The 56111-nt window shown below is 72.7% G+C and carries 54 protein-coding genes and 1 pseudogene (1 of these 55 only partly in view); 22 read left to right on the forward strand and 33 right to left on the reverse strand.

What is annotated here, in order from left to right:
• The first annotated feature begins 150 nt into the window (after nucleotides 1-150).
• The gene (locus N542_RS0106120) at nucleotides 151-1782 is read left to right on the forward strand and encodes an MXAN_6640 family putative metalloprotease (protein WP_028643168.1); all 1632 of its coding nucleotides are present in this window, start codon (nucleotides 151-153) and stop codon (nucleotides 1780-1782) included.
• Here the strand turns inward: N542_RS0106120 and N542_RS0106125 are convergent.
• The 11 genes from N542_RS0106125 to N542_RS0106175 form a co-directional block, all read right to left on the reverse strand.
• On the reverse strand, nucleotides 1768-3732 hold the full coding sequence (locus tag N542_RS0106125) for an ATP-dependent DNA helicase (RefSeq protein WP_028643169.1): 1965 nt from the start codon (nucleotides 3730-3732) through the stop codon (nucleotides 1768-1770). The two genes, N542_RS0106120 and N542_RS0106125, sit on opposite strands and share 15 nt — an antisense overlap.
• Nucleotides 3733-4029: 297 nt before the next feature.
• Nucleotides 4030-4989, reverse strand: a complete 960-nt coding sequence (locus N542_RS0106130) for a sugar phosphate isomerase/epimerase family protein (protein ID WP_028643170.1) — start codon at nucleotides 4987-4989, stop codon at nucleotides 4030-4032.
• 42 nt (nucleotides 4990-5031) lie between these two features.
• Nucleotides 5032-6036, reverse strand: a complete 1005-nt coding sequence (locus tag N542_RS0106135; protein WP_028643171.1) for a sugar phosphate isomerase/epimerase family protein — start codon at nucleotides 6034-6036, stop codon at nucleotides 5032-5034.
• A gap of 28 nt (nucleotides 6037-6064) precedes the next feature.
• The gene (gene xylA, locus N542_RS0106140; protein ID WP_028643172.1) at nucleotides 6065-7228 is read right to left on the reverse strand and encodes a xylose isomerase; all 1164 of its coding nucleotides are present in this window, start codon (nucleotides 7226-7228) and stop codon (nucleotides 6065-6067) included.
• Entirely contained in the window at nucleotides 7225-8409 is a 1185-nt protein-coding gene (locus tag N542_RS0106145; protein WP_028643173.1) for a Gfo/Idh/MocA family protein, read from the reverse strand. The genes xylA and N542_RS0106145 overlap by 4 nt, the downstream gene beginning before the upstream one ends.
• A 67-nt stretch (nucleotides 8410-8476) precedes the next feature.
• A complete protein-coding gene (locus N542_RS0106150; RefSeq protein ID WP_028643174.1) occupies nucleotides 8477-9544 on the reverse strand; it encodes a substrate-binding domain-containing protein in 1068 nt (355 codons plus the stop codon).
• A 74-nt stretch (nucleotides 9545-9618) separates the two neighbouring features.
• The gene (locus N542_RS0106155; protein WP_028643175.1) at nucleotides 9619-10659 is read right to left on the reverse strand and encodes an ABC transporter permease; all 1041 of its coding nucleotides are present in this window, start codon (nucleotides 10657-10659) and stop codon (nucleotides 9619-9621) included.
• Nucleotides 10656-12182 carry a sugar ABC transporter ATP-binding protein gene (locus tag N542_RS0106160; protein ID WP_197025876.1) on the reverse strand — a complete coding sequence of 509 codons (1527 nt, stop codon included), beginning with the start codon at nucleotides 12180-12182 and terminating at the stop codon, nucleotides 10656-10658. The genes N542_RS0106155 and N542_RS0106160 overlap by 4 nt, the downstream gene beginning before the upstream one ends.
• A complete protein-coding gene (locus N542_RS0106165; RefSeq protein WP_197025877.1) occupies nucleotides 12179-13390 on the reverse strand; it encodes an ROK family transcriptional regulator in 1212 nt (403 codons plus the stop codon). Before N542_RS0106165 ends, N542_RS0106160 begins: the two co-directional genes overlap by 4 nt.
• 178 nt (nucleotides 13391-13568) lie before the next feature.
• Nucleotides 13569-14759: an ROK family transcriptional regulator gene (locus N542_RS0106170; RefSeq protein ID WP_028643178.1), complete on the reverse strand. Its 1191-nt coding sequence runs from the start codon at nucleotides 14757-14759 to the stop codon at nucleotides 13569-13571.
• Nucleotides 14760-14806: 47 nt separating this feature from the next.
• Nucleotides 14807-15505 (reverse strand): SGNH/GDSL hydrolase family protein, encoded by a 699-nt coding sequence (locus tag N542_RS0106175; RefSeq protein ID WP_028643179.1) that lies wholly within the window; start codon nucleotides 15503-15505, stop codon nucleotides 14807-14809.
• 111 nt (nucleotides 15506-15616) lie between these two features.
• Here N542_RS0106175 and N542_RS23645 point away from each other — a divergent pair, with 111 nt between their 5' ends.
• Nucleotides 15617-16504 (forward strand): alpha/beta fold hydrolase, encoded by an 888-nt coding sequence (locus tag N542_RS23645; protein ID WP_036506574.1) that lies wholly within the window; start codon nucleotides 15617-15619, stop codon nucleotides 16502-16504.
• Between the two features lie 6 nt (nucleotides 16505-16510).
• Here N542_RS23645 and hflX read toward each other — a convergent pair whose 3' ends face one another.
• Nucleotides 16511-18007: a GTPase HflX gene (hflX, locus tag N542_RS0106185; RefSeq protein WP_028643180.1), complete on the reverse strand. Its 1497-nt coding sequence runs from the start codon at nucleotides 18005-18007 to the stop codon at nucleotides 16511-16513.
• Nucleotides 18008-18073: 66 nt separating this feature from the next.
• Here hflX and N542_RS23650 point away from each other — a divergent pair, with 66 nt between their 5' ends.
• A complete protein-coding gene (locus N542_RS23650; protein WP_036506576.1) occupies nucleotides 18074-18673 on the forward strand; it encodes a nucleoside/nucleotide kinase family protein in 600 nt (199 codons plus the stop codon).
• Here the strand turns inward: N542_RS23650 and N542_RS0106195 are convergent.
• A complete protein-coding gene (locus N542_RS0106195) occupies nucleotides 18630-19460 on the reverse strand; it encodes an AraC family transcriptional regulator (protein ID WP_028643181.1) in 831 nt (276 codons plus the stop codon). The two genes, N542_RS23650 and N542_RS0106195, sit on opposite strands and share 44 nt — an antisense overlap.
• A gap of 50 nt (nucleotides 19461-19510) precedes the next feature.
• On the opposite strand from N542_RS0106195, the gene N542_RS0106200 reads away from it, so the two are divergent.
• Nucleotides 19511-20035 (forward strand): maleylpyruvate isomerase family mycothiol-dependent enzyme, encoded by a 525-nt coding sequence (locus N542_RS0106200; RefSeq protein WP_028643182.1) that lies wholly within the window; start codon nucleotides 19511-19513, stop codon nucleotides 20033-20035.
• A gap of 63 nt (nucleotides 20036-20098) precedes the next feature.
• On the opposite strand, the gene N542_RS0106205 is transcribed toward N542_RS0106200, so the two are convergent.
• The 6 genes from N542_RS0106205 to miaA are packed head-to-tail and all read right to left on the reverse strand — an operon-like array spanning nucleotide 20099 to nucleotide 25763.
• Nucleotides 20099-20875, reverse strand: a complete 777-nt coding sequence (locus N542_RS0106205) for an SDR family NAD(P)-dependent oxidoreductase (protein WP_028643183.1) — start codon at nucleotides 20873-20875, stop codon at nucleotides 20099-20101.
• A gap of 20 nt (nucleotides 20876-20895) precedes the next feature.
• Nucleotides 20896-21714, reverse strand: a complete 819-nt coding sequence (gene dapF, locus N542_RS0106210; protein WP_028643184.1) for a diaminopimelate epimerase — start codon at nucleotides 21712-21714, stop codon at nucleotides 20896-20898.
• Nucleotides 21707-22357 (reverse strand): MSMEG_1061 family FMN-dependent PPOX-type flavoprotein, encoded by a 651-nt coding sequence (locus tag N542_RS0106215; protein WP_028643185.1) that lies wholly within the window; start codon nucleotides 22355-22357, stop codon nucleotides 21707-21709. Before N542_RS0106215 ends, dapF begins: the two co-directional genes overlap by 8 nt.
• Nucleotides 22358-22393: 36 nt before the next feature.
• The gene (gene ggt / locus N542_RS0106220; protein ID WP_028643186.1) at nucleotides 22394-24217 is read right to left on the reverse strand and encodes a gamma-glutamyltransferase; all 1824 of its coding nucleotides are present in this window, start codon (nucleotides 24215-24217) and stop codon (nucleotides 22394-22396) included.
• A 44-nt stretch (nucleotides 24218-24261) separates the two neighbouring features.
• Nucleotides 24262-24813: a dihydrofolate reductase family protein gene (locus tag N542_RS0106225; protein ID WP_028643187.1), complete on the reverse strand. Its 552-nt coding sequence runs from the start codon at nucleotides 24811-24813 to the stop codon at nucleotides 24262-24264.
• On the reverse strand, nucleotides 24810-25763 hold the full coding sequence (gene miaA, locus N542_RS0106230) for a tRNA (adenosine(37)-N6)-dimethylallyltransferase MiaA (RefSeq protein WP_028643188.1): 954 nt from the start codon (nucleotides 25761-25763) through the stop codon (nucleotides 24810-24812). The genes N542_RS0106225 and miaA overlap by 4 nt, the downstream gene beginning before the upstream one ends.
• Before the next feature lie 18 nt (nucleotides 25764-25781).
• Here miaA and N542_RS0106235 point away from each other — a divergent pair, with 18 nt between their 5' ends.
• Genes N542_RS0106235 through N542_RS0106250 form a run of 4 tightly spaced genes read left to right on the forward strand, consistent with a single transcriptional unit; the run spans nucleotide 25782 to nucleotide 26979 of the window.
• Nucleotides 25782-25961: a hypothetical protein gene (locus tag N542_RS0106235; RefSeq protein ID WP_028643189.1), complete on the forward strand. Its 180-nt coding sequence runs from the start codon at nucleotides 25782-25784 to the stop codon at nucleotides 25959-25961.
• Entirely contained in the window at nucleotides 25962-26423 is a 462-nt protein-coding gene (locus N542_RS0106240) for an NUDIX hydrolase (protein WP_028643190.1), read from the forward strand.
• Nucleotides 26424-26446: 23 nt separating this feature from the next.
• Nucleotides 26447-26710 carry a hypothetical protein gene (locus N542_RS0106245; protein WP_155992871.1) on the forward strand — a complete coding sequence of 88 codons (264 nt, stop codon included), beginning with the start codon at nucleotides 26447-26449 and terminating at the stop codon, nucleotides 26708-26710.
• Nucleotides 26707-26979: a hypothetical protein gene (locus tag N542_RS0106250; RefSeq protein ID WP_028643192.1), complete on the forward strand. Its 273-nt coding sequence runs from the start codon at nucleotides 26707-26709 to the stop codon at nucleotides 26977-26979. The genes N542_RS0106245 and N542_RS0106250 overlap by 4 nt, the downstream gene beginning before the upstream one ends.
• A 10-nt stretch (nucleotides 26980-26989) precedes the next feature.
• Here N542_RS0106250 and N542_RS0106255 read toward each other — a convergent pair whose 3' ends face one another.
• Together N542_RS0106255 and miaB are read right to left on the reverse strand one after the other, a co-directional pair.
• Complete coding sequence (locus N542_RS0106255) at nucleotides 26990-27721, reverse strand: peptidase E (RefSeq protein ID WP_028643193.1); 732 nt, start codon at nucleotides 27719-27721, stop codon at nucleotides 26990-26992.
• A complete protein-coding gene (miaB, locus tag N542_RS23655) occupies nucleotides 27711-29267 on the reverse strand; it encodes a tRNA (N6-isopentenyl adenosine(37)-C2)-methylthiotransferase MiaB (RefSeq protein ID WP_081795041.1) in 1557 nt (518 codons plus the stop codon). Before miaB ends, N542_RS0106255 begins: the two co-directional genes overlap by 11 nt.
• 101 nt (nucleotides 29268-29368) lie before the next feature.
• Here miaB and N542_RS0106265 point away from each other — a divergent pair, with 101 nt between their 5' ends.
• From N542_RS0106265 to N542_RS0106280, 4 genes are read left to right on the forward strand one after another with little or no spacing between them, the layout of a single operon-like run.
• Nucleotides 29369-30481 (forward strand): TIGR03857 family LLM class F420-dependent oxidoreductase, encoded by a 1113-nt coding sequence (locus tag N542_RS0106265; protein WP_028643194.1) that lies wholly within the window; start codon nucleotides 29369-29371, stop codon nucleotides 30479-30481.
• A complete protein-coding gene (locus N542_RS0106270) occupies nucleotides 30478-31521 on the forward strand; it encodes a phosphotransferase family protein (protein ID WP_028643195.1) in 1044 nt (347 codons plus the stop codon). The genes N542_RS0106265 and N542_RS0106270 overlap by 4 nt, the downstream gene beginning before the upstream one ends.
• A gap of 10 nt (nucleotides 31522-31531) precedes the next feature.
• Nucleotides 31532-32377, forward strand: coding sequence for a patatin-like phospholipase family protein (locus N542_RS0106275; protein ID WP_028643196.1), 846 nt, complete (start codon nucleotides 31532-31534; stop codon nucleotides 32375-32377).
• Nucleotides 32374-32553 (forward strand): hypothetical protein, encoded by a 180-nt coding sequence (locus N542_RS0106280; RefSeq protein WP_028643197.1) that lies wholly within the window; start codon nucleotides 32374-32376, stop codon nucleotides 32551-32553. Before N542_RS0106275 ends, N542_RS0106280 begins: the two co-directional genes overlap by 4 nt.
• A gap of 22 nt (nucleotides 32554-32575) precedes the next feature.
• Here the strand turns inward: N542_RS0106280 and N542_RS0106285 are convergent, their stop codons facing one another.
• Complete coding sequence (locus tag N542_RS0106285; RefSeq protein ID WP_028643198.1) at nucleotides 32576-32938, reverse strand: VOC family protein; 363 nt, start codon at nucleotides 32936-32938, stop codon at nucleotides 32576-32578.
• A complete protein-coding gene (locus N542_RS0106290; protein WP_028643199.1) occupies nucleotides 32935-33705 on the reverse strand; it encodes a trans-aconitate 2-methyltransferase in 771 nt (256 codons plus the stop codon). The genes N542_RS0106285 and N542_RS0106290 overlap by 4 nt, the downstream gene beginning before the upstream one ends.
• Nucleotides 33706-33771: 66 nt before the next feature.
• On the opposite strand from N542_RS0106290, the gene N542_RS0106295 reads away from it, so the two are divergent.
• The 5 genes from N542_RS0106295 to N542_RS0106315 all read left to right on the forward strand — a co-directional run bounded on the left by N542_RS0106295 (nucleotide 33772) and on the right by N542_RS0106315 (nucleotide 38889).
• On the forward strand, nucleotides 33772-34260 hold the full coding sequence (locus N542_RS0106295; protein WP_028643200.1) for a MarR family winged helix-turn-helix transcriptional regulator: 489 nt from the start codon (nucleotides 33772-33774) through the stop codon (nucleotides 34258-34260).
• A gap of 8 nt (nucleotides 34261-34268) precedes the next feature.
• Entirely contained in the window at nucleotides 34269-35495 is a 1227-nt protein-coding gene (locus N542_RS0106300) for a sensor histidine kinase (RefSeq protein WP_051551443.1), read from the forward strand.
• Nucleotides 35492-36157 (forward strand): response regulator, encoded by a 666-nt coding sequence (locus N542_RS0106305; protein WP_028643202.1) that lies wholly within the window; start codon nucleotides 35492-35494, stop codon nucleotides 36155-36157. Before N542_RS0106300 ends, N542_RS0106305 begins: the two co-directional genes overlap by 4 nt.
• A gap of 96 nt (nucleotides 36158-36253) precedes the next feature.
• Nucleotides 36254-36997, forward strand: a complete 744-nt coding sequence (locus N542_RS0106310; RefSeq protein ID WP_028643203.1) for an ABC transporter ATP-binding protein — start codon at nucleotides 36254-36256, stop codon at nucleotides 36995-36997.
• Nucleotides 36994-38889, forward strand: coding sequence for an FtsX-like permease family protein (locus N542_RS0106315; RefSeq protein ID WP_028643204.1), 1896 nt, complete (start codon nucleotides 36994-36996; stop codon nucleotides 38887-38889). Before N542_RS0106310 ends, N542_RS0106315 begins: the two co-directional genes overlap by 4 nt.
• A 308-nt stretch (nucleotides 38890-39197) precedes the next feature.
• Here N542_RS0106315 and N542_RS0106320 read toward each other — a convergent pair.
• The 3 genes and pseudogenes from N542_RS0106320 to rsmA all read right to left on the reverse strand — a co-directional run.
• A pseudogene (locus tag N542_RS0106320) lies at nucleotides 39198-40680 on the reverse strand (ABC-F family ATP-binding cassette domain-containing protein); the annotation flags it as partial.
• On the reverse strand, nucleotides 40673-41587 hold the full coding sequence (locus tag N542_RS0106325) for a 4-(cytidine 5'-diphospho)-2-C-methyl-D-erythritol kinase (protein ID WP_028643206.1): 915 nt from the start codon (nucleotides 41585-41587) through the stop codon (nucleotides 40673-40675). The gene N542_RS0106325 and the pseudogene N542_RS0106320, both read right to left, overlap by 8 nt.
• The gene (gene rsmA, locus N542_RS0106330; RefSeq protein ID WP_028643207.1) at nucleotides 41584-42462 is read right to left on the reverse strand and encodes a 16S rRNA (adenine(1518)-N(6)/adenine(1519)-N(6))-dimethyltransferase RsmA; all 879 of its coding nucleotides are present in this window, start codon (nucleotides 42460-42462) and stop codon (nucleotides 41584-41586) included. Before rsmA ends, N542_RS0106325 begins: the two co-directional genes overlap by 4 nt.
• 128 nt (nucleotides 42463-42590) lie before the next feature.
• Here rsmA and N542_RS23660 point away from each other — a divergent pair, with 128 nt between their 5' ends.
• On the forward strand, nucleotides 42591-45737 hold the full coding sequence (locus N542_RS23660; protein ID WP_081795042.1) for an immune inhibitor A domain-containing protein: 3147 nt from the start codon (nucleotides 42591-42593) through the stop codon (nucleotides 45735-45737).
• 66 nt (nucleotides 45738-45803) lie between these two features.
• On the opposite strand, the gene N542_RS0106340 is transcribed toward N542_RS23660, so the two are convergent.
• Nucleotides 45804-46946, reverse strand: coding sequence for a resuscitation-promoting factor (locus N542_RS0106340; protein ID WP_028643208.1), 1143 nt, complete (start codon nucleotides 46944-46946; stop codon nucleotides 45804-45806).
• Nucleotides 46947-47133: 187 nt separating this feature from the next.
• Here N542_RS0106340 and N542_RS0106345 point away from each other — a divergent pair, with 187 nt between their 5' ends.
• Nucleotides 47134-48420 carry an alpha/beta hydrolase domain-containing protein gene (locus tag N542_RS0106345; RefSeq protein WP_331279573.1) on the forward strand — a complete coding sequence of 429 codons (1287 nt, stop codon included), beginning with the start codon at nucleotides 47134-47136 and terminating at the stop codon, nucleotides 48418-48420.
• 81 nt (nucleotides 48421-48501) lie between these two features.
• On the opposite strand, the gene N542_RS0106350 is transcribed toward N542_RS0106345, so the two are convergent.
• From N542_RS0106350 to rsmI, 3 genes are read right to left on the reverse strand one after another with little or no spacing between them, the layout of a single operon-like run.
• Nucleotides 48502-49326, reverse strand: coding sequence for a TatD family hydrolase (locus N542_RS0106350; protein WP_197025879.1), 825 nt, complete (start codon nucleotides 49324-49326; stop codon nucleotides 48502-48504).
• Nucleotides 49323-50174: an alpha/beta fold hydrolase gene (locus N542_RS0106355; protein WP_036506583.1), complete on the reverse strand. Its 852-nt coding sequence runs from the start codon at nucleotides 50172-50174 to the stop codon at nucleotides 49323-49325. Before N542_RS0106355 ends, N542_RS0106350 begins: the two co-directional genes overlap by 4 nt.
• Nucleotides 50171-51025, reverse strand: coding sequence for a 16S rRNA (cytidine(1402)-2'-O)-methyltransferase (gene rsmI / locus N542_RS0106360; RefSeq protein WP_036506586.1), 855 nt, complete (start codon nucleotides 51023-51025; stop codon nucleotides 50171-50173). Before rsmI ends, N542_RS0106355 begins: the two co-directional genes overlap by 4 nt.
• 18 nt (nucleotides 51026-51043) lie before the next feature.
• Here rsmI and N542_RS0106365 point away from each other — a divergent pair, with 18 nt between their 5' ends.
• Entirely contained in the window at nucleotides 51044-52723 is a 1680-nt protein-coding gene (locus N542_RS0106365; RefSeq protein ID WP_081795043.1) for a phospholipid carrier-dependent glycosyltransferase, read from the forward strand.
• Here N542_RS0106365 and N542_RS0106370 read toward each other — a convergent pair.
• Entirely contained in the window at nucleotides 52720-53664 is a 945-nt protein-coding gene (locus N542_RS0106370; RefSeq protein WP_028643214.1) for an SDR family NAD(P)-dependent oxidoreductase, read from the reverse strand. The genes N542_RS0106365 and N542_RS0106370 overlap by 4 nt on opposite strands.
• A gap of 40 nt (nucleotides 53665-53704) precedes the next feature.
• On the opposite strand from N542_RS0106370, the gene N542_RS0106375 reads away from it, so the two are divergent.
• Both N542_RS0106375 and N542_RS23665 read left to right on the forward strand, forming a co-directional pair.
• Nucleotides 53705-54112 carry a pyridoxamine 5'-phosphate oxidase family protein gene (locus tag N542_RS0106375; RefSeq protein WP_028643215.1) on the forward strand — a complete coding sequence of 136 codons (408 nt, stop codon included), beginning with the start codon at nucleotides 53705-53707 and terminating at the stop codon, nucleotides 54110-54112.
• 11 nt (nucleotides 54113-54123) lie between these two features.
• Nucleotides 54124-54375 (forward strand): DUF3263 domain-containing protein, encoded by a 252-nt coding sequence (locus N542_RS23665; RefSeq protein WP_051551446.1) that lies wholly within the window; start codon nucleotides 54124-54126, stop codon nucleotides 54373-54375.
• Nucleotides 54376-54382: 7 nt separating this feature from the next.
• Here the strand turns inward: N542_RS23665 and N542_RS23670 are convergent, their stop codons facing one another.
• Nucleotides 54383-55822 (reverse strand): PepSY-associated TM helix domain-containing protein, encoded by a 1440-nt coding sequence (locus tag N542_RS23670; protein ID WP_051551447.1) that lies wholly within the window; start codon nucleotides 55820-55822, stop codon nucleotides 54383-54385.
• Between the two features lie 78 nt (nucleotides 55823-55900).
• Nucleotides 55901-56111, reverse strand: partial view of a hypothetical protein gene (locus N542_RS26465; protein ID WP_155992872.1) — the final stretch only. It continues 485 nt past the right edge of the window; the window shows 211 of its 696 coding nt (coding positions 486-696); its start codon lies beyond the right edge, outside the window — the gene reads right to left on this strand; the stop codon is at nucleotides 55901-55903.

A 56111-nucleotide genomic window follows, 5' to 3' on the forward strand; every position in this document is an offset into this window, starting at 1 on the left:
CGCCAAGGCCCGGCGAGACCCCCGCACCTCAACGCCCTGCCTTCCCTACCGGGCCCGACCGCACTGCCTTCGCCGCCGGACCAGCATCGGGCGAAACGCCCGGTGCTCGCAGGTTGGGTGTTTCTTGGCCGGATCGGGGACAGTGGAGACGTGCACATCTCTCTCGGACGACTGACCCTGCCCGCGGTCGGCCTGCTCGTGGCCGCTCTCGCCAGTGGGGCCGTCGTCGCGCCAGCGCAGGCAGACGAGGACTCCTCCAGGACGGTCAGCGCACCGGCGACGAGCGACGACGCGGCGACCGATGCGGCGACCGCTGCGCTGGACGAGGTGCAGTCGATCCTCGACCCCTCGCCCGCGCAGGCCGCCGAGCAGGAGGCTGACCAGAAGGCCGGCGAGGATGCGCCCGAGGCGACCGGCGACGGCCGCGACCTGACCCTCGCCCTGCGCGACCTGCGCCTGCGCGTGGGCGACCTGTCGGCGCGCGACCAGGCCCGGGCGGCGACGTACTTCCAGCGTCCGCCCCAGGTCTACGGCTGGCACAACCAGAGGGCCAAGCAGTTCGGCAAGGTGCTGGTGCACTGGGAGAGCGGCGAGGTGACCTCGTCGTACGTCAACTGGGTCGGCGCGGACACCCAGCACGTGCTGCGGACCTACGCCGCCGCTGGCTATCGGGCGCCGTTGTCGGACGGCACCCGGGGCAACGACGCCTCCCACACCGGGTCGGGCCTGCTCGACATCTACCTGGTCGACTTCGAGGCAGCCGGCCAGCCCGGCCTCTACGGCTTCTGCGGCTCCTCCCAGACGCCGCCCACCAGCGGACCGGCCCGCGTCCCGGCGTACTGCGCGCTGGACCACAGCTATTCGACCTTCCCCCAGCGGACCCCGCGCGAGAACCTCCGGGTGACCGCCGCGCACGAGCTCTTCCACGCCACCCAGTTCGCGTACGACGTGCGCGAGGACGCCTGGTTCATGGAGGCGACGGCGACCTGGGCCGAGGACGAGGTCTACGACAGCATCAACGACAACCGCCAGTACTTCGGCCAGAGCCCGCTCAGCCAGCCGCGGCAGCCGCTGGACCAGTTCAGCCCCAACAACTACCGCCAGTACGGCGAGTGGATCTTCTTCCGCTACCTCTCCGAGCGCTACCCCGCCTCCGCGGGCGGCCTCCCGGTGATCATCCGCCGGATCTGGGAGCGCGCGGCGTCGAGGACCGTCTACTCGATCCAGGCGGTCAACAAGGAGCTCCACGCCCGCGGCACCGACCTGCGGCGGACGTACGCCGCCTTCGGCGACGCCAACCGCCGTCCCGGCCGCTCGTACCAGGAGGGCGCGGCCTACCCGCAGGCGCCGCTGGCCAAGCGCTGGAGCCTCACCACCACGAAGCGCAGCACCGGCCACCAGGCGACGCGCCTCGACCACCTGGCCACGACGACGGTCGCCGTGGTGCCGAGCAAGGCGATGAAGGGCTACCGGCTCCGCATCGCCGTGAACCTGCCGAGCACCAAGCTCGGGTCCGCCGCACTGGTCACGTCGTACGGCAAGACCGGGGCGCCGAAGCGGAAGTGGATCCGGCTCTCGAGGTACGGCAACGGCGCGACCGCGCTGAGCTTCGACGCGCGCAAGGTCCGCAAGGTCGAGCTGACCCTCTCCAACGCCGGCATCCGCTACCGCTCGTGCGGCCGGCACACCGTCTACGACGGCTACCAGGTCGAGTACTCCTGCTCCGGCGTCTCGCGCGACAACGACCGGCTCATGGGCTACCGGCTCTCAGCGCTCCGCTGAGAGCCGCTGCAGGGCCTTGCGTACGACGGCGGGGTCGGTCGTCGTCCACATCGGCGGCAGGCTCGCCTTGAGGAAGCTGCCGTAGCGAGCCGTCGCCAGCCGCGCGTCGAGCACCGCGACGACGCCCCGGTCGGTGTGGGTCCGGATCAGCCGGCCGGCGCCCTGCGCGAGCAGCAGCGCCGCGTGGGTGGCCGCCACCTGCATGAAGCCGTTGCCGCCGGCCTGGTCGGCCGCCTTCTGCCGGGCGCTGAGCAACGGGTCGTCGGGCCGCGGGAACGGGATCCGGTCGATCAGCACGAGCTGGCAGGTGTCGCCGGGGACGTCGAGTCCCTGCCACAGGCTCAGAGTGCCGAAGAGGCAGGTGTGCGGGTCCCCGACGAACTGCGCGGCGAGCTCGGGGAGCTGCGCGTCGCCCTGGGCGAGCGTCGTCAGGTGCGGCAGGCGTTCGCGCACCGCCTCGGCCGCGGCCTCCGCAGCGCGCCGCGAGGAGAAGAGCCCGAGGGTGCGACCCTGGGCCGCGTCGACGAGCTCGATGATCTCGTCGAGCGTCGCCTTGCTCATGCCGTCGCGGCCGGGCGGCGGCAGGTGCTTGGCGACGTACAGGATCGCCTGGCGGCCGTAGTCGAACGGGCTGCCGACGTCGAGCCCGCGCCACGGCATCGCGTCGCCCTGCGGGGCCGGCGCGGCGCCCTCGAGGACCCGCTCCGTGGGCTTGAGCCCCACGCTGGTGGCGACCGAGGCGAAGTCGCCGCCGAGCATCAGCGTCGCCGAGGTGAAGACGACCGTCTTGTCGGTGAGCAGCTTGTCGCGCATCGGTCCCCACACCTGCAGCGGTGCGACGCAGAGCCGCGGCGGCATCCGCTCGGTGCCCTCCGACATCCACAGCACGTCGCTGTCGAGGTCGGCGGCCATCCGCTCGGCCGTCGCGAACACCTCCTGCACGGCGCCCTTGGCCTGGGTCAGCCCGGCATCGGCGTCCTCACCGGCCTTGGGGTACGCCGAGACGCACGCGCGGGCCGCGTCACGCACGAGCACGAGGGCGTCGGAGAGCTGCTCGGGGATCCGCTCGAAGCGACCCGGGCTCGCCTCGGCGATCGCCGTGCGCAGCGCGTCGGACGCGTCGGCGAGGTCGTTGGCCTGGTCGCCCTCGACGTGGCGCTGGCTGCGCCGCGCGGCCCGCTCGACCTCGGCGGCCCAGAGCTCGTCGGTGGCCGCCTGGGTCACCCGGGTCGTCAGCTCGTGGGCCTCGTCGATCACCACGACGTCGTACTCCGGGATCATCGGGACGCTCTCGATGGCGTCGATCGCCAGCAGCGAGTGGTTGGTGACGACCAGGTGGGAGCGGTGCGCCTTCTCCTTGGCGAGCTCGGCGAAGCACTCCTGGCCGAAGGGGCACTTGGCCGCGCCCAGGCACTCGCGGTGGTTGACGCTGACCTGGCGCCACTCGCGGTCGGTGTGCCGCGGAGCGTTGTCGCGCTCGCCGCTGCCCTTGCCCTCGACCTCCTTCTCGGCCCACGCGCGCAGCTCGAGCACCTTCTTGCCGAGCGATCCCTCGGGCAGCTCGACCAGCGCGCCCTGCTCGTCGGGCACGCCCTCGCGGATGCGGTGCAGGCAGGCGTAGTTGGAGCGGCCCTTGAGCACGGCATACGACGTGTCGACGCCGCTGTCCTTCACCGCCTCGACCAGCCGCGGCAGGTCGCGCTCGACCAGCTGGTGCTGGAGCGCGAGCGTCGCCGTGGCGACCACGACGCGGTCCTTGTGGAGCAGGCTCGGCACCAGGTAGGCCAGCGACTTGCCGGTGCCGGTGCCGGCCTGGACGAGCAGGTGCTGGTCCTGCTCCATCGCGTGCGTGACGGCCTCCGCCATCTGCACCTGGCCGGCGCGCTCCTGGCCGCCGAGGGCACCGACCGCGGTCGACAGCAGCTCGGTCACAGAGGGGGCGTCAGGCACCCGAGAACCCTAGCCGCGACCGACGACGCACCCTGACCGCTGTCCCCAGGGTGGTGGTTTCGAGGCTCGCTCCGCTCGCACCTCAACCACCGGGCATCGGTGGTTGAGGTGCGAGGGCCGCCAGGCCCGAGCCTCGAAACCACCGAGGTCAGTACTCCACGTGGTCGAGGCAGAGGTGGCTGGCCGCTCCGCTCGCACCTCAACCACCGGACCGGCCGCACCGCTCGCACCTCAACCACCGGGCCTCGGTGGTTGAGGTGCGAGGGCCGCCAGGCCCGAGCCTCGAAACCACCGAGGTCAGTACTCCACGTGGTCGAGGTAGAGGTGGCCGACCGCGGCGCTGGTGAGCGGCGTGACGTCGGGGGTGTCGTTCTCGACGATGTACTCCTCCACCTCGTGGCTGCGGAAGATCCGCGGGAAGTCGACGACACCGGTGCCGAGGTCGCACATGTCCCCCGTGGTGGCGTCGCGGTCCTTCACGTGGAACTGCCGGACCTGCTGCGGTGCCTCGCGGATCACGTCGATCGCGAACCTGTCCGGGTCCGCGGCGCCGGTGTTCACGCCACCCGTGTAGGCCCAGTAGAGGTCGACCTCGAGGTGCACCAGCCGCTTGTCGAGCCGCGACGTGAGCACCTCCCACGGCGTCAGCCCGCCGCCGAGGTCGATCGTGAACTCGTGCGCGTGGTTGTGGTAGCCGTACCTGAGCCCGTACCGCCGGGCGACCGCCGCCTCGGCGTTCATCTGGTCGGCCCAGGTCTGCCAGTCCGAGAGCGAGGTCGAGTTGAGGTACGGCACGACGACGTACTTCTGGCCCAGCGTGACCGCGTTCTCGAGCTTGGTCCGCAGCGCGGCCGCGTCGGAGCTGATGCCGTCGTGGCTCGACGACGCCCGGATGCCGAGGCCGTCGAGCTGGGAGCGCAGGGCCCTCGCCGTACGTCCGTAGAGGCCGGCCAGCTCGATCCGCTCGTAGCCGTACTGCGCCAGCCGCGTCAGCACCAGGTCGACCCCGGCGGGGGTGCTGGTCGCGTCGCGCAGCGTGTACATCTGGATGCTGATCTCGTCGTGCGGGACCGACCGCCGGCGGCCGCCGCGACGCCCGTGGGCCTCCGCGGGCGCGGCCAGGCCGCCCCCGAGCACGGCGGCGCCGGCCACTCCCGCCGCACCGACCGCTGCTCCGCGGAAGATCGAGCGGCGACTGGCGCCCTTCTCCTCGAGCGAGCGACGCAGGGCGCCCTCGCCGTCATAGCCAAAACACATGACGTGGTTCCTTTCCCGAGACGGACATGTGTGTGCGTGGTGCTACTCCTTCGTGGCGAACGCCGCGTCGAAGGAGGCTGTGGGGGCGTCGAAGGCGAGCCGTCGGACGAACTCCAGCGCCTCCGGGGCGCCGACGAGCCGGTCCATGCCGGCGTCCTCCCACTCGACCGAGATCGGCCCGTCGTACCCGATGGTGTTGAGCATCCGGAAGCACTGCTCCCACGGGACGTCGCCGTGGCCGGTGGACACGAAGTCCCACCCGCGGCGGGGGTCTGCCCAGGGCAGGTGCGAGCCGAGCCGGCCGTTGCGGCCGTTGCCCGTCTGGCGCTTCGCGTCCTTGCAGTCGACGTGGTAGATCCGGTCCTTGAAGTCCCACATGAACCCGACCGGGTCGAGGTCCTGCCACACGAAGTGCGACGGGTCCCAGTTGAGGCCGAACGCCTCGCGGTGCCCGATCGCCTCCATCGTGGCGACGGTCGTCCAGTAGTCGTAGGCGATCTCGGAGGGGTGCACCTCGTGGGCGAAGCGGACGCCGCACTCGTCGAAGACGTCGAGGATCGGGTGCCACCGGTCGGCGAAGTCGCGGTAGCCGGCGGCGACCATCTCCTCCGAGGCGGGCGGGAACATCGCGACGTACTTCCAGATCGAGGAGCCCGTGAAGCCGACGACGGTCTTGACACCGAGCTTCTGCGCGAGGCGCGCCGTCAGCTTCATCTCCTCGGCCGCCCGCTGCCGCACGCCCTCCGGGTCGCCGTCGCCCCAGACCTGCGACGGGAGGATCGCCTCGTGCCGCCCGTCGATCGGGTCGTCGCAGACGGCTTGGCCCTTGAGGTGGTTGGAGATCGCGTAGACGCTGAGGCCGTACTTGTCCAGGAGGTCGAGCTTGCCCTGCACGTAGCCGTCGTCGTCGACCTGCCACGGGTCGAGGTGGTCGCCCCAGCAGGCGATCTCGAGCCCGTCGTACCCCCATCCGGAGGCGAGCCGGGCCACCTCCTCGAAGGGCAGGTCGGCCCACTGGCCCGTGAACAGCGTGATCGGTCGTGGCATCTGGTGTGTCCTTCCGTGGGTACGACGCTCAGCGGGCGCCGAGCAGGTGCTCCATCGCGAGCTGGTCGAGGGCCTCCATGGCGACGCTGCGGGCCCGCAGCGCGTCGAGGTCGTACGACGCGTTGCGCACGTCGTCGAGCGACTCACCCGCTGCGACCGTCGGCTGCTCGAGCTCCATGACGCCGGCCGCCTCGACGGCCGCCGCGACCTCGGGGTCGGAGCGGAAGGCCTGGACCTTCTCCCGCAGGATCAGGTAGTTGCGCATGCAGCCGCGCGCGGACTCCCACACACCGTCCATGGCCTCGGCCCGCGGCGGCTTGTAGTCGAAGTGGACGTAGCCGTCGTAGCGGCGGTCGGTGCCTGCGCCGAGCATCGCGTCGACGGTCCAGAACGCGCCGCGCAGGTTGCCGGCGCCGAAGCGGAGGTCCTGGTCGAAGCGCGGCCCGTGCTGCCCGTTGAGGTCGATGTGGAAGAGCTTGTCGTGCCACATCGCCTGGGCGATGCCGTGGGCGAAGTTGAGCCCGGCCATCTCCTCGTGGCCCACCTCGGGGTTGACCCCGACCATCTCCGGGTGCTCGAGCTCGGAGATCAGCGCGATCGCGTGCCCGATGCTGGGCAGCAGGATGTCGCCACGCGGCTCGTTGGGCTTCGGCTCCAGGGCGAACCGCATGTCGTAGCCCTGCTCCAGCACGTAGCCGCAGACGGTGTTCAGGGCGTCGCGGAAGCGGTCCATCGCCGCGCCGACGTTCTTGCTTCCGCCGTGCTCGGCGCCCTCGCGGCCGCCCCACATGACGAAGGTCTTCGCCCCCAGCGAGGCCGCCAGGTCGATGTTGCGCAGCACCTTGGCCAGCGCGTAGCGGCGCACCTCGCGGTTGTTGGCCGTGATCGCGCCCTCCTTGAACACCGGGTCGGAGAACGTGTTGGTCGTGACCATCTCCACGACGAGGCCGGTGTCGGACAGGGCCGTGCGGAAGCGCTCCAGCGTGGCCTCGCGCTGGGCCTCGTCGGGCAGCAGGTCGTCGTCGTGGAAGGTGACGGCGGACGCGCCGAGCTCGGCCAGCTTGTACGTCGCCTCGACCGGGTCGAGGAGGTCGCGTGAGGCGGGCCCGAACACGTCGACGCCCTGCCAGCCGACCGTCCAGAGGCCGAAGGAGAACTTGTCGTCGGGGGTGGGGGTGAAACGGTCGGTCACTGCTGGATCTCCTGCCAGGTGCGGGTGAGGGAGCTGGTCTCCACGGCGTCCAGCACGCGCTGGACGTTGAGGCCGTCGGCGAACGACGGGCTGGGGTCGGTGCCGTCGGCGATCGCCGTGACGAGGTCGACGACCTGGTGGGTGAAGCCGTGCTCGTAGCCGAGGCCGTGGCCCGGCGGCCACCACGCGGCGACGTACGGATGGACGGGCTCGGTGGCGAGGATCCGCCGGAAGCCGGCGATCTCGGCATCGTCGCGGGCGTCGACGTACTCCAGGACGTTCATGTCCTCGAAGTCGAAGGCCAGGCTGCCGAGCGAGCCGTTGACCTCGATCCGGATGGCGTTCTTGCGTCCGGTCGCGAAGCGGGTCGCCTCGAAGACGCCCATCGCACCACCGTCGAAGGTGGCCAGGAACGACGCGGCGTCGTCCACGGTGACCGGGCCGCGCTCGACGCTCGAGCCGCCTCCCCCGAGGCTGCCCGAGGTGTCGCCCGCGGCGTACGGCCGCTCCTTGACGAACGTCTCGAGGCGGCCGGTGAGCTCGGTGATGCGGCTGCCGGTGATGAACTGGGTCAGGTCGACGATGTGCGCGCCGATGTCGCCGAGCGCGCCCGAGCCGGCCTTGGCCTTGTCGAGCCGCCAGGACAGCGGGGCCTCGGGGTCGGCGATCCAGTCCTGGAGGTACTGCGCGCGGACGTGGCGGATGTCGCCGAGGCGACCCTCGGCGACCAGCTGCCGCGCCAGGGCGATGGCCGGGACCCGCCGGTAGGTGAAGCCGACCATCGCGCGCACCCCATGAGCGCGGGCCTGGTCGGCCGCGGCGGTCATCGCCTCGGCCTCGGCGACGGTGTTGGCCAGCGGCTTCTCGCACAGCACGTGCTTGCCGGCGGCGAGCGCGGCGATGGCGATCTCGGCGTGGGTGTCACCGGGGGTGCAGATGTCGACGACGTCGATGTCGTCACGAGCCACGACCTCGCGCCAGTCGGTCGAGCTCTCGGCCCAGCCGAGGCGGGCGGCGGCCTCGGCGGCACGGCCGGCGTCGCGGCCGACCACCACCGTCATCTCGGGGTGCCGGGGCAGGTCGAAGAAGTGGGGCGCGGTGCGCCAGGCCTGCGAGTGGGCGTTGCCCATGAACGCGTGGCCGACCATCGCGACGCGCAGGGAACTGCTCGGATCGGTCATGATGACTCCCGGGTGGGGGTGCCCGCCCCCGGGCCTGACGGAGGGGCCGGGGGCGGGCAGGTGTCGGTCAGGACGTGAAGGCGGTGCCGATGAACTGGTCGACGTTGTCCGCGGTGACGACCGGGGCGTACAGCTGGACGGTGCGGGGCACCTCCACCTCGACCAGGTCACTCATGGACTTGCCCTGGACGAGCAGCCGGGCCAGCTTGACGCCGTCAGCAGCCTGCGTCGAGGGGTAGATGACCGTCGCCTTGAGGACGCTGTCGCCGGACTTGATGGCCTCCATCGCGTTCTTCGACCCGGCGCCGCCGATCATCGTGAACTCGTCACGACCCGCGTTGTCGATCGCGGCCAGGACACCGACACCCTGGTCGTCGTCGTGGTTCCACAGGTAGTCGATCTTCGGCGCGGCCTGGAGCAGCTGCTCCGCGGCGTCCGAGCCGCCCTCGACCGTGAAGTCTGCCGCGACGCGGTTGTCGACGTTCAGACCGCACTCGGCGAGCGCGTCCTTGAAGCCCTTGCTGCGCTCCTGCGTCAACGGCAGCGAGTCGATGCCGGCGATCTCGGCGACGACGGCGTCCTTGTTGCCGTCGGCCTGCTCGCAGACGTACGCGCCCGCCGAGACGCCCATGCCGTAGTTGTCACCGAGGACGGTGACGCGGGCGGCGTTGGGGTCGTCGAACTCACGGTCGACGTTGATGACCGGGATGCCGGCGTCCATCGCCTTGAGGGCGACTGGGGTCATGGCGGCGCCGTCGAAGGGCAGCAGCACGATCGCGTCGACCTTGTCGTTGATGAACGTCTCGACCTGGCTGATCTGGACGGACACGTCGTTGGTGCCGTCGGCGACGCGGAGCTCGACGTCGTCGTACTTCGCGGCCTCCGTCTTGGCGGACTCGGTGATCGAGCCCATCCAGCCGTGGTCGGCTGCCGGCGCGGAGAAGCCGATGACGACCTTGTCGCCGGACTCGTCGTTGGAGCCCGCCGCGGCCGCGGAGGTCGGGGCACTGGCTGCGTCGTCGCCGCCGCCGGAGTCGTTGCTGGTGCAGGCAGCGAGGGACAGGGCCGCGACGCCGGCGACCAGGCCGATGGTGAAGCGCTTCCTGGACCTCAGGGTGGTGGACCGCAGGGACATGGTGGTGCTCCTTGTGTGATGCGGAGGGGTGGTGCGGATGTGAGGTGGTGCGGTGGTGGGTGCTGCGGGCGTTGCTAGGTGCTGCTCCGAGACGCCAACCGCTGCTGCAGGAGCACGGCGGCGACGATGATGGCTCCCTTGAAGAGCTGCTGCTCGGAGAAGGAGCGGTTGTTGAGGACGAAGATGTTGGTGAGCGTCTGGAAGATCAGGACGCCGAGGACGGTGCCGACGATGGTGCCGCGTCCGCCGGTCAGCAGCGTGCCGCCGATGACCACCGCCGCGATCGCGTCGAGCTCGTAGAGGTTGCCGTGGGTCGAGGTGCCCGTCGTGGTCTTGGCGACCAGCAGCAGGGCGGCGATGCCGGCGCAGAGGCCGACGAGCACGTAGAGGTAGACGGTGTGGCGCTTGACGTTGATGCCGGCCAGGCGGGCGGCCTCGGGGTTGCCGCCGACCGCGACCGTACGCCGGCCGAAGGTCGTGCGGTTGAGCAGGACCCATCCGATGACGGCGACCAGGGCGAAGACCCAGATCTGCACGTCGACACCCAGGATCTCGCGGTTGAAGAAGTCCTTGAACCCGCTGACGTCGGCGCCGTTCGCGCCGAGGATCTGGGTCTTCTTGTCGCTGATGATCTCGGCCAGGCCCCGGGCGCTGGCCAGCATCGCGAGGGTCATGATGAACGGCACGATGTTGCCGTAGGCGATCAGGAGGCCGTTGACGAGTCCGCACGCGGCACCGACGAGCAGCGCCACCAGGACGAGCACGATCCAGTGCGTGTCCGCGGCCAGCTGCTGGGTGGCGATCGTGGTGCACCACACCGACGCGAGCGCGACGATGGCGCCGACGGAGAGGTCGATGCCGCCGCCGATGATCACGAACGTCATCCCGATGCTGACCACCCCGATCGTGGCGGCGAGCCGCAGGATCGTGAGCGCGTTGTCGGTCGAGGTGAAGCGGTCGCCGGCCGTGATCGCGCCGACGACGCAGATCAGCAGCAGCGCGACGACGAGGCCCGCGTTGCGGCCGACACTGGTCCGCAGGAGGGCGAGCACGGCGTTGGGCTCCCGGTCTGTCTCGAGCGCGGCCTGCTCGACGCGTGCACTGTCCTGGCTCATGCGCGGACCTTTCCTTCCATCACGAGGTCGAGGACCTTCGCTTCGTCTATCTCGGTTGCCGCGGACTCGTGGACGACGACGCCCTCGCGGACGACGAGGACCCGGTCGGCGAGACCGAGGACCTCCTCGATCTCGCTGGACACGACGACGACGGCGACGCCGCGGTCAGCCAGGGACCGGATGAGCTGGTAGATCTCGGACCGGGCGCCGACGTCGACCCCGCGGGTGGGCTCGTCGAGCAGCAGCACGCGGCAGTCGCGCAGCAGCCACCGGGCGAGCACGATCTTCTGCTGGTTGCCGCCCGAGAGGGTTCGCACGGCGCGGGTCACGCCGTCCGGGCGTACGTCAAGGCTGGTGGTCAGCTCCTGGGACCGCCGCCGCTCCTCGCCCCGGTCGAGGAAGCCGAAGCGGGCGAAGCGGCGCATGGACGACACCGTGATGTTCTTGAAGACCGCCTCGTCGAGCAGCAGCCCCTGGCTCTTGCGCTCCTCCGGAGCCAGCCCCATGCCGGCGCGGACCGAGGAGGTGACGGAGCCGCGGCGTACCCGGGTGCCGTCCACGGTGACCGTGCCCGACGACGCGCGGCGGGCGCCGTACAGGGTCTCGATGATCTCGGACCGCCCGGCGCCGACCAGGCCGGCGAGGCCGACGATCTCGCCGGCGTGCACGGTGAGGTCGACTCCCGTGAACACGCCGGCGAGGCTGAGGTCCCGCACCTCGAGGACCGGCGCGTCGAGGTCGGTCTCGGTCGCGGGGCGGGGCGGGAAGACGTACTCGATCGAGCGGCCGGTCATCAGCCGGATCAGCTCGGCGGTCGGCGTCTCCGCGACCGCCAGCCCGGTCGCGACGGTGCGGCCGTCCTTGAGGACGGTGATCCGGTCGCCGATCTCGCGGATCTCCTCGAGCCGGTGAGAGATGTAGACCACGGCGACGCCCCCGGCCGTGAGGTCGCGGATCACCCGGAAGAGGTTCGTGACCCCTTCCTGGTCGAGCACGGCGGAGGGCTCGTCGAGGACGAGCAGCCGGGTGTCGTGCGAGAGCGCGCGGGCCATGCTGACGATCTGCTGCGAGGCCGGCGAGAGCTCGCCCACGGGCCGGGTCGGCGAGATCTCCGGGTGCCCCAGGCGGACCAGCAGCTCGCGGACCCGGCGGTGCGCCTGGCTGCGCTGGGTGAAGCCGGCCCGCGAGACCTCGTGACCGAGGAAGACGTTCTCCGTGACGTCGAGGTGCGGCACCAGGTCGAGCTCCTGGTAGATGGTCGCGACACCGTGCTCGATGGCCTTCGCCGGGGAGGAGAACGCCGTCTCCTCGCCGTCCCAGGAGATCGTCCCCTCGTCAGGCTGGTGGAAGCCGGAGAGCACCTTGATCAGGGTCGACTTCCCCGCGCCGTTCTGGCCGAGCAGGCAGTGCACCTCACCGGGTCGGACGTCGAGGTCGACCCCGTCGAGGGCACGGACCCCCGGGAACTCCTTGACGATGCCGCTCATGCGCAGCTGGGCCGTCGTCGTCGGGGCGTCGGTCATCGGGCTCCTCCCAGGAGTGCGTCGGCGCGCTGGAGCGCGACGACGGTGGGGTCGTCGAAGACGGCGTCGAGGGCGACGGTGGCGCCGCCCCGGACCGCCGCGGTGAAGCCGAGCGTCGAGAACTCCACCCGGGTGCCGCCGGCGTGCGGGGCGAGCACACCGGCCTGGAGCTGCTCCTCGATCGCGGGGCGCATGTGGCGGCCGATCTCGGCGAAGTACCCGCTGAGCACGATGGCCGACGGGTTGAGCGCGTTGGTGAGCATGGCTGAGCCGATGCCGACCCAGCTGCCGACGCTGTCGAGCGCCGCGATCGTGCGGGTGTCGCCCAGGTCGGCGCGCCGGTTGAGCTCGGCGAGGCGGTCGTCGAGCGACAGCGCCGGGTCGCGCACGGCGTCCTCGGGGTCGGCCGCCGCGTCGAGCAGCGCACGCAGGCCGCTCACCGTCTCCCAGCAGCCGACCCGACCGCAGCCGCAGCGGCGGCCGCGCGGGTCGACGATCATGTGGCCGAACTCGCCGGCGTACCCCTGGTGCCCGCGGAGCAGCCGACCGCCCGCGACGATGCCGCCGCCGACGCCGACCTCCCCGAAGATCACCAGGATGTCCTGACGGTTCGGGTCACCAGGCAGGGCCTCGGCGATGGCGGCCAGGTTGCCCTCGTTCTCGATCGAGACGGCGTACGGCGCGCCGAGGCGGGCACGCAGCTCGGCGCCGACGGGCACGTCGCGCCAGCGCAGGTTGGGGGCGACGGTGAGCACCTCGCGGGGCCGGTCGATCAGGCCGGCGACGCCGACGGTCGCTGCGACGGTGTAGCCGCCGGCAGCCCGGACGTCGTCGTCGGTGCGCCGGATCAGGCCGACCAGACGGTCCAGCACCTGCTCGACCGACTCCTGCTGCGCGTCGATCCCCAGCCGGTGCTCGGCCACCACGCGGCCGGACAGGTCGAGGGCCAGGGCGGCGACGTGGTGGACGTTGAGCTCGGCCCCGATGCCGCACACGGTGGCGCCGTCCAGCTCCACCGACGTGCCCGGGCGGCCCAGGCCCCCGCGCTCGATGCCGGCCGCACGGACCAGGCCGAGGTCGGAGAGCTCGGCGACGAGCGCCGACGCCGCCGACCGGGTCAGGTCGAGATCGGTGGCCAGCCGGGCCCGGGAGCGCGGGCCGTGGTCGCGAAGGTGGCGCAGGACGAGGGAGAGCTTGGCGCTGCGCACCGGCGACCTCCCGACCCTCGACGAGCGCGCCAGTCCCTGTGACTGTCATCACTCATTTGTTGAGATGCCGGACAAACTAGGGCGCGCACATCACCGATTGCAAGGCTTTCGGCTGAAACAACGCCAACTCGTGCACAAACTTTGCAAAGTGACTTGCGAAAGTGAGCGGTGTGGGGCTCTACGCGGCGTAGACGGACGCGCTGATCATCCGCGCGGCGCCGATGACGCCACCCTCGTCGCCCAGCTCGCTGAGCACGATCGGGAGGTTGCCGGTCGCCAGCGGCAGCGAGCGCCGGTAGGTGACCCCGCGGATCTCGGCGAGCAGGGCGTGGCCCAGGCCGGTGACCCGGCCGCCGATGACGATCAGGGCGGGGTTGAAGAACGACACCAGGCCGGCCAGCACCTGGCCCACGTGCCGGCCGCTCTCCCGGATCAGCTGGACCGCCTGCGCATCGCCCTGGGAGACGGCCAGCCCGACGTCGGCGGCCGAGAGCTCCCCCTTCTCCGCCAGGAGCGCCGCCAGGGCCGGCGAGCGACCGCTGCGCGCCGCGCTTGTCGCGTCGCGGGCGAGGGCGGCGCCGCCGGAGAAGGCCTCGAGGCACCCGGTGTTGCCGCAGGCACAGGTCGGTCCGAAGTCCTCGACCCGGATGTGGCCGATGTCGCCGGCGCAGCCGTTGACGCCGCGGTAGAGCTCGCCGTCGATGACGATCCCGCAGCCGATGCCGGTGCCGATCTTGACGAAGAGGAAGTCCTGGGCGCCCTTGGCCACGCCCGCGTGCTGCTCGCCGATCGCGAGCACGTTGACGTCGTTGTCGAGCAGCACCGGACAGCCGAGCTCGCGGGACACCGCGTCGCGGACCGGGTAGCCGTCCCAGCCCGGCATGATCGGCGGCGAGACCGAGATGCCACGGTGGAAGTCGACGGGGCCGGGCACGCCGATGCCGGCTCCCATCACCTGCTCGACGCCGACCTCGGCGAGCACCTCGCGCACCAGCTCCAGGGCGGCCGCGAGGACGACCTCGGGCCCCTGACGGATGTCGCTCGCCCGGTTGCGGGTCGCCAGCACGGTGAGGCGGCCGTCGGTCACCCCGACGGACATGCCGGTCGCGCCGATCGAGATCCCGACGAACCTGATGTCGGGCGATAGGTCGACCAGCGTCGAGCGACGGCCACCCCGCGAGGCCGCGGGACCCACCTCCTGGGCCAGGCCCAGCTCGGCCAGGCGGGCGACCTCGGCCGAGATCGTCGTGCGGGAGACCTCGAGACGGTCGGCGAGCTCAGCCTTGGACAGCGCTCCCTCGTCGCGGAGCTGGGCGAGGATCCGGGCCTGCATCGGGCTCTCGGCCCGGCCCGCCAGGGAATGACGCACGCGGGGATCCTCCCACGGGCACCCACAGCGGACCTGCGGGACCGGTGCTAGCGCCGAGCCTCCAGCCCACCGAGGGCAGCGAGCCGGTCCGCGACGTACCGGCCGAACTCGACGTGGCCGGCGCGGGTGAGGTGCAGGTCGTCGGCGAGGTAGGTCAGGTCCAGACCGCTGGTGTCGACGTACGGGACGTCGTACTGGCGCGACAAGGACGAGAGGATCGCGTCGACGTGCGGGACGGCGCGGGCGCGCGCCGGCGCCGTGGCCGGGCCGACCACGACCACGCGGTAGCCCTGCAGCTGCTGCATCAGGCGGGCGAAGCCGGCACGGATCGAGGAGTCCGGCTGGTCGTAGTCGTTGAGACCGCCCTCGACCACCACGAGGTCGGCACCGCCACGCACGGCGTCGGGCGCGCGCCGCGCGAAGTCGACGCGGTCACAGTGGCTGGCGTGGACGCTGAAGCCGGAGCCGGAGAAGCCGGCGACGTGCACCGAGCCGGGCAACTGCGACGGCCAGGACCGGGCGGGGCGGGTCAGACCGAGTCCGGCGGACCAGGAGTCCCCGATGACGACGACGCGCCGGCCGGGGCCGGACGGGCTCGCGGCGCGGGCCAGGGAGTCGGCGGCGAACCGCTGGCACCGGCTGGCGTCGGCGCTCTGGGCGCGCACGCCCAGGGTGACGGACAACGCCGCCACCATCACCACCACGAACGCCGCGACCCACCACGGACGTCGTACCGACCAGTTCATTTCCACGTCTCCCGAGTGCTGTGCCACCAGCCTGGGCGACATGAGGTCGCCGACGTTGCCGAATGGCGAAGAAAGCGCGGTCGCGCAACCGAATCGTGATGTTCTGTCCGGATGAGCGATCTCCTCCACGTCCCGGGACCCGACGGCCGCACGATCGAGACCCTGGTGGGCGGTGACCCCGACGGGGTCGGCCTCCTCTTCCACGGCGGCTCACCGTCGGCCGCTGCGGCGTACCAGCCCTTCGACGACGCCGCCCGGTCGCTCGGGCTGCGGCTGGTGACGATCTCGCGGCCGGGGTACGGCGCCTCCACGCCCCGGCCCGCGCCCGGGCGGTACGCCGACGACGTGGTCGAGTCCGAGATCGTGCTCGACCACCTGGGCATCGATCAGTTCGTGACGCTCGGCTGGTCCGGCGGCGGTCCGCGCGCGCTGGCCTGCGCGGCCCTGCTGCCGGGGCGCTGCCGAGCCGCGGCGTCGCTGGCGGGCGTGGCGCCGTACGGCGCCGAGGGCCTGGACTGGTTCAACGGCATGGCCGAGGAGAACCACGAGGAGTACCACGCCGCCGAGGCCGGCCCTGCGGCGTACGAGACGTTCGTGGTCGAGCACGTGCTCCCGATGCTCGCGGCGACCCCGGACGAGCTGGAGGAGGCCTTCGGGGGGCTGGTGACGCCGGTGGACGTCGCCGTGCTGACCGCCGAGTTCGCCGACTGGATGAGCCGGACCTTCAACCACGCCGGCGCTCAGGGCGCCATCGGCGTCCGCGACGACGGGCTCGCCGCGGTGAGCCCGTGGGGCTTCGACCTCGCCGACATCACGGTGCCGGTCGCGATCTGGCAGGGCCGGCAGGACGCGATGGTGCCCTACGCGCACGGCGAGTGGCTGGCCGCGCACGTCCCGGGAGCCCAGGCGCACCTCTTCGAGGACGAGGGGCACCTCTCGCTGGTCGACCAGATGGACGTGATCCTGGCCGACCTCAAGCGGCTGGGCGGGGCCGGCTGAGCGCGCTCAGCCGGCCGCGTACGCCGCGAGCTCGCCGGCGAGGTCGGCGTTGGCGCGGCCCACCACGATCGTGCCGTCCCCGGTGTGCTCCATCGAGTCGATCTCGCCCTCCTGGTGCAGCCGGTTGATCAGGTCGCCGCGCTCGTAGGGCAGCAGCGCCCGGAACTCGACGCTCGGGCGGGGCAGCTCGCCCTCGATCACCGTGAGCGCCTCGGCGATGCCCTCGCCGGTCTTGGCGGAGACGACCACCGAGTGCGTCTCGCGCTGCCGCAACCGGGCCAACACCATCGGGTCGGCCTGGTCGGCCTTGTTGATGACGATCAGCTCGGGCACGGACATGGCGCCGATCTCCGCGAACACCTCGCGCACCGCGCTGATCTGACCCTCGGGGTCGGGGTGCGACCCGTCGACGACGTGGAGGATGAGGTCGGACTGGCCGACCTCCTCCAGCGTCGAGCGGAACGCCTCGACCAGCTGGTGGGGCAGGTGCCGCACGAAGCCGACGGTGTCGCTCATCGTGTAGACGCGGCCGTCGGAGGTCGTCGTCCGCCGGGTCGTGGGGTCGAGCGTCGCGAAGAGCGAGTCCTCCACCAGCACGCCGGCGTCGGTGAGCCGGTTGAGCAGCGTCGACTTGCCGGCGTTGGTGTAGCCCGCGATCGATACGCTCGGGATGTGGTGGCGCTGGCGCTCCTGCCGCTTGGTGTCGCGGGTGCCCTTCATCTCGCGCAGGTCGCGGCGCAGCTTGGCAATCTTGGTGTTGATGCGGCGGCGGTCGGTCTCGATCTTGGTCTCACCGGGACCGCGGCCACCGATGCCGGCACCGCCGGCGACGCGGCCACCGGCCTGGCGGGAGAGGTTGCCACCCCAGCCGCGCAGGCGCTGCTTCATGTAGTTGAGCTGGGCCAGCTCGGTCTGGGCCTGGGCCTCGCCGGAGCGGGCGTGCTGGGCGAAGATGTCGAGGATCAGCGCGGTTCGGTCGACCACCTTGACCTTCAGCTTGTCCTCGAGGTTGCGCAGCTGGCTGGGGGCGAGCTCGCCGTCGCAGATGACGGTGTCGGCACCGGTCGCCTGGACGATCTCGGCGATGCCCTCGACCTTGCCGCGCCCGACGTACGTCGCCGGGTCCGGCGTCTGCCGGCGCTGGTAGATCGCCTCGAGCACCTCGGAGCCGGCGGTCTCGGCCAGCAGCGCGAGCTCGGCCATGGAGTTCTCGGCGTCCTCGGTCGTGCCCTCGGTCCAGACGCCGACGAGGACCACCCGCTCGAGCCGGAGCTGGCGGTACTCGACCTCGGTGATGTCCTCGAGCTCGGTGCGGAGCCCGGCCACGCGGCGGAGCTGGTGCCGCTCGGCGAGCTCCATCGCGCCGACGGTGGGCTCGTCGCCCTCCTCGGGATCGGGCTCGTCGGTCCAGGTGTCGTCGACGACCTCCGGGGCGTCGGAGTCGTCCCAGTCGGCGGTCTCCTCGAGCTCGGAGTCGAGGCTGAAGTCAGATGCGTTGCTCATACGCCCCCAAGAGTACGTTCGCGCCCCAGACGGAGCGAACCCTTAACCTCGCTCTACCGTGACGGGGTGGACCTCCCCGCGATCACGCCCGGTCTCCGGCTGCTCGGCATCACCGGTGCGCCCGGGGTCGGCAAGTCCACGGTGGCCCGTCTGCTCGGCCTCCCGGTGGTGCCCATGGACGGCTTCCACTACGCCGACGTGGAGCTCGTGCGGCGGGGGCTGCGTGATCGCAAGGGTGCGCCGGAGACCTTCGACGCACCGGGGTACGCCGCACTGCTGGGCCGGGTCCGCGCCGGCGAGGCCGACGTGGTGGCGCCGATGTTCGAGCGCGACCTGGAGCAGCCGATCGCGGGAGCGGTGCCGGTGCCGCCGGCCGGGCCGGTGGTGACCGAGGGCAACTACCTGCTGCTCGACCAGCCGCGCTGGCGCGCCGTACGGCGCCAGCTCGACGTGGTGTGGCACCTGCACCTCGACGACGGCGTACGACGTGAGCGGCTGGTCGCACGGCACGTCGAGTTCGGCAAGACGCCGGAGGAGGCGCGGGCCTGGGTGGCGCGCGTGGACGAGGCCAACGCCGCGCTGGTCGGGGCCGCGGCCGCGCGGGCCGACCTGGTGATCGAGCTCAGCCCGGAGGGCGTCGCTCCGCGGCGTACTCCCCCGGCGTGAGGCCGGTGACGGCCCGGAAGTCCCGCCCGAAGTGGGCCTGGTCGGCGTAGCCGAGGTCGGCCGCCACCCGCGCGAGGTCGGGCCGGTCGCTGCCCGCGAGCCGCTCGGCGGCCTCGTGGAGGCGTCGGCGCTGGATCAGCCACTTCGGCGACAGCCCGATGCGGCGGGCGGTGAGCCGCTGCAGGGTGCGCTCGGTGATCGCGAACTTGTCGCAGACCTGGCCGACCCGCTGCACCTCGGCGTCGCCCTCGACGTGCTCGACGATGGCGTTGACCAGCCGGCCCTCCTCGTCGACGGGCAGCAGGGTCGCGAGCGACGCCTCCATCGCCGCGACCGCCGACTGCCGGCGATCCGGGTCGTCGGGCTCGTCGCCGATCGCCTCGCGGACCCGGGCGACGAGGTCGGCGTCGGCGAGCGGCACGGCGCGGTCGGTGAGCTGCTCGACCGGTCCGCCGACGAGGGCGAGCCCGGCGGCCGGCTGGAGCATGGTGCCGAGGGCCCAGCCGCTGCCGCTGAGCTCGGTGGTGGACAGCCCGGTGCTCGGACCGACGAGCAGCGCGTAGCTGTCCGAGATCACGGTGAGGCAGACGGGGTACTGCAGCACGCGCTGCACCGAGGTCCGGCCGGCGGGAAGGGCCCAGATGGGCATCCAGTAGCGGCGTACGACGTCTGCGAGCGCGGGGCTCGGCGCGTAGCGGTGGATCGGCGGGGTGTAGCCGGTCTCGTCGAGCAGGTGGGCCCGCTCGGTCGGGTCGATCGGTCGCGCGGCGCCCTCAGGTCCCGTCATGTGTCGGATTCTTTCAAGAACCGCCGGTGTCCGCGAGGCACGGTGGAGCCATGAACTTCTACCTCGCTGCCGCCGACCGCTTCACCGCCACCGTGGAGGCGACCACCGACTGGTCCGCTCCGAGCCCGTGCGAGGACTGGACCGCCGCCGACGTCGTCGGCCACGTGGTCGACACCGAGCGGCAGTTCCTCGAGGGTCACGACGTCGACCTGGGCGCTCGCCCGTCGGGCGAGCCGGGCGAGGTGTGGCGGGAGCACCTGGCCGCCGTACGCCCGGTCGTCTCCGACGACGACCTCCGCGCCCGCGAGTACGACGGCTTCTTCGGGCGCACGACGATCGGCGCGACCCTCGACGCCTTCTACGGCTTCGACCTGGTCGTCCACGGCTGGGACCTCGGCTCGTCGAACGGGCGGCCGACCACCTTCACGGACGCCGACATGGACGTGATGGAGCAGGCCTTCATCGGCTTCGGGGAGCACGCGTACGACGAGGGCGTCTTCCGCCAGCCCGTCGAGGTCGCCGACGACGCGGACCGGCAGACCAGGCTCCTGGCGCGGATGGGTCGTCGGGCGTAGTCGGGTCGTCCGCCTGAGGCCGGTGCAGAGAGATGCCGGAGGCGGACGACCCGAGGCAGATGACTACTTCGGGGGCATCCGGATGCCGCCGTCGACGCGGATGACCTCGGCGTTCAGGTAGCTGTTGGTGATGCACTCGACGACCATGCTGGCGAGCTCGTCCGGGACGCCGAGGCGCTTGGGGAAGAGCACGTTGGCGCCGAGGTTGGCCTTGAACGCGTCGGACTCCGGGCCCTCGCCGTAGATCGGGGTGTCGATCAGGCCGGGCGCGACGGTGTTGAGGCGGATCCCGGAGGCCGACAGGTCACGGGCGACCGGGAGGGTCATCCCGACGACGCCGCCCTTGGACGCGGAGTACGACGCCTGGCCGATCTGCCCGTCGAAGGCGGCGACGCTGGCGAGGTTGACGATGGCGCCGCGGCAGCCGTCGGCGTCGGGCTCGTTGCGGCTCATCACGGTCGCGGCGAGGCGGACCACGTCGAAGGTGCCGATCAGGTTGATCGCGATCACCTTGGTGAACGCGGCCAGGTCGGCCGCCGAGTCGAACTCGCCGTCGCGGCCGATGGTGCGCTGCGCCCACCCGATGCCGGCGGAGTTGACGACCGCGCGCAGCGGCGCGATCTCGGCGGCCGCGTTGACCGCGGCCTTGATCTGGTCGGTGTCGGTCACGTCAACCCGGGCGAAGACGCCGCCGATCTCCTGGGCGAGGGCTTCACCCTTGTCGGCCTGCAGGTCGGCGACCACGACGATCGCGCCCTTCGCGGCGAGCTGGCGGGCGGCCGCGGCTCCGATGCCGGACGCGCCTCCCGTGACGATGGCACTGGCTCCGTTGATGTCCATGGCTCGGAGCATAGAACCCGTTACAGGTCCGTGGTCCCCCGGGCCACGACCACCGCGGGGCCGGTGAGCAGGATCCGGTTGCCCGAGGTCCAGGTGACGGTGAGGGTGCCGCCGGGCACGTCGACGCGGTAGGCGACGTCCTCGGGCGGCGGTCCGACGACGCCGTCCGCGACGGCCGCGGCCACCATCACGGCACCGGCGCCGGTGCCGCACGACCGGGTCTCCCCCGAGCCGCGCTCGTGCACCCGCATCGCGACGTGCCGGTCACCGCGGCGTACGACGAACTCCACGTTGACGCCGTGGGGGTACGTCGCCGCGTCGTGCTCCGGCGCGTCGAGCAGGTGGCCGGCGTCCTCGAGCGCGTCGACGAACGCGACGGCGTGCGGGTTGCCCATGTCGACGTGCCGGGCGACCCAGGCATGACCGGGTACGGCGACCTTCGACTCGCCGAGCACGGTCGGCTCGCCCAGGTCGGCGGTGATCAGGTCACCGTCGACGAGCAGGGTCTTCACGCCGTCGCGGGTGCCGATCGGGATCGGCTCCGAGGGGTCGGCGAGCCCCTCCTCGACCAGGTGCCGGGCGAAGACCCGGATCCCGTTGCCGCACATCTCCGAGAGCGAGCCGTCGGCGTTGCGGTAGTCCATGAACCACCGGTCGCCGTCGCGGACGACGCGCAGCACCCCGTCGCCGCCGATCCCGGCGTGCCGGTCGCACAGCGCGCGCACCCGCGCCGACATCTGCTCGGCCGGCAGGTCGCCGTGGACGGTGCCGTCGTGGTCGGGCAGCAGCACGAAGTCGTTCTCGGTGCCGTGGCCCTTGAGGAAGGGGTACTCAGGCACGGCCGGTCCCGTAGAGGCCCTGGGCGTAGCTGGCCTCGGCGTAGTAGGCGTCGAGCTCCTCCAGCGTCATCCCGCTGGGCTCGACGTCCTTGGCGATCACCGCGCGGCGCGGGACGGTGCCGTCGGGGTCCCAGGTCTCCGGCTTCCACAGCCCCGAGCGCAGGAACGCCTTCGCGCAGTGGAAGAAGATGTCGTCGATGTCGACGACCACGGCCAGGACCGGCCGGTGGCCCTTGACAACCATCTCGTCGAAGAACGGGGCATCGCTGACGAGCCGGGCCCGACCGTTGATGCGCAGGGTGTCGCCGCGGCCGGGGATGAAGAAGTTCAGCCCCACGTGGGGGTTCTGCAGGATGTTCTTGTAGCCGTCGGCCCGCTTGTTGCCGGGCCGCTCGGCCAGCGCGATCGTGTGCTCGTCGATGACGTGGACCAGCCGGCCGGCCGGGTCGCCCTTCGGCGAGGCGTCGCACTCGCCGAGCGCGGACGCGGTGGCCAGGACGCAGAACGGGGTCGCGGCCAGCCAGTCGCGGTCGACGTCGAGGAGCGCCGTACGCCCCTTGTCGCGGGCGCGGGCGTGCGGCTCACCCAGCAGACCGACGAGGTCGTCGACGGTCGTGATCTCGGTCCAGGCGGCGGTCGGCACCCCTCAACGGTACGGGGCGCCCGCCCGGGCCGCACCTCAGTTGGGGTGCACCACCGCGGCCGCGCCGCCACCGCGACGCGTCGGCTCCGCCGCGACCACCAGCCGCCGGCCGCGGAACTCGATGCCGGTGGCCGCGCCGATCTCCTGGGTGCCGGTGAAGATGTCCTGGTAGGGCACCACGTCGTGACCGAGGGCCTCGAGCGCGGCGCCGTAGCGCTGCTCGAACGCCGGCTCGGCCTGGTCGGTCGTGGTGTTGCGCTGGGTCACCCGCGGCGCGGCGATCGCCTCGGGCAGGGTCATGCCGAGGTCGAGCCGGTTGACCAGCACCTGGAGGACGGTCGTGATGATCGTCGAGCCGCCGGGCGAGCCGACCGCGAGCGCGGGCCTGCCGTGCCGGAGCACGATCGTCGGCGCCATGGACGAGCGCGGCCGCTTCAGCGGCTCGATCCGGTTGGGGTCGGCGGGGTCGTACGTCGCCGTGAAGTCGGTGAGCTCGTTGTTGAGCAGGAAGCCGCGGCCGGGCACGACGATGCCGGAGCCACCGGTCTGCTCGATGGTCAGCGTGTACTCGACGACGTTGCCCCACCGGTCGGCGACGGTGAGATTGGTGGTCTCGACGTTCTCGGTGTCGTTCGCCGTCGTGCCGGCCGCCCCGCTGGACGCGCACCTCCCGTCGTACGACGTGATGTCGCCGGCCGCCACCGGCTTCGCCAGCGTGGCCGTCGGGCTGATCAGGCAGGCCCGCTCCGCGGCGAACCTGTCGGAGAGCAGGTCGCGCAGCGGTACGTCGACCTGCGCCGGGTCGCCGACGTACGCACCCCGGTCGGCGAAGGCGAGCGCGCTCGCCTCGAGGTAGCGGTGCAGGGCCTGGGCGCGCGGCATGCCGGCGAGGTCGGAGCGCTCGAGGATGTTGAGCGCCTCACCGACCGTCGAGCCGCCGGACGACGACGGGGCCATCCCGTAGACGTCCAGCCCGCGGTAGCCGATCCGGGTCGGTCGGCGGTCCAGGGCGCGGTAGCGCTTCAGGTCGCGCCTGACCAGGTAGCCCCTCGGGACCGGCAGCGTGGTGTCGGCGGTCTTCGGTGGCCTGCGGACGGCCCGCACGATCTCGCCCGCGATCGCACCGCGGTAGAAGGCCTTCGTGCCCTTGCGGGCCAGCAGGCGGTACGTCGCCGCCAGGTCCGGGTTGCGGAAGGTGCTGCCCACCGCCGGGGCGTGGCCGCCCCGCCAGTAGAGCCGCTTGGTCGGCACGAACGCGGTGAAGCGCTGCTTGTTCTGCTCCACCTGGCTGTTGAAGGTCTGGTCGACCACGAAGCCGCGGTCGGCGAGCCGGGCGGCCGGTCGCAGCGACGCGCCCAGCGACCGCGTGCCCCAGCGGTCGAGCGCGCGCTGCCAGGTCGCCAGCGTGCCGGGCACCCCGACCGAGACGCCGCTGGTGACCAGCTCCGGCGAGAAGTTGTAGGGCTTGCCGGTGGTGGGGTCGATGAACGCGTCGTGCGGCATCGCGGCCGGCGCGGTCTCGCGACCGTCGATCGTCTGCACCTTGCCGGTCCTCGCCGAGTAGTGGACGAAGTAGCCACCGCCGCCGATGCCGGCGCTGAACGGCTCGGTCACGCCGAGCGCGGCCGCCGTGGCGACGGCGGCGTCCGTGGCATTGCCGCCGGCGCGCAGCACCCGCAGCCCGATCTGCGTGGCGTAGGGGTCGACGGAGGTCACCGCACCTCCGGAGCCGTACGCCGTCGCGCGCTTGGGTGGCTCGGCGGCGCGCGGACGGGCCGACGCGGCCGCCTCGGAGGGAGCCGAGACCCCCACCAGGGTGGCGGTCAGGGACAGGGCTGCGAGGGCAGAGACGGCACGCATGGATCAACCTCCCGAGAAGCGGTTGCTCCCTGTCCGGTGCCCGCTCAGTCGGGGGGTAAACGCGGGCCGACCACCCGGTAGCGCGCGCAGACGAAGGCCCGGTTGCGGTCGACCTCGAGCAGCTCGAGGTCGAAGCGGCGCGGGAAGAGCGGCTTGCCCGAGCCCACGGTGACCGGCGCGATCGACACGACGACCTCGTCGAGCAGGCCGGCCTCGGCGAACTGGGCGGCCAGATCTCCCCCGCCGACGACCCAGACGTCCCGGCCGTCGGCCGCAGCGGTCATGGCGGCGTGCACCTCGGCGACGGGCGCCGCCGTCAGCTGCACGGAGTCGGCGGCGAGCGGCAGGTCGCGGTGGGTGAAGACCCAGCTCGGCTCCTCGTAGGCCCACGGGTCCCCGGAGGTCTCGTTGTGCCGGAGCACCCACTCGTACGTCGACGCACCCATCGCGATCGCGCCGATGGTCGCGATGAACGCGCCGTAGCTGAACGGACCGACCTCGTCGATCGGCTGGGTCAGCAGCCAGTCGAGCGAGTGGTGGTCGTCGGCGAGGAACCCGTCCAGCGTGGTGGCGGTGTAGAAGATCGTGCGGCTCATGCGTCCAGGATGGAGCCGGCCGCCGACAGTGCGCGCCGGGCGGCGTCGACGGCCCGGTCGGCGAGGGCGGGGTCGTCGTACCGCAGCCAGACGATCCGCGGGTCCTTGCGGAACCAGCCGTCCTGGCGTCGGGCGAACCGCCGGGTCGCGTAGACGGTCCGCTGGCGGGCCTCTGCCAGGCTCAGCTCGCCCCGCAGGTGCGCCACGACGTCGCGGTAGCCGATGGCGACGGACGCCGTACGCCCCTCGGCGAGGCCCTGGTCGAGCAGCCGCTCCACCTCGGCGACGAAGCCCTGCTCGAACATCAGGTCGACGCGGCGCTCGATCCGCTCGTCCAGGGTCGGCCGGTCGATGTCGACACCGATCTGGACGGTGTGCGGGTCGGCGTACTCCAGGGTCGGCAGCGAGGCGCTGTAGGGGCGCCCGGTGATCTCGATGACCTCGAGGGCGCGGACGGTACGGCGGCCGTTCTCGACCAGCATCCGGTCGGCGGCCTCCGGGTCGAGCGTGCGCAGGCGCTCGTAGAGGACGGCCGGGCCGACCTCGGCGAGCTCGGCCTCCAGCCGCTCCCGGACGGCCGCGTCGGTGGCGGGGAACTCGAAGCGGTCCACGATCGCCCGGGTGTAGAGGGCGGAGCCGCCGACGAGCACCGGCGTCCGCCCCGCGGCGCGCAGCTCGCTCACGGCCGCGCGCGCCCAGTCCTGGAACTGCGCGACCGTGGCCGGGTCGCGGACGTCGAGCGTGTCGAGCAGGTGGTGCGGGATGCCGCGACGCTCGGCGACCGGCAGCTTCGCCGTGCCGACGTCCATGCCGCGGTAGACCTGCATGGCGTCGGTGTTGACCACCTCGCCGCCGAGGCGCTCGGCGAGGTCGAGCGAGAGGTTGGTCTTGCCGGAGGCCGTGGCCCCGACGACGGCCACGATCGGCACGCGGTCGGGGGTTGGCTGCACGTGGCTAGTGTGGCAAACATGACCGCACCCGTGCCCGAGGAGAACGACGAGCCCACCGCGACCGACGGCGACGGCACGCCCCCGGGCGAGCACCCCACGGAGATGACCGAGGGCCACGACGCCACCCCTCCGGGCGAGCAGGCGGAGAACGCCGAGACCTCGCTGGACGAGCCCTCCGACGGCTCCGGGGGTCAGTGAGTGACGCACGGCCGCTTCGTCGTCGTCCCGGCGGCGTACGTCTTCCTGCTGCGTGAGGGAGCCTCCGGCACCGAGGTGCTGCTCCAGCTGCGCCGCAACACCGGCTACATGGACGACCACTGGGCCGCGGCGGCCGCGGGCCACGTCGAGCAGGGCGAGACGGCGTACGACGCCGCGCACCGCGAGGCCGCCGAGGAGATCGGCGTCGCCGACCTGGACCTGTCGTTCGTGACCTCGATGCAGCGCACCCGGCACGCCGAGGCGATCGACGAGCGCATCGACTTCTTCTTCACCGCCCGCTCCTGGACCGGGGAGCCGCGCATCGTCGAGCCCGAGAAGGCCGCCGACCTGCGCTGGTGCCCGCTCGCCGACCTGCCGGAGCCGGTGGTGCCGCACGAGCGGGTCGTGTTGGAGGCCCTGCGAACGGGTACGGCGACGGCGTACTCCACCTTCGGCTTCTGAGCCCGACCCACGAGGAGACTGCCGTGTCCCACCCTGACCTCGGCCCCATGCCCGATCCCGAGATCGAGCCCGGCGAGCCCAACCCCGGCGGGGCCGACGCCCTCGTGGAGGACCCGGACTCGCTGAACGCGATCCCCGACCTGACGCCGGAGGAGAACCCGGCTCTGACCGAGGTCGCCCCCGAGACCGTCCAGCAGGAGGTCTCGGACAGCGAGGACACCTCGACGGAGGCCACCGAGTCCGATGACGGCAAGGACGCCGAGCCGGAGCGGGAGTCGCCGGCATGAGCGGGGACGCCGACGAGGAGCTCCAGTCCTCGACTCCCGGCTCGAGCGGTCCGGCCCGCGCGGCCGGCGGCATGGGCGTGAGCAGCGAGCGGGTCGGCTCGACCGGCCCCGGCCAGGAGGCCACCGACGGGCTGCTGGACGTGTCGGAGCACGAGCGCGAGCCAGGCGAGGAGACGCCTCCCGAGCAGTCGCCGGGCAATCCGGAGCACAACCCCGCCGGCCTGGGACCCAAGGCGGGCTACTCCGAGCAGGACCCGCGCTCGGAGTGAGCCGTCGGGCTCAGCGCAGTCGCGTGACGTCGAGCTGGGTCTCGACGGCGCTGCCGTCGGGGCCGCTCTCGACGAAGTAGGCGCCCGCGCCGTCGATCTCGGCGTACGCCTCGACCATCTCGGTGCCGCGGTAGAGCAGACCGGCGCCGTCGTCGGTGGCGTAGCCCGCCGGCAGCGTGCCGTCGGCGACGAGGGACTGGAAGAGCGGGCGGCGCTGCTCCTCGCTGTCGTAGTGGACGCCGTTGGAGAAGGGCAGCAGGCCGAGGCCGTCGGTGATCGGGCGCAGCTGCGGGCCGAAGGAGTCGGTGGTGCCACCGACGTGCCAGCAGATGGATCCGGCCGAGACGCCGGTCAGCACGACACCGGCCTCCCACGCGGTCCGCATCGCCGTGTCGACGCCGTGCAGGCGCCACATCGCCAGCAGGCCGGCGACGCTGCCGCCCCAGACCCAGACGACGTCCTGCTCCAGCAGGTGCGCGGTGACGTCCTCGACGTTGGGCATCGTGAAGAGCTGCACGTGGGAGGGGTGGAAGCCTCGCTGCTGGGCCGCGTTGTAGAAGTCGCGCAGCAGCCCCGCGTCGTCCCCGCAGGCGGTGCCGAGGAAGCAGACGCGCGGCGCCCGTCCGGTCGCGCCGGAGAGCTCGACGGCGTGGTCGGTCATCGGGCCGACACCCCAGCGCAGGCGGTCGTCGGGCGCCCAGCCGCCGGAGGTCGCGAGGATCGTGGGTGCGTCAGCAGGCACGGGTCGCCTCCGGCAGCGGTGCGGGTACGCCGATGCTCGGCATGCCGAGGGCGACCCCGGCCGTCGCGGGTCCGTCGCCGGACTCCTGAGCCTGTCGCAGGGCCCAGGCGTCGCCGGAGCGCGTGTGTCGTACGGCGCTCGCCGGCCCGTCGGCGACCAGGTGGTGCGGAGCGGCGTACGTGATCTCGACCGTCACCATGTCGCCCGGTCGCACCTCGACGCCCTCGGGCGGGGTGAAGTGCACCAGGCGGTTGTCGGGGCCGCGGCCGGAGAGGCGGTGGGTCGCCTTGTCCTTGCGTCCCTCGCCCTCGGAGACCATCAGCTCGACGCGCCGTCCGACGAGCCGCTGACCCTCCTGCCACGCCACGTCGTCGACCAGGGCGGCCAGCCGCTCGTAGCGGTCCCTGACCACCTGGGGGGAGATCTGGTCCTCCAGCGTGGCGGCGGGGGTGCCGGGGCGCTTGGAGTACTGGAACGTGAACGCACCGGCGAAGCGTGCCTCCCGCACCACGTCGAGCGTCGCCTGGAAGTCCTCCTCGGTCTCGCCCGGGAAGCCCACGATGATGTCGGTGGTGATCGCGGCGTCGGGCATGGCCGCCCGCACCCGCTCGATGATGCCGAGGTACTTCGCCTGCCGGTAGGACCGGCGCATGTCCTTGAGGACCTTGTCGGAGCCGGACTGCAGCGGCATGTGCAGCGAGGGCATCACGTTGGGCGTCTCGGCCATCGCCTCGATGACGTCGTCGGTGAACTCCGCGGGGTGCGGGCTGGTGAAGCGCACCCGCTCGAGCCCCGCGATGTCGCCGCACGCGCGCAGCAGCTTGGAGAAGGCCTGGCGGTCGCCGAACTCCACGCCGTACGCGTTGACGTTCTGGCCGAGCAGGGTGATCTCGGAGACGCCGTCGGCGACCAGCGCCTCGATCTCGGCCAGGATCTCGCCGGGGCGGCGGTCCTTCTCCTTGCCCCGCAGCGCCGGGACGATGCAGAAGGTGCAGGTGTTGTTGCAGCCGACGGAGATCGAGACCCAGGCGGCGTACGCCGAGTCGCGCTTGGTCGGCAGGGTCGAGGGGAAGACCTCGAGCGACTCCAGGATCTCGACCTGCGCCTCCTCCATCGACCGCGCGCGGTCGAGCAGGGCCGGCAGCGAGCCGATGTTGTGGGTGCCGAAGACGACGTCGACGTACGGCGCCCTCGCCGTGATCGTCGAGCGGTCCTTCTGCGCGAGGCAGCCGCCGACGGCGATCTGCATGCTGGGGTTGGCGGCCTTGATCGGCGCCAGGTGCGAGAGGTTGCCGTAGAGCTTGTTGTCGGCGTTCTCGCGCACCGCACAGGTGTTGAAGACGACGACGTCGGCCTGCTCGTCGGCGCCGGCCGAGACGTAGCCGGCGCCCTCGAGCAGCCCGGTGAGGCGCTCGGAGTCGTGGACGTTCATCTGGCACCCGTAGGTGCGGACCTCGTACGTGCGTGCCGCACCGCCGGTCGCGGAGGGACGCGGTCCCGTCTCGGGACCCGGTGACTTCTGGGCGGTCTCTGGCGTGGCAGTCATGGCCGGACCAGGGTACGGCGAGCGCGGCCGCTGCCCGGAATCCGACGCCGACGGGCGCGATGACCTGACGCGTGTCAATTCGACTGCTAGCGTGCCCGGCTGTGACCGACACCACGTCTCGCCCCGAGGGCCAGGAGCTGCCGGAGATCGGCTGCTACGGCCTGGCCGGGCACTCGGCGAGCCCGCGCGACCTGCTCGGCGAGGTGCGTCTCGCCGAGCGGCTGGGCATCGGCTCGGTCTTCCTCTCCGAGCGGTTCAACGTCAAGGACGCCGCCGTCATGGCCGGCGCGGCCGGCGCGGTCAGCGAGACGATCGGCATCGCGACCGCCGCGACCAACCACAACACCCGGCACCCGCTGGTGACGGCGACGTTCGCGACGACGATGCACCGGTTGACCGGTGGGCGCTACGCGTTCGGGCTCGGCCGCGGCTTCGACCTGCTCTTCGACGTCATGGGCGTGCCGCGGGTCACCGGCGCGCAGATGGAGGACGCGGTCGGGATCTACCGCTCGCTGTGGCACGGCCAGGCCGTGCTCGGCCACGACGGGCCGGCCGGCAGCTACCCGTACCTCAGCCAGGACAGCTCCTTCGACGAGGACATCCCGGTCCTGATGATGGCGATCGGCGGCCGCACGCTCGAGCTCGCGGGCCGCGTCGCCGACGGCGTCGTGCTGCACACGTTCCTCTCCGACGAGACGCTCGCCCGGTCGGTCACGACCATCCGGAGGTCCGCGGAGGAGGCCGGCCGCGACCCCGCCGGCGTCCGCATCTGGGCCGTGCTGGCCACCGTCGAGGAGTCGATCCCCGAGGAGCTGCGGCTGCGCAAGCTGGTCGGCCGGCTCGCGACCTACCTCCAGGGGTACGGCGAGGTGCTGGTGCGCGCCAACGGCTGGGACCTGGCCGCGCTCGAGCGGTTCCGGACCGACGACCTGGTGGTCGGCTACCCCGGGGCGTTCGACGCCATCGGCACCGTCGAGGAGCTCACCCACCTGCGCGACGACGTGCTGCCGCCCGAGTGGCTGGCCGCGTCGGCCACCGGGACGGCCGCCCGGTGCGCGTCCCGGATCCAGGACCAGCTCGACGCGGGCGCCGACAGCGTGATCCTGCACGGCGCCACCCCGACCGAGCTGGCGCCCGTGCTCGACGCGTGGCGCGAGATCCGACCCAGCGCGCAGCTCTCCGGACTGCCGACCAACCCAGGACGGTCCCGATGAACATCGACGAGCTCACGCCCGCCTGGCTGTCGCAGGCGCTCGGCCGCCAGGTCGACGACCTCACCGCGACGCCGGTCGGCACCGGCCAGATCGGCACCTGCTACCGCCTGGCGCTGAGCGGGAGCGACGTACCGGCGAGCCTGCTGGCGAAGCTGCCCGCACCCGATCCGGGCACCCGTGACCTCCTCGCCAACGTCTACCGCACCGAGCTGCGCTTCTACTCGCTGATCGCGCCGACCGTCGACGTCCGGGTGCCCGCGTCGTACTACTCCGAGATGGCGGCGGACTCCGGCGACTTCACGCTCCTGCTGGAGGACCTCGCCCCGCGCGAGCAGGGCGACCAGCTCGCCGGCTGCTCGGTGGGGCAGGCCCGCGACGCCGTGGTCAACCTGGCCGGGCTGCACGGTCCGCGCTGGTGCGACCCGACGCTGCTCGACGTCGAGGGCCTGCAGGTCAACGGACCCGAGGACGCGTCGCTGATGGCCGAGCTGTACGGCCCCGCCACCGACATCTTCGTCGACGGCCTGGCGGCGCTGCTGAGCGACGAGGACGTCGTCACGCTGCGCCGGGTCGTCGAGATCGTCGAGGCCTGGGCGCTCGCGCGGGCGGAGCGGTTCGGGCTCGTGCACGGCGACTACCGCCTCGACAACCTGATGTTCCCACCCGGCGGCGGCGACGGCGTCGTCGCGCTGGACTGGCAGACGCTCAGCCTGGCCCTGCCCGCTCGCGACCTCGCGTACTTCCTCAGCACCGGCCTCTCCGTCGAGGACCGGCAGGCCCACGAGCGCGAGCTCGTGGCGGCGTACCACTCAGCGCTCGCGGCGTACGCCGTCGACGGCTCGCCGCTCGCCGGCTACTCGCTCGAGGAGTGCTGGGAGGACTACCGGTTCGCGATGGTGCAGGGACCGCTGGTGTCGGTCTTCGGCTGTGCCTACGGCACCCGCACCGAGCGCGGTGACCGGATGTTCGCCGCGATGGTGGCCCGCTCGTGCGCGGCGATCCGCGACCTCGACACCCTCGCGCTCGTGCCCGGCCAGTAGGTTCGCGGGCATGACACTGCGACGCGGACTGGTGCTCGGCGGAGGTGGGATCACCGGCATCGCCTGGGAGACCGGCCTGCTCTACGGACTGCAGGAGCTCGGCGTCGACGTGACCACCGCCGACGCGGTCGTCGGCACGTCGGCGGGCTCGGTGGTCGGAGCCCAGATCACCACCGGCGTCACGCTCGAGGACCTCTTCGCCTACCAGGTCTCGACCCCGAGGCCGGCGCCGCTGGCGACGATCGGGCCGCGCGTGCTGGCCGGGTTCGCCTGGTCGCTCGCCCGTGCGCGGGGTGACCTCGAGACCTTCGGGCGGCTGGTCGGCCAGTGGTCGGTACGCCGCGCCGAGGCCGGGCGGCTGCCGACGCTGGAGGAGCGTTTCGAGGCGATCCGCGAACGGCTCCCGGTCCAGGAGTGGGCCGACGACCGGCGCCTGCAGGTCACCGCCGTCGACGCCACCTCCGGGGCGCTGCGCACCTTCGACGGCTCCGACGGCGTGTCGTTGGTCGAGGCGGTCGCGGCGAGCTGCGCCGTGCCCGGGGTCTACCCACCGGTCCCGATCGACGGCCGACCGTTCATCGACGGGGGCGCCCGGTCGGGCTCGAACGCCGACCTGCTCGCCGACTGCGACCGGGTGCTCGCGTTCACGCCCGTCGACCGCGCGATCGGGCCGATGCGGACCGCCGGCCAGCTGCTGGGGTCGGTGCCCCACCTCGTGGTCGCGCCCGACGCCGACTCGGTCGCCGCCATCGGCAGGAACGTCCTCGACCCGGCCCAACGGCCCGCCTCCGCGCGCGCCGGGCGGTCCCAGGCCGCCAAGGTGGCCCCGCTCGCCGGAGAGATCTGGCACTCGTGAGCGAGCGTCGGATCAGCTGGTCGCTCCTCGCCTTCGCGCTGCTGCTGCTCGTGCCGGTCGTGGGCGGCGTCGTGCTGCTCGCCCATGACGGCGGAGCGGCGCTCGGCCTGGCCCTGATCGGCTTCTTCGGGGCCGGTGTCGTCGTGCTGGGTCGCAAGGCGCTGACGGGCGGCTGAGCCCGCGCGCCGAGCGGTCTACTCAGCCGAGGACCTCGACCCGGTTGCCGTGCACGTCGGCGGTGTGGAAGCGCTGGTAGCCCGGGAACGTGCCTCGCTGGCTCCAGTCGACCTCGAAGCCGAGCCCCTGCAGCCGCTCCGCCATCCTCTCGAGCGCGGTGACGTCGTCGAGGAGCAGGGCCGGGTGCGCCTTGCGGGCGGGGACGAACGGGTCCTCGACCCCGACGTGGATCTCGGCTCCTCCGCCGCGGAACCACGCCCCGCCGCGGGCCCGGAGGTCGACGGGCTTCTCCACCTCGGTCAACGCGAGGCCGTCGCGGTAGAAGCGCCGCGCCTCGTCCTCGCCGCCGGGCGGGCAGGCGACCTGGACGTGGTGCAGCCTCATGCCGGCACCCGGGCCACCACGAACACCCGCCGGAAGGGCAGCACGACGCCGTACGCGTGCTCGGGGTAGGCCGCGGCGAGCCGGCTCTTGAACTCCCTCTCGAAGTCGACCCGCAGGTCGGCGGGCAGGGCCTGGAGGGTCGGTCGGGCGCCGGTGCCGGAGACCCAGGTGAAGACCGGGTCCGGGCCGGTGAGCAGGTGGAGGTACGTCGTCTCCCACGCGTCGACGGTGCAGCCGAGCCCGGCGAGCGCGTCGAGGTAGACCGCCGGGTCGTGGCTGCTGGGGACGGCGACCCCGGCGGTGTGGGCGGCGTACGGCGCCTGCCCGGCCAGCTCGTCGCGCATCGTGTGGCTGGGCTCGTCGAAGTTGCCGGGCACCTGGAAGGCGAACCAGCCGCCCGGGGCGACCTGGGCGACGAGCGCCGGCAGCAGCTCGAGGTGGCCGGGGACCCACTGCAGCGTCGCGTTGGAGACCAGCACGTCGACCGGCTCGGGTGGGACCCAGGAGCGCAGGTCGGCGACGTCGAACGCGATCGCGGGCACGGCGGTCCGAGCGGCGGCGATCATCTCCGCGCTCGAGTCCAGCCCGACGACCGACGCCTCGGGCCAGCGCTCGGCGAGCAGCGCCGTCAGGTTGCCCGGCCCGCAGCCCAGGTCGACCACGGCGCGTGGTCGCGTGGCGCCGATCCGCGCGATCAGGTCGACGAACGGCCGACCGCGCTCGTCGGCGTAGGTCAGGTAGCGGTCGGGGTCCCAGGTGTGGCTCACCCCCACATCGTGCGCCCGTAATTATCTTGATGTCAAGATTCTCGACGGATCCGCTACGCTCGCGCCATGCGGGACGAGGTCGACGAGCTGGTCGAGGCGTGGGCGCGCGAGCGTCCCGACCTCGACGTGGCGCCCGTCGAGGTGTTCAGCCGGATCAGCCGGCTGGGCCGGCACCTGGACCTGGCGCGGCGCGACGCCTTCACGACCGCCCGCGTGGAGTCCTGGGAGTTCGACGTGCTGGCCGCGCTGCGCCGCGCCGGTGCGCCGTACGAGCTCTCGCCCGGCAAGCTGCTGCGCGAGACGCTGGTGACCAGCGGGACGATGACCAACCGGGTCGACCGGCTGGTCGACCGCGGCCTGGTGGAGCGGCTGCCGGACCCGCACGACCGTCGCGGCGTGCTGGTGCGGCTCACGCCCGAGGGCAAGGTCGCCGTGGACAGCGCGTTCGAGAAGCTGCTGGACGCCGAGCAGACCTTCCTCGACGGGCTGCCGGAGAAGGACCGCGTGAAGCTGGCCGGTCTGCTGCGCACGCTGCTCGCGCCCTTCGCGAGCTGAGGCCGCACGTGCCCGCCCGGAGCCCCGGCTCGCGCCGTCTCGTCGTCGCCCTCGGCTGCTGGGTGCTGTCGGCTGGCGCCCTCCTGCTGCTGCCCGTGCTCTCCGAGTCCGACCGGGGCACGCAGCTGCCGGCGGTGGGCTCCTTCGGATGGTGGGTCGGCGCCGCCCTGCTGACGGCCCAGGCGGGCCTGCTCGTCCGCGCGTGGCAGGCGCCCCGCGCCGTGCTGGTCGCCGTCGCCGCGGCGGCGCCGCTCGCCGCCCTCGCCGGGCTCGACGACGCCACGAGCCTCACCTCGCTCGCGGTCATGGTCGCGACGTACGTCGCCGCGACGTGCCGGCCGGTCGCAGCGCTCTGGCCGGCGCTCGTGGCCGCCGCTGTGCTCGTGGCCGCGGGTGGCCTGATCAGCGGCGCCGCGACCGATGCCCCCGCCTCCGAGCTGGTCGGCGGCTCGCTCCTGCAAGCACTGGGGTCCGTCGGCCTGGCCCTCCTGGTGGCCACCATCGTCAACGCCCGCCGCGACGTCCGGCAGGCCCGCGAGCGTCAGGTCGAGGCGCTGGAGCGGGAGCAGGTCGCGCTGGTGCAGGCCGCCATCGCCCGCGAGCGGACGGCCATGGCGCGCGAGCTCCACGACATCGCCGCGCACCACCTGTCGGGGATCGCCGTGATGACGGCCGCGATCGCCACCCAGATCGACGCCGACCCCGCCGCGGCCAAGATCGCCGTCGGGCAGGTGCGCAAGGAGAGCACCGAGGTGCTGCGCGACCTGCGCAGCCTGGTCGGCCTGCTGCGCGAGGACCAGGCGCCCGGCGAGACCCGCCCGGAGGACCTGCAGGGCGTCGCGGCGCTCGTCGGCGACCGCGTCGCGGCAGGGCAGCCGGTCGACCTCGCCGTCCTCCACGGCCCCGGAGACCCCGCCCACGGGGTGGGCCCGTTGGCCCAGCTGGCGGCGTACCGCATGGTGCAGGAGGCGCTGGCCAACGCCGCCCGGCACGCACCCGGTGCCACCGTGCACGTCCTCGTCGACGAGCGCGCCCCGGACGTCGTCCGGGTCACGGTCGACAACGGTCCGGGTGGCCCCGGCGACACCGACCCCGGTTCCGGCTTCGGGCTGGTCGGCATGCGCGAGCGCGCAGAGCTCACCGGTTCCACGCTCGAGGCGGGGCCCACGGACGACGGCGGCTGGCGGGTGTCCCTCGCGCTGCCCCGCGATGACCCTGCGGAGGAGGACCGATGATCCGCGTGGTGGTGGCCGACGACCAGGCGCTGGTGCGTGCGGGCCTGGGCACGCTGCTCGGCGCCGAGCCCGACATCGAGGTGGTGGGCACGGCGGCCGACGGCGACGAGGCAGTCGCGAGGGCACGCGAGCTGCGCCCCGACGTCGTCTGCATGGACATCCGGATGCCCGGCCGGGACGGCATCAGCGCCACCCGTGCGCTGTGCGGTCCCGGCGTGCCGGACCCCGTGCCGGTGCTGGTGCTGACGACGTTCGACATCGACGACTACCTCTTCGGCGCCCTGGAGGCCGGGGCGTCCGGCTTCCTGCTCAAGGACGCCGATCCCGCGGTCCTGGTCCAGGCGGTGCGGTCGGTGGCGGCGGGCAACGGCACCCTCGACGACGCCCTCACCAAGCGGGTGCTGCGCGAGGTCGTCGAGCGACGGCAGACCCAGCCGGTGAGCGCGGCCCGCGGGACCGACCTGCTCACCGCCCGCGAGCTGGAGATCGTGCTGCTGCTGGCGCAGGGCATGTCCAACGAGGAGATCGCCCGCTCGCTGGTCCTCGAGCAGTCGACGGTGAAGTCCCACCTGGCGCGCATCCTGCCCAAGCTCGGCGTGCGGTCCCGTCTCCAGGCCGCCGTCTGGGCCTACCAGAACAAGGTCGTGGACCTCCCCGACTGAGTGCTCGCACCGCCGGGTTGCATCGAAGGATGCAACCTCCGGATCTCGTCCTGACGGCGCTCGTGCCGGCGACGCCGCGCTCCTAGCGTCGTGGACATGACCTCCTCCCCCACGCTGGCCCCTCCGGCCGTCCACCTGATCGACGTCCACAAGACCTATCCCGGCGCCGCGCCGGTGCACGCCGTCCGTGGGGTCTCGCTCGCGCTCGCCCCCGGCTCCTTCACCGCCGTCATGGGCCCCTCGGGGTCGGGCAAGTCGACGCTGCTCAGCTGCGCCGCCGGCCTGGACACCCCGACCAGCGGCCGGATCCTGGTCGGCGAGCACGAGATCGGCTCGCTCTCGAGCGACGCGCTGACCCGCTTCCGGCGCGAGCACGTCGGCTTCGTCTTCCAGTCCTACAACCTCATCGGGCACCTGACGGTCGCTGACAACCTCCGGCTGCCGATGGTGCTGGCCGAGCGCGAGCCCGACCCGGCCTGGCTGGCGGAGCTGGTCGCAGCCGTCGGGATCGCCGGCCTGGAGGGCCGCCGCCCCGGTGAGCTGTCCGGAGGACAGGCCCAGCGGGTCGCCATCGCCCGGGCCTTGCTTCCCCGCCCGACCGTCGTCCTGGCCGACGAGCCCACCGGCGCTCTCGACTCCCGCACCGGGGCCGAGGTGCTCCAGGTCCTGCGGTCGACCGCGCGGCGCTTCGACCAGACGGTCGTGGTCGTCACCCACGACCCCCGGGTCGCGGCCGCCGCCGACCGGGTGATCTTCCTCGCCGACGGTCGACTCGTCGACCACCTCGATGCCCCGACCGCCGAGCAGATCACCGCGCGCATGGTCGCGCTGGGCCGATGAGCGCCAGGACCGCCGCGGACGTCCAGCAGGCCTGGGCCTCGGTGCGTGCCCACCGCGGCAGCCTGAGCGGCACCTTCGTGGTGATCGCGCTCGCGGCAGCGCTGCTCGCAGCGACCGGTCGCCTGCTGGAGTCGGGGCTGCGCGCCTCCGGCACCGAGGGGGACACCGGGCTGCTCGCCGCCCTCGCCGGGTCGTTCGCCGGCACCGCGCTGGTCGTCGTCGTGCTCGTCGTCGCCTCGACGGTGACGCTGGCCCTGCGCCAGCGTCGTCAGGAGCTCGCCCTGCTGCGCGCCGTGGGCGCGACCCGGACCCAGGTGCGGCGCGCGATCCGCACCGAGCTGCTCCTGGTGACCGTCCTCGCTGCGCCGCTCGGCGCCGTACCCGGCCTCCTGGCCGCCGGGGCGACCCGGCCGCTGCTGCGGGACGCGGGCATGATCGGCGCCGACACCGCCCTGGTGCTCGACCCCGCGGCCGCGCTCGGCGCCGTCGCGCTGCTGCTGCCGGTCGCACTCGTGGCCGGTCGGCTGGCCACCCGCGAGACGCTGCGCCAGCCGCCGACCGTCGCCGTGCGTGACAGCGGTGTCGAGCACCGCGAGATCGGACGCGTGCGCCGGGCTCTCGCGATCGTCACGGCCGCGCTCGGGCTGCTGGCCGCCGGCTCACCGCTGGTGGTGCCGGGCACGGCGGGCAGCGCCTCCGCCGCGATGTCGGCGCTGCTCCTCGTCGCCGCCGCCGCCCTCGCCGGGCCGCTGCTGGTCACCTGGCTCCTCGCCCGGACCGGCTCGCTCTCCGGGCGGGTCCGTCGACCCGCCACGCGCCTCGCGCTCGCCAACAGCCGCGGCTTCTCCCGCCGTCTCGCCACGGTCGTCGTCCCTCTCGCCGTGATGGTGGCGGTCGGGACCGTCCAGGGCAGCGTCAGCTCCGCCGTCGCCACGGCCGGCGCCGAGCAGCTGCGCGCGGGGCTGACGGCCGACCTGGTCGTCACCGACCCGGACGGCGGGCCGCTCGACGCACCGGCCGTCGCGGCCACCACCGGCGTCCAGCACGCCTACCCGCTGGCCGCCGTGACCGCGCGGGTCCGCACCGACGACGAGGCCGTCCCCGGACTGGCCTCGCTCTCCTGGGAGTCGGTGGGGCTCCGGGTGCTGCCTGCCGGGGGCGTCGGCACCTCGTACGACCCCGGCGTCGTGGCGGGCTCGCTGAGGAGCCTCGACGAGCCGGGCACGGTGGCGGTCAGCACCGACGCCCGGTTCGAGACCGGGAAGGGTCTCGGTGACGGCGTCGAGGTCCGGCTGCCGGGCGACCACACCACGACGCTGCGCGTCGTCGCGGTCTACGACCAGGGTCTGGGCTTCGGTGGCTACCTCGTCGGCGCTCCCACGATGACCGCCGCCGACGTCCCGACCCGGGTCGACACCGTCCTGGTGGAGACCACCGACCCCGACGGTGTACGACGGGAGCTGGCCTCCCGCGGCGTCACGGCGACCACACCGGCGGCGTACGCCGATGCCGCGACCACCGCGGACGCCGGGGAGCAACGGCTCTCGCTGGTGCTGCTGGTCGCGCTGCTCGCCTTCGTCGCGGTCGCCGCAGCGAACGCGCTGGTGATGGCCACCGCCGGTCGGCGCGGCGAGCTCGTGCTCCTCCGGCGCACCGGAGCGACCCGGCGCCAGCTGGTCACGATGTCGCTGGTCGAGGCGCTGGTCACGGCGGGCGTGGCGTGGCTGATCGGCACCGTCGCCTTGGTGCCCGCCGTGATCGGGGTCAGCGCCGGGCTGCTGGGGCTCGCCGTGCCGGTCGTCGACCTCACGACGTACGCCCTGCTCAGCGCGGTCGTGCTCGTCGTGGCGGTCGGCTCGATCGTGCCGACCGTGGCCGTCCGGTCGAGGTGACTACTCCAGCAGCTCCGAGGCGTCGAGCCACTCGAGCTCGAGCTCGTCCTTCTCCGTCGCCAGCGCGGTGAGCCGGGCACTGAGGTCCGCGAGCCGCGCGTAGTCCTGGGCGTGCTCGAGGATCTCGGCGTTGATGGCGGTCTCCTCGACCGTGATCCGGGCCAGCCGCTTCTCGATCCGGGACACGGCCTTGCGGGCCGCCCGCTCCTCGGCGCCGCCGACCCGCGCCCGGGTCGCCGTGGCCGAGGCGTCGGCGGCCTGCTGCGAGGTCGAGCCGACGTCGAGCTGTCCGGAGGCGAGCCCCCCGGCGCGACGCTCGAGGTACTCGTCCACCCCACGCGGCAGCATCGAGATCTGGCCGTCGCCGAGCAGCGCCCAGACCGAGTCGGTCACCCGTTCGAGGAAGTAGCGGTCGTGGGAGACGACGATCAGCGTGCCGGGCCAGCCGTCGAGGAAGTCCTCGAGCACGTTGAGGGTGTCGATGTCGAGGTCGTTGGTGGGCTCGTCGAGCAGCAGCACGTTGGGCTCGTCCAGGAGCAGCATCAGCAGCTGGAAGCGGCGTCGCTCGCCGCCCGAGAGGTCCCCGATCCGCGCGGTCAGCTTGTCGCCGGTGAAGCCGAAGCGCTCCAGCATCGAGCTCGCCGTGATCTCCTGCCCGTCCGCGGTCCTGGTGATCCGACGGGCCGACTCGACCATCGGCAGCACCCGCCCGTCCGGGTCGAGGTCGTCGAGCTGCTGGGTCAGGTGCCGCAGCGCGATCGTGCGACCGTGCTTCACGCGTCCGGCGGCCGGGGCCAGCGACCCCGCGATGAGGTTGAGCACCGAGCTCTTGCCGGCGCCGTTGACGCCGACGATGCCCACCCGGTCGCCCGGGCCGAGCCGCCAGGTGGCGTGCTTCAGCAGCGTGCGCTCGCCGCGCACCAGGTCGGCGTCCTCGACGTCGATGACGTCCTTGCCCAGCCGCTGGGTCGCGAACTTCTGCAGCTCGAGCCGGTCGCGCGGCGGCGGCACGTCCTCGATCAGCGCGTTGGCGGCGTCGATGCGGAACTTCGGCTTCGACGTCCGGGCCGGCGGGCCGCGGCGCAGCCAGGCGAGCTCCTTGCGGGCCAGGTTCTGCCGGCGCATCTCCGAGGCCGAGGCCTGGCGCGAGCGCTCCGCCTTGGCCAGGACGTACGCCGCGTAGCCGCCCTCGTAGGCGTCCACCGCACCGTCGTGGACCTCCCAGGTCCACTGGCAGACCTCGTCGAGGAACCACCGGTCGTGGGTGACGACCACCAGCGCGGACGAGCGCTTGACCAGGTGCTGGGCGAGCCAGGCCACGGCCTCGACGTCGAGGTGGTTGGTGGGCTCGTCGAGCACGATCAGGTCGTGGTCGCCCAGGAGCAGCTCGGCCAGCGAGCAGCGACGGCGCTCCCCGCCGGACAGCCCGTTGACGGCCCGGTCGAGCGCGACGCCGGCGAGCAGCACCTCGACGATCTCGCGCATCCGGTAGTCGGCGGCCCACTCGTGGTCGGAGCGGCCGCCGAGCACGGCCTCGCGCACGGTGTGGGTGTCGTCGAGCTCGTCGCCCTGGTGGAGGTAGCCGATGAGCAGCCCGCGCTGGCGCGAGACCCGGCCGGTGTCGGGCTCCTCGATGCCGGTCATGACCTCGAGCAGCGTGGTCTTGCCGTCGCCGTTGCGGCCCACGATCCCGATCCGCTCGCCGACGCCGATGCCGAGCGAGACCTCGGTGAGCAGGGGGCGGACGCCGTACGACTTGGAGACGCGCTCGAGGTTCAGGAGGTTAGACATAGGACACCGTGTGCGCTCCCGCGACCGCGCCCGTCGTGACCAGCACGACGTCGTGCGCCGCCTGCAGCTCGGCCGCGGTCTCGCGGGCCTGGTCGGCGGACTCGCAGAGGAAGACGCAGGTCGGGCCGGATCCCGTCACGACCCCGCGCAGCGCTCCGGCGGCCTCGCCGGCGTCGATCAGCCTCGCCAGGTCGGGCCGCAGGTCGAGCGCGGCCGGCTGCAGGTCGTTGTGCAGCGCAGCGGCGAGGGCGCGAGCGTCACCGGCGGCCAGCGCGGCGAGCAGCGGCTCGGGCATGGGGGGTACGACGGGGGCGTCGGGGAAGAGCCGGTCGAAGTGGCGGTAGATCTCGGGGGTCGACAGGCCGGTCGCCGAGGGCACCAGCACCCACCACCACGTGCCGGCGTCGGGCACGGGCTCCACGATCTCACCGCGCCCGGTGCCGAGCGCGGTGCCGCCGACCAGGGCGAACGGCACGTCGCTCCCGAGCTGCGCGGCCAGGGCCAGCAGGTCGTCGTCGGAGGTGTTGGCCTCCCAGAGACGGTCCAGCGCGACCAGCGCGGCGGCGGCGTCGGCCGAGCCGCCGGCCATGCCCCCGGCGACCGGGATCGCCTTGTCGATGTGCGCCTCTCCGGACACGGTCAGACCGTGGTGGGCCGCGAGCAGGGTCGCCGCCCGGTCGACGATGTTGTCGCCGGCCAGCGGCACCTGGCTGCGGTCCATCCAGTCCGACACCGTGACGTCGACCGACCAGCCGTCCGCGTCGGCGACCGTGAGGTCGTCGTACACCCCGACGGCCTGGTAGACGCTCGTGAGGGGGTGGAAGCCGTCCTCGCGCGGCGCGCCGACGCCGAGATGGAGGTTGATCTTCGCCGGCGCGCGCACCGTCAACGTCGTGCCCGGTGTCATGTGGGGAGCTCCTGCAGGTCCGGCAGCGCCTCGGCCAGGCGGACGAAGTCGTGGATGGTCAGTGTCTCTCCTCGCGTCAGCGGCTCGATGGCCGCCTCCGCCAAAGCGGCGTCGACCGCCTCGCCGGGCGCGATGTTGCGCAGCGCGCCGCGCAGCGCCTTGCGGCGGTGGGCGAACGCCGCGTCGACGATCGCGAAGACGCGCTCGCGCGAAACGCTGGTCGTCGGGGGCGCGTGGTGCGTCCAGGCCACGAGGCCGGAGTCGACGTTGGGCGCCGGCCAGAAGACGTTGCGGCCGACGGCACCGGCCCGGCGCACGTCGGCGTACCAGGCCGCCTTCACCGACGGGACGCCGTACACCTTGGAGCCGGGCTCGGCGGCGAGCCGGTCGGCCACCTCCGCCTGCACCATCACCAGGCCGTGCCGCAGCGTCGGCAGCAGCGCGAGCAGGTGCAGCAGCACCGGGACAGAGACGTTGTAGGGCAGGTTCGCGACCAGGGCCGTCGGCGGCGGCCCGGGCACCGAGTCCACCCGCAGCGCGTCGGCCAGGACGACCTCGAAGCTGTCGACCTGCGCCGGGGCGAAGGTCGCGATCGTCTCGGGCAGCAGTCCGGCGAGCTTGTCGTCGAGCTCGATCGCGGTCACCCGGCCGGCGACCTCGAGCAGGGCGAGGGTCAACGACCCCAGGCCGGGCCCCACCTCGAGCACCACGTCGTCGGCCGTGACCCCGGACTCCCGCACGATCCGACGGACGGTGTTGGGGTCGATCACGAAGTTCTGGCCACGCTGCTTGGTGGGGTGCAGGTCGAGCCGCGCGGCGAGCGAGCGCACCTCCGCTGCGCCGAGCAGACGCGGCACGGCGGAGGTCTCGGACATGGGCTCAGCGTAGTCAGCGACAGATGGTTACGAATTTGTGGCCGAAATTGACCGAAATCATCAGTACTGTCCGAGGACTGTCGTTTCCAGCGGCCTCGGGGCCGCTGCAACTCGGAGGGAAACCCTTGATGAGACGTGCCATCTCGACCGTGAGCTCGCTCGCGGTCGCGGCCGTACTGCCGTTCGTCGCTACACCCGCCCATGCCACCGAACCCGGTCTGAAGGCCCCGCCCGCCGCGGCCAAGGACGCGAAGAAGCTCGACAACCGCCCGAGCCCGCTGGCCAGCCAGCGCGCAGCACAGCGCAAGCAGGCCGTCGAGCAGCTCGCCAACGGCGACGCCAAGCTCAAGGGCCGCGGCAAGAGCCGCACGATCCAGCTCGCCGACGGGACCGAGGTCGACTACCCGTCGAGCCAGAGCGCCAAGCTGCTGACGTTCCTCGTGGACTTCGGCGACGGCACGGGCAACCCGGCCTTCCCCACGCAGACCGCGGGGCCGCTCAACAACGAGATCCCGGAGCCGGCCGACAGCGACAACACGACGTACTGGAAGTCGGACTTCAACCGGCAGCACTACCAGGACATGTTCTTCAACGGCATGCCCGAGCAGGGCAACGAGTCGTTCAAGGACCTCTACGACGAGATGTCCAGCGGTCGCTTCGACCTCGAGGGCGACGTGTCCGACTGGGTCACCGTCGACCACCCGGAGTCCTACTACTCCGCCGCGGACGGCGCGGAGAACCAGCCGGAGATGACCAACTTCATCGGCGACTCCGCCAATGCCTGGTTCGCCGCGGCCTCGGAGGGCAAGACGCCCCAGCAGGTCAAGGACTACCTCGCCCAGTACGACGTCTGGGACCGCTACGACATCGACGGCGACGGCGACTACAACGAGCCGGACGGCTACATCGACCACTTCCAGGCCGTGCACGCCGGCGAGGGCGAGGAGGCCGGTGCCGCCCCGTGGGCGATCTGGTCGCACCGCTGGTCGGCCAACATCGCCGGGTACGGCGACGTCGGCCCCACGCCGTCGGCGGAGTGCCCGGCCTGCGCCCCGATCGGTGGCGTCGAGATCGGCAACTCCGGCTACTACATCTACGACTACACGACCGAGCCCGAGAACGGTGGCCTCGGTGTGTTCTCGCACGAGTTCGGCCACGACCTCGGCCTGCCGGACTACTACGACACCGGCGACGGTGACAACAGCAACGGCTACTGGACCCTGATGGACTCCGGCTCGTGGCTCGGCCACGGTGAGGACTCGATCGGCACCGGAGCCGGGCACATGGGCCCGACGGAGAAGCTCTTCCTCGGCTGGTACGGCCCGGAGACCGAGGACGGGTTCGACGACCTCGCGGTCGTCGACGGGCTCTCGGAGGAGCCGCAGGAGATCACCCTCGGCCCGTCGTACCACGCGACGTCCACCGGCAAGCAGGCCGTGCTCGTCACGCTGCCCGACGGCCACGAGAGTGCCGATGGCCCCCTCGACGGCAACTACCTCTACTCGGGGACGCGTGACGGGACGACGGTCACGGCCACCAGCCCCACGATCGCCGTGCCCAGCGGCTCGCCCGAGCTGACGGCGAGCGTGTCGTACAGCATCGAGAACGGCTACGACTACGTCTACCTGCAGGCCACCGACGACGGCGGGACCACCTGGTCCAACGTCACGACCAGCAAGTCGACCGGGGGTGCCGGGATCACCGGGATCCAGAAGGCCTACACGGACCTGACGGCCGACCTCACGGCGTACGCCGGCAAGGACGTGCAGCTGCGGTGGTCCTACGTCACCGACGGCAACACCCACGGGTCGGGCTTCGCGGTCCAGAGCCTCTCCGTCGGCGACTACTCGACGTCGTTCGGCCCCGACACCGACTGGACCCTCAACGGGTTCTACTCCGTGGTCAACGGCCAGTACGAGTACGACTTCGCGCAGTCCTACATGGCTGAGAACCGCACCTTCGACGGCTACGACGAGACCCTCAAGCAGGGCCCGTACAGCTTCGACTACGCGACCTCGGCGCCCAACAAGGTCGACCACTACTCCTACGAGGACGGCCTGCTGCTCTACTACTCGAACGGTGCCTACGGGGACAACAACACCAGCGAGCACCCGGGCCGCGGCGCCAACCTGCCGGTCGACGCCCAGCCCGAGACGATCGTCTGGTCGGGTGACGGCACGCCGTCGGCCGCCAACGGTCGCCTGCAGTCCTTCGACGCGGCCTTCGACGTCGACGAGACCCACGCGGTCTCGCTGACCAAGGAGGTGGCCGCGGGTCACCAGTCCGTCGACCTCCCGGCGCACGCCAGCGTCCCGGTCTTCGAGGACACCGACCCCAACGCCTACTACGACGCCGACGGCGGCGAGGGCTGGTTCTCCACCAAGGTGGCCGGCACGGGCACGATGATCCAGGTGGTCTCGTCCAACGAGACCACCGACGCCAAGGTCCTCAAGATCGGCAGCCGGTTCGTCGCGGAGACCACCGCGGCGGCGTTGACGGGCTCCGGCGCCGTCGACACGACGCTGACGGCCACCGCTCCGGCGTGGTTCCAGGAGGGTGCGGCCACCTCGGCGGCCACCTGGCTCCGCGACGGCGAGCCGATCGAGGGCGCCGACGGCCTGACCTACACGGTCAAGCCGGGCGATGTCGGCCACGCCATCCAGGTCTCGTTCACCGGGTCCAAGGAGGGCTACAGCAGCACCGAGTCGGTCAGCGACGCCGTCACGGCCAAGGAGGGCGCCGCACCCGTGGCGACCAAGGCTCCGAAGATCACCGGCACGGCGAAGGTCGGGTCGACGCTCAAGGTCACCAAGGGGACCTGGCCGGTCGCCGGCACCTCGAGCTTCGTCTGGTCGATCGCCGGCAAGAAGGTCGGCACCGGCACGTCGTACGTCCTGAAGCCCGCTGACGCGGGCAAGCGGGTGACGGTGACCGAGCGGTTCGTCAGCCCGGGGTACGCCGACGGCTCGGCGAGCGCCCTGTCCGCGACCGTCGCCAAGGCGAAGGTCTCGCTGTCGGTGAAGGTCGGCAAGGCCAAGAAGGGCAAGAAGGTCGCGGTCTCGATCCGCGCCCTGTCGCCCGGCTTCACGGTGCCGGGCAAGGTGCGGCTGTCGTACGCCGGCAAGAGCCTCGGCTCGGAGACGCTGAAGAACGGCAAGACCGTGGTGCGGCTGCCCGCCAAGAGCAAGAAGGGCAGCTACAAGCTGAAGGTGTCGTACCTCGGAGCCACCGGGTTCGGCGCGACCAGCAGGACGGTCACCATCAAGGTGAAGTAGTCGCACGAAGCGAAGGGCCCCGGTGCACTGCACCGGGGCCCTTCGTCATGTCTGCGGATCAGCGGGTCAGCGCGGCAGACCCAGCTTGGCCGCGCAGCCCGGCCAGGCGCCGTAGCCGCCGGAGGCGTCGCGGACCTTGGTCGCGATGGCGATCTGGGTCTCGCGGCTGGCGTCGCTGGGCAGCCCGCTGCCGCCGTTGGCGTGCCAGGTGCCCAGGTTGAACTGGAGACCGCCGTAGTAGCCGTTGCCGGTGTTGGTCGCCCAGTTGCCGCCGGCCTCGCACCCGGCGAGCCGGTCCCAGACCGAGCCGCCGCCGGCGAAGTTGGTCTTCGGCTCCTTGGTGCCGACCTTCACGATCTCGTCGACGGGGGCCCGGACGAGGCTCTGCCGGACGACCTTGCGCGCGGCGACGTCGCCGTTGCGCAGGACGATCCGGTAGGTGACGTCGCGCAGACCGGTACGGCCGTCGCGGGCGACCGCGGTCTCGCCCTTGGCCATCGAGTCGTCGTCGCGCTCGACGGTGTCGAAGCCGACGGCCTCGTCGCGGACCCGCTTCTTGAGGACGCGGATGTCGGTGAAGACGAGCTTGTCGCCGTCCTCGAGGACGTGGTCGGCGGCCGGCTCGGTCCGGTCGTGCCTGCCGACCTCGACGCCGAGCTCGTCGAGCGCGTCCTGCACCGTGAGCGCGGTGACGCTGCGGTGGACGGCCTTGCGGCCGCCGAGCTTGACGACCAGGTCCTTGCGGGTGACGACGTCGAGAGACAGGCCCTTGCGCTCGATGCCGCCACCGCGGCTGGTCGAGAGCTCGGCCCCGGCGTACGGGTGGCCGATCTCGACGAGGGCGCGCGAGACGGTCGTGGACGTGACCCAGTAGGTCTTCGCCTTGCCGTCGACGTTGACCTCGAGGGGACGGGCGAAGTGCACGGAGATGCGGGTGCCGTCGTCGATCGCCTGGTCCACGGCCGGCGCGACGTCGTCGCGGGCGGTGACCTCGACACCCTGGTCGGCGAGCACGTCGCCGACGGTGCCGCCGAAGGCGCTGACCTGCTGCGACTTGCCGTCGAGGGTCACGGTGACGGTCTTGCTGAGTGCGGTGTAGCCCCACGTGCTGCCGGCGACGGCGAGCAGGACCACTGCTGCGAGGGTGATCATCAGGGGGCGGCTGGTGGCGGCTCGGCGGAGCCAGGTCGAGTGCTCGTTGTCGGGCACAGTTCTCCGAACGTCGTGCTCTCCGGGCCTCGGGCGCCGGGGCTGGGAAGAGCCCTGGCAGGAGGCGAAATCAGGTCCCGATCCCGGCCATCAGCTGTCCAGACCACCAGCCTTCCCCGGTGATTGCAAACCGAACTTGTCAGAAATGGGCCCGTCGTGACCGGGATCTCGTGGGTAAAGTCACCGCGTGCCCGTCGCCCGGACCCCCTCCTTTGCCCCTCTGACCAGCGGAAACGGTGTCTCGCTGATGACCGCGGCCGCCGGACCCGACCTCGCCGCGCTGGACTGGGTCGAGACCGAGCTCTCCGCCGCGGGGACGGCGGCGTCGTACGGCGGCCACCCCGACGCGGCGTACCGCACCCGCGTGGTCCTGCGGCGTCCGGCGACCGGGGGCAGCGGGACGCTGGTCGTCGAGTGGCTCAACGTCAGCAGCGGCTCGGACGCGGCCCCGGACTGGACCTACCTGGCCGAGGAGCTGGTCCGGCGCGGGCACGCCTGGGCGGGCGTGTCGGCGCAGTACGTCGGGGTCGAGGGTGGGACGGCCGCGGTGGACGCCGGGGCCGGCGTCTCGGGGCTGAAGGGCGTCGACCCCGTCCGGTACGGCGACCTGGCGCACCCGGGCGACGCGTACTGCTACGACATCTACACCCAGGTCGCCCGCGGCCTGGCCGCCGACCTCGGCGCGACCTGCGTGCTGGCGATCGGCGAGTCGCAGTCGGCGTTCGCGCTCACGACGTACGCGAACGTGGTCCAGCCGGACGCCGGGGTCTTCGACGGGTTCCTGGTGCACAGCCGCGGCGGCGTCGGGCTGCCGCTGGGGGCCGTGGGGCGCGGGGTGGACCTGGTCGAGCGGATGGGCGGCGACCCCGTGACGATCCGGACCGACCTCCCGGTGCCGGTGATCATCGTGCAGACCGAGGGCGACCTCTTCGGCCGGCTCGACTACCTGCCCGCCCGGCAGCCGGACTCGGCACTGGTCCGGTTGTGGGAGGTGGCGGGGGCCGCCCATGCCGACCTCGTCCAGATCGGGGAGTTCGAGCCGTTCCTCGGCTGTCCGGACCCGGTGAACCGGGGTCAGCAGGGGTACGTCGTCCGCGCGGCGCTGCGGTGGCTGGAGTCCTGGGCGCGCGGCGGGGCCGCGCCGCCTGCTGCTCCGCGGCTGTCGGTGGTCGGTGCGGGCTTCGAGCTGGACGCGGCCGGCAACGTGGTCGGCGGCGTCCGCACGCCCGTGGTGGAGGCGGCCGTCCAGGTGCTCTCCGGCCTCGCCGCTCCCGACGCCTCCCCGATCTGCGCGCTCTTCGGGCGCACGCTGCCGATCCCGCCCGAGGTGCTGGCCGACCTCTGGCCGTCGCGGGCGGCGTACCTGACGGCGTACGAGACGGCGACGGATGCCGCGATCGCGGCCGGGTTCGTGCTGGCGGACGACCGCGACGCCGTACTCGCGGACGCCCGGCCGGACCTGCTGCCCGCTTGACTCCTCGGGCACTTCGTCAACTTCTGGGGGCGTGCAGAGGCCGAGAAGTTCAGGGATACCCGGTTAACCGGGTATCCCCGGCTACCACGCCCCCCCGAACGCCACCTCCGTGTTGCCGTCGATCGCAGCGCAGAGATCGGCGAGGTCGTCACCGCGGACCTCGGCCATCGCCCGGACGGTGAGCGGCACCAGGTAGGAGGCGTTGACCTGGCCGCGGTGCGGCGTCGGGGTGAGGTACGGCGCGTCGGTCTCGACCAGCACCCGGTCGAGGGGGGTGATCGCGAGCGCGTCGCGCAGGTCCCCGGCATTCTTGAAGGTCACCGTGCCGGCGAAGGACAGGTGCGCGCCGCGGTCGAGGCAGGCGCGGGCGAAGGCGGCGTCGCCGGAGAAGCAGTGCATCACCCACCGCTCGGGCAGGCTTTCGGAGTCGAGCACGCGCAGCACGTCGTCGTGGGCGTCGCGGTCGTGGATCACCAGCGTCTTGTCGAGCCGCTTGGCGAGATCGATGTGCCGTCGGAACGACTCCTCCTGCACGGCCCGACCCTCCTCGCCGGTGCGGAAGTGGTCGAGCCCGGTCTCGCCCACCGCCCGCACGCGGTCGTGCGCGCCGGCCAGAGCCTCGATCTCGGCCATCGCCTCGTCCAGGGAGTCCAACCGGGGCGCCTCGTTGGGGTGCAGGGCGACGCCCGCCACCAGGGAGGGGTACGCCGACGCGGCCTCGACCGCCCACCGGGCACCGGGCAGGTCGCAGCCGATCTGCACGATCCGGCGTACGCCGACCGCGGCCGCCGCTGCCAGGGCCTCCGGCACCGGGACCGCGGGGTCGTCGCCGCGCCCGATGTCCAGGTGGCAGTGGTTGTCGACGACCGGGTGCGGGAGCGGCTCCGGGGCCGGCGGTCGGGTCACGAACCGTCCTCGCTCGCGCGCACCCGCCCGATGATCGCCGCGGCGCAGGCGTCGGCCGCCTGCGTCGGGATCCAGTGGCTGACCCCGCTCAGCTCGATGAACTCGTACGGCGCGTCCACCCACCGAGCCGTGGCCTCGGCGCCGCCACGGGTGATCGCGATGTCGCGGTCGCTCCACACGAAGGTCGTCGGCACGGTCGCCTTGTGGTCGGTGGAGCCCGGCTTGAGCAGCGGGAGCGCGCGATACCAGCCCAGCGCGTGCGGGAGCGCGCCGTACGCCACGATCTCGCGGCGGAAGCGAGCGACGTCGTCCTCGCTCATGCCGGCCTTGCGCATGCTCTGGTCGAAGGGACCGCCGGCCACGCGGGCGCTGAGCTCCGGCAGCAGCGGCACGTTGAAGAAGGCCATGTAGCGCGAGCGACGGCGCTGGCTCCTGGACTTCATCGCCCGGGCGAACGCGGCCGGGTGCGGCACCGAGATCGCCGTCCAGCTGCGCACCAGGTCGGGGCGACGGAGCCCGACGGCCCAGCCGACGGCCGCGCCCCAGTCATGGCCCACGAGGTGCACCGGACCGCCGATCTCCTCGATCAGGGCGACGACGTCGCCGACGAGGAGCTGCATCCGGTAGTCGCGACGGCGGCGCGGCCGGGCGCCGGGCGAGTAGCCGCGCTGGTCGAGCGCGATCGTGCGCAGCCCCTCCTCGTGCAGCAGCGGCGCGACCAGGCGCCAGGTCGAGCTGCGCTCGGGGAAGCCGTGCAGCAGCACGACCGGGGTGCCGTCGCGCGGACCCTCGTCGAGGACGTCGAAGGTGAGGCCGTCGTGGTGCAGCGTGCGGATGTGATCGCTCATGCCTTCTTCTCTCCCCCGTGGACGAGGTTGTAGACGTCCCGCTTCGGTACGCCGGCGCGCCGCGCGACCTCGACGATCGCGTCCTTGCGGCGCTCGCCCTCGGCCTCGAGCTCGGCCACCGCCGCCAGCAGGCTGGCGGGGTCCGAGCCGACCTCGGCGTACGGCGCCGCTCCGGCGACGACGATCGTGACCTCGCCGCGCACCCCCTCGCCCGCCCAGGTGACCAGCTCGGCGAGCGGCCCGCGGCGTACCTCCTCATGGGTCTTGGTCAGCTCCCGGCACACCGCCGCCGCCCGCTCGCCGCCCCAGGCCTGCGCCATCGCGGCCAGCGCCGCCTCGGTGCGGTGCGGGGCCTCGAAGAAGACCATGGTGCGCTGCTCGCGCAGCAGGTCGGCGAGCCGTCGTGACCGCTCCCCCGGCTTGCGCGGCAGGAAGCCCTCGAAGCAGAACCGGTCCACCGGCAGTCCGCTGACCGCCAGCGCGGTCAGCACCGCCGACGGACCGGGCACCGCCGTGACGACGATGTCGTGCTCGACCGCGGCGACCACCAGCCGGTAGCCGGGGTCGGAGACGCTGGGCATGCCGGCGTCGGTCACGAGGAGGACCCGTTCGCCCGCCAGCAGCGCCTCCAGCAGCACCGGGGTCCGCGCCGACTCGTTGCCCTCGAAGTACGACACGATCCGGCCGGTCACGGTGACCCCGAGGTCGTTGGTCAGTCGGCGTAGCCGGCGGGTGTCCTCGGCAGCCACGACGTCGGCCGTCGCCAGCTCCTCGGCGAGACGCGGTGGAGCATCGGCGACCCGGCCGATCGGCGTGGCTGCGAGGACGAGCACGCCGGCGTCAGGAGTCACGTTCTAGAGTCTTCCACCGTGACGACCGCCGCGCCGCCCGAGCCCCCGAAGGAGCGTGTCGGCCTCTCCACCAACGCCGCCGGCAACGCCGTACCTTCGGCGTGGCAGCGGGCCCGCGCGCGGGTGCGCGCCGAGGACCCGTTCGTCGGGTGGGCGGGCAGCATCGGCGTCGCCCTGATCGCGCTCTTCCTGCGGCTGTGGCACCTCGGCCGACCGCACGAGTTCGAGTTCGACGAGACGTACTACGCCAAGGACGCCTGGTCGATGCTCCACCACGGCTACGCGCGCGACTACGTCGACAAGGCCAACGACAACATCCTCGCCGGCCAGACGACCGGCCAGTGGAAGTCGACCCCGGAGATGGTCGTCCACCCCGACGTCGGCAAGTGGCTGATCGCGCTGGGCGAGAAGGCCTTCGGCATGGACCCCTTCGGCTGGCGGGTCTCGGCGGCCGTGGTGGGTGCGCTGATGGTGCTGGTGATGTGCCGCCTGGCGCGCCGCCTGACCGGGTCCACGCTGCTGGGCTGCATCGCCGGCCTGCTGCTCTGCTTCGACGGCCTGCACTTCGTGCTGTCCCGGCTCGCGCTCCTCGACATCTTCGTCGCCTTCTTCATCCTCTGCGGCGTGCACTGCGTCGTCGCCGACCGGGACTGGTACCGCGCCAGGATGGCCCGGCTCGTGCCCGAGCAGATCGACGACACCCGGGCCTGGGGTCCCGTACGCCGGCTGCTCCTCCGGCCGTGGCTGCTGGCGGCCGGCATCTGCTGGGGCCTCGCGTGCGGCACCAAGTGGGAGGCCGTCTACCCGATGGCGGCCTTCGGGCTGCTCGCGTGGCTCTGGTCGGCCGGGGCGCGGCGCTCGTTCGGCGTCCGCTGGTCGGTGCCGAGGTCGGCGATCGTCGACGGCATCCCCGCCTTCGTGCAGATCGTGCTGGTCGCCCTGGTCGTCTACGTCGCGAGCTGGACCGGCTGGCTCGTCAACGCCCACGCCTACGAGCAGGACCTCTCCGCGACGCAGTACACCCACTACGCCGGCGGCAAGGACTGGCCGACCGCCACCGAGCCTGACGCGAGCGGCCTCGGGGAGGTCACCCAGTCGCTGCGGTCGCTCTGGTACTACCACCACGACGTCTACGACTTCCACACCCACTTCCTCAACGACAGCACCCACACCTACGCCTCCAAGCCGTCCGGCTGGCTGCTGCTCAACCGGCCGGTCGGGGTCGCCGCCGACACCGACATCAAGCCGGGCACGCAGGGATGCGACGCCCCGGCGGGCAGCGACTGCCTGCGCCAGGTGCTGCTGCTCGGGTCGCCGGCCGTCTGGTGGGCCGGGTGCCTGGCCCTGCTGCTGGCGGTGGTGATGTGGATCGGGGCGCGGGACTGGAGGTACGGCGTCGCCGTGGTCGGCGCGGCCTCGACCTGGCTGCCGTGGTTGCAGTACGACGACCGCCCGATCTTCTCCTTCTACGCGATCATCACGCTGCCGTTCATGGTGCTCGCGATCACGCTCGCCATCGGCCAGCTGCTCGGGCGCTCGACCGCGCCCTCGCCACGGCGTACGGCCGGCGTCGTGGTGGCCGGCGCCTACCTGGTGCTGGTGCTGCTGAACTTCGCCTGGTTCTGGCCGATCTGGACCAACGGGCTGCTGACCCACAGCGAGTGGATGGACCGGATCTGGTTCACCCGCTGGATCTAGAGGCCCAGCAGCTCCTGCACCCACGACCACATCCGGTCACGCTCGGCGTCGCCGGTGCGGGTACGCCGTAGGAGCTGCGTCGGTCGCGGCTGCCGATCGTGCCAGAGCCGACCGCCCGCGGGAGGCGGCTGGGTCGCGGAGATCCAGACGGTCGTGTCCGCACCCTCGGCGGCGTCTCGCAGCAGCGGACCGGTGATCTTGCGGAAGGTCGGCAGCGACTCCGCGACTCCCGGGGTGTCGGCCCAGCCGGGGTGGGTCGCGTGCACGTCGACGCCGCGCGGCTGCCAGCGTCGCTGGAGGATCGGGAGCAGCTCGATCTGGGCGCGCTTGCTGCGCGCGTACGCCGTCGTGCCCGAGTACTTCCCGGTCACGAACTCCGGGTCGTCCTCCCGCAGCCGCTGGGTGTACATGCCACCGGAGGTCACCATCACCACCCGGCCGTCGCGCAGACGGTCCCCCAGCAGCTCGGTCATCAGCACCGGCGAGAGCACGTGCAGCGCCATCGTCATCTCGTGACCCTGCGGCGACTCGGTGCGGGTCGGCGGCATCGCGCCGGCATTGTGGACGAGGACGTCGACGTCCGCCGAGTCGGCCGCGACGAAACGCCGTACGTCGTCGAGGTCGGCCAGGTCGCAGCGCTGCACGTCGAGCCTCGCGAGCGGTCGCCGGCCCTGGATCTCACGGACGACCGCGGCGCCCTTGTCGGTGTCGCGCACGACCAGGACGACCTCGGCGCCCAGCGCGGCCAGCCCCTCGGCGGTCGCGGCGCCCAGCCCGCTGCTGGCTCCGGTGACCAGGGCCCGCCTGCCCGCCAGGGCGTCGGTCGGCGGGTCGGCCGGCCAGGTCGACAGGCGCCGGCGTACGGCGGGGCCCAACCGGGTGTAGCCGGGCGCGACCGTGCGGTCCATGGCGGTGTCGATGAGCCGTGCGAGGCTGGGCATGCCCCGACCGTATCCAGTGGGGGCGTGCCAGCATGTGCGGGTGACCTCCTGGCAGCCCGACTGGGCCGACATCCCTTCCGCGCTCCTGGAGTTCTGGACCGAGCGCCACCTCTGCACACTCACGACGCTCCGCGCCGACGGCCGACCCCACCTCGTGCCGGTCGGGGTCGCGCTCGACGTCGAGCAGCGCTGCGCGTGGGTGATCACCAACGGCTCCTCCCGCAAGGCCCGGCACGCCGCCGCCGACGGTCGGGTCGCGGCCTGCCAGGTCGAGGGTGGTCGCTGGTCGACCATCGAGGGCACCGCCGAGGTGCTCTCCGACGAGGTCTCCGTCGCGCGTGCGGTGGAGAGGTACGCCGCGCGCTACCGCACCCCGAAGCCCAATCCGCAGCGGGTGGCACTGCGGATCGAGGTGGACCGGTTCCTGGTCTCCTCCGGCCTCGTGTGAGGATCTGTGCCATGGACGACCTCACCGACCTCGACCGCGAGATCCTCGCGTTCGAGGACGACTGGGTCACCCACGCGGGCGCCAAGGACGAGGTCATCCGCGAGCGGTTCGACCTGACCCCGACCGGCTACCACCAGCTCCTCAACCGGCTGATCGACCTGCCGGCCGCCGAGGCGCACGCGCCCCGGCTGGTCCGTCGGCTGCGCCGGCGCCGGACCGCCCGCCACGAGGAGCGCAGCGCCCGGCGGTCCGCCACCGCCTGACCCGTCGCTACGGCATCGTCGCGAACCACCGCCCCAGCGCCGGCACCCGCCGCAGGACGAGCTGGTCGAGCACCAGGACGACCAGCAGCGAGAGCCCGAAGAGCGGCAGGAAGACCCCGAGCGCGACGAGCAGGACGGCGAGCACCGGGGTCGTCCTGATGGGGAGCCTGCCGCGCGGCGCTCCGACCACCCCGCTGCTCCTCGGGCGGCGACGCCACCACATCAGCGGTCCGCTCAGGCACAGGAAGACGATCGACAGGCACATCAGCGCGGAGCCCCAGAAGGACCACAGCCCGAGGCTGCGCCCCTCGTGCAGGCCGATGCCCTGGGCGACCACCTTGGCCAGCACCGGGTAGTCGTCGAAGCCGTACGTCGACACCACCCCGCCGCCGTACCGGTCGACGTGCACGGTCCGCTCGTCCGACGGCGCGTCGAAGGCGTAGCCGATGACCGAGTAGACGCCGCCCTCGTCGTCGGCGGCGGGGAGCGCCACCGTCATCGGGTGCCGGAGCCCTTCGGCGCCCGCGACCTCGACGGCGGTGTCGACGTTGGCGACGCTGCGCTCGTCGCCGTCGGCGGGCGGCGTGGAGGACGGTACGTCGGAGTCACCCATCGCCCACGGCACGTCGACGGCATGGCTGTGCGGCAGCGACTCGTCGAGCGTGGAGGTGGGGTCGCTGGCCGCGCCCGGGTCCGTGCTCCACATCGAGCTGCCGCGCTCGGTCGCGAGGGTCTGCACCTGCGCGCCCCAGAAGCCCGTCCACGGCAGGCCGGTGACCAGCAGCGCGAGCAGGCCGATCCCGGCGACCGCTCCGACGAGTCCGTGACGACTGCGGAGCCGCGTGCCCGGCCGGTCGGCCCGGCGAGCCCTGCGCCGGGCTCGCCAGCCGCGGATGAAGAGGTAGTAGCCGGTGATCGCCATGACCACCGCCCAGCAGGCGCCGAGCTCGATCACGTAGTCGCCCCAGGTGCCGACCATGAGGTCGCCGTGCAGGCGGATGGCCGTCCCGGACAGCGTCGAGTCCGGGTCGAGGGAGCCCAGGACCTCCGGGCCGTACGGGCTGACGTACACGTCGCGGCCCTCCCCGGCGGCGGTCGTGATCGAGACGATCGTCGGGCTGTCGGCGTTGCGGGGCTCGGCCAGCGAGACCGCGGTCGAGCCGGGGTACGCCGCCTCGACGACCGCGAGCTGCTGGAGATAGGGCTGCGCCACCGCGTCCGACGGTGGGTCGACCTTCATCAGGTCGGCGTGCATCAGGGGCTCGAGCTGGAAGCGGAAGAGGTAGATCAGGCCGGTCACCGCGAGCAGGAGCAGCACGGGGACGACCAGGAAGCTGGCGAAGAAGTGCCAGCGCCAGACCGCCCGGAACCAGCCGCCGGAGGTCGGTGGACGCGGTGGTCGGGACGGGTCTGCGGGATCGCGCCGGGGCGCGAGTACGTCGGTCATGGGTTCTCCTCGAGGAGTGGGCGCGCGGGGACGCGCGAGTACGCCGGGACCCGAGCGGGTCCGGCGTGGGTCTGCTGGTCAGGCAGCGAGGAGAGGCGGTCCGCGACGGGAGTCGGGGCGGACCAGCCAGACCGACCGCGGCCCGGACGGCGCGCGTACGGCGTCGTGCGTCGTGACCCGCGGGTCACCGACGACGACCGGCTGGAGAGCCCAGGTCGCGGCGAGGATGCGGCGACCGGTGAGAGCGATCAGTGTCCACAGGCACCGCTCGCCGTACCCCAGCCAGAGC

The organism is Nocardioides sp. URHA0020 (genome assembly GCF_000620705.1).
In the GTDB taxonomy this organism is placed as follows: domain Bacteria; phylum Actinomycetota; class Actinomycetes; order Propionibacteriales; family Nocardioidaceae; genus Nocardioides.

Bases quoted from the DNA above. Each gene is read 5' to 3' on its own strand.
- N542_RS0106130 (WP_028643170.1), bottom strand. From the start codon at position 4,989: ATGTGTTTTGGCTATGACGGCGAGGGCGCCCTGCGTCGCTCGCTCGAG.
- N542_RS0106135 (WP_028643171.1), bottom strand. From the start codon at position 6,036: ATGCCACGACCGATCACGCTGTTCACGGGCCAGTGGGCCGACCTGCCC.
- N542_RS0106145 (WP_028643173.1), bottom strand. From the start codon at position 8,409: ATGACCGATCCGAGCAGTTCCCTGCGCGTCGCGATGGTCGGCCACGCG.
- N542_RS0106150 (WP_028643174.1), bottom strand. From the start codon at position 9,544: ATGTCCCTGCGGTCCACCACCCTGAGGTCCAGGAAGCGCTTCACCATC.
- N542_RS0106155 (WP_028643175.1), bottom strand. From the start codon at position 10,659: ATGAGCCAGGACAGTGCACGCGTCGAGCAGGCCGCGCTCGAGACAGAC.
- N542_RS0106160 (WP_197025876.1), bottom strand. From the start codon at position 12,182: ATGACCGACGCCCCGACGACGACGGCCCAGCTGCGCATGAGCGGCATC.
- N542_RS0106175 (WP_028643179.1), bottom strand. From the start codon at position 15,505: ATGAACTGGTCGGTACGACGTCCGTGGTGGGTCGCGGCGTTCGTGGTG.
- N542_RS23645 (WP_036506574.1), top strand. From the start codon at position 15,617: ATGAGCGATCTCCTCCACGTCCCGGGACCCGACGGCCGCACGATCGAG.
- hflX (WP_028643180.1), bottom strand. From the start codon at position 18,007: ATGAGCAACGCATCTGACTTCAGCCTCGACTCCGAGCTCGAGGAGACC.
- N542_RS0106195 (WP_028643181.1), bottom strand. From the start codon at position 19,460: ATGACGGGACCTGAGGGCGCCGCGCGACCGATCGACCCGACCGAGCGG.
- N542_RS0106200 (WP_028643182.1), top strand. From the start codon at position 19,511: ATGAACTTCTACCTCGCTGCCGCCGACCGCTTCACCGCCACCGTGGAG.
- N542_RS0106205 (WP_028643183.1), bottom strand. From the start codon at position 20,875: ATGGACATCAACGGAGCCAGTGCCATCGTCACGGGAGGCGCGTCCGGC.
- ggt (WP_028643186.1), bottom strand. From the start codon at position 24,217: ATGCGTGCCGTCTCTGCCCTCGCAGCCCTGTCCCTGACCGCCACCCTG.
- N542_RS0106225 (WP_028643187.1), bottom strand. From the start codon at position 24,813: ATGAGCCGCACGATCTTCTACACCGCCACCACGCTGGACGGGTTCCTC.
- N542_RS0106235 (WP_028643189.1), top strand. From the start codon at position 25,782: ATGACCGCACCCGTGCCCGAGGAGAACGACGAGCCCACCGCGACCGAC.
- N542_RS0106250 (WP_028643192.1), top strand. From the start codon at position 26,707: ATGAGCGGGGACGCCGACGAGGAGCTCCAGTCCTCGACTCCCGGCTCG.
- miaB (WP_081795041.1), bottom strand. From the start codon at position 29,267: ATGACTGCCACGCCAGAGACCGCCCAGAAGTCACCGGGTCCCGAGACG.
- N542_RS0106270 (WP_028643195.1), top strand. From the start codon at position 30,478: ATGAACATCGACGAGCTCACGCCCGCCTGGCTGTCGCAGGCGCTCGGC.
- N542_RS0106275 (WP_028643196.1), top strand. From the start codon at position 31,532: ATGACACTGCGACGCGGACTGGTGCTCGGCGGAGGTGGGATCACCGGC.
- N542_RS0106285 (WP_028643198.1), bottom strand. From the start codon at position 32,938: ATGAGGCTGCACCACGTCCAGGTCGCCTGCCCGCCCGGCGGCGAGGAC.
- N542_RS0106295 (WP_028643200.1), top strand. From the start codon at position 33,772: ATGCGGGACGAGGTCGACGAGCTGGTCGAGGCGTGGGCGCGCGAGCGT.
- N542_RS0106305 (WP_028643202.1), top strand. From the start codon at position 35,492: ATGATCCGCGTGGTGGTGGCCGACGACCAGGCGCTGGTGCGTGCGGGC.
- N542_RS0106310 (WP_028643203.1), top strand. From the start codon at position 36,254: ATGACCTCCTCCCCCACGCTGGCCCCTCCGGCCGTCCACCTGATCGAC.
- N542_RS0106315 (WP_028643204.1), top strand. From the start codon at position 36,994: ATGAGCGCCAGGACCGCCGCGGACGTCCAGCAGGCCTGGGCCTCGGTG.
- N542_RS0106325 (WP_028643206.1), bottom strand. From the start codon at position 41,587: ATGACACCGGGCACGACGTTGACGGTGCGCGCGCCGGCGAAGATCAAC.
- rsmA (WP_028643207.1), bottom strand. From the start codon at position 42,462: ATGTCCGAGACCTCCGCCGTGCCGCGTCTGCTCGGCGCAGCGGAGGTG.
- N542_RS23660 (WP_081795042.1), top strand. From the start codon at position 42,591: ATGAGACGTGCCATCTCGACCGTGAGCTCGCTCGCGGTCGCGGCCGTA.
- N542_RS0106355 (WP_036506583.1), bottom strand. From the start codon at position 50,174: ATGAGCGATCACATCCGCACGCTGCACCACGACGGCCTCACCTTCGAC.
- N542_RS0106370 (WP_028643214.1), bottom strand. From the start codon at position 53,664: ATGCCCAGCCTCGCACGGCTCATCGACACCGCCATGGACCGCACGGTC.
- N542_RS23665 (WP_051551446.1), top strand. From the start codon at position 54,124: ATGGACGACCTCACCGACCTCGACCGCGAGATCCTCGCGTTCGAGGAC.
- N542_RS23670 (WP_051551447.1), bottom strand. From the start codon at position 55,822: ATGACCGACGTACTCGCGCCCCGGCGCGATCCCGCAGACCCGTCCCGA.